55 protein-coding genes (2 of these 55 only partly in view) are annotated in these 57,671 nt (G+C 52.4%); 21 read left to right on the top strand and 34 right to left on the bottom strand.

Annotated elements, in window-relative coordinates; genetic code table 11:
• Window positions 1-276: the 5' end (the start) of a choice-of-anchor H family protein gene (locus L2731_RS01835; protein WP_249251585.1), read on the bottom strand. Its footprint begins 642 nt before the window's first position; the window shows 276 of its 918 coding nt (coding positions 1-276); it begins with the start codon at window positions 274-276; its stop codon lies off the left edge, out of view.
• Window positions 277-538: 262 nt separating this feature from the next.
• Here L2731_RS01835 and L2731_RS01840 point away from each other — a divergent pair, with 262 nt between their 5' ends.
• From L2731_RS01840 to L2731_RS01850, 3 genes are read left to right on the top strand one after another with little or no spacing between them, the layout of a single operon-like run.
• Window positions 539-856, top strand: coding sequence for a PepSY domain-containing protein (locus L2731_RS01840; protein WP_249251586.1), 318 nt, complete (start codon window positions 539-541; stop codon window positions 854-856).
• A 26-nt stretch (window positions 857-882) separates the two neighbouring features.
• Window positions 883-1,563, top strand: a complete 681-nt coding sequence (locus L2731_RS01845) for a response regulator transcription factor (RefSeq protein WP_249251587.1) — start codon at window positions 883-885, stop codon at window positions 1,561-1,563.
• A gap of 17 nt (window positions 1,564-1,580) precedes the next feature.
• Window positions 1,581-3,053 (top strand): ATP-binding protein, encoded by a 1,473-nt coding sequence (locus L2731_RS01850; protein ID WP_249251589.1) that lies wholly within the window; start codon window positions 1,581-1,583, stop codon window positions 3,051-3,053.
• Between the two features lie 42 nt (window positions 3,054-3,095).
• On the opposite strand, the gene L2731_RS01855 is transcribed toward L2731_RS01850, so the two are convergent.
• Window positions 3,096-4,409 (bottom strand): GGDEF domain-containing protein, encoded by a 1,314-nt coding sequence (locus L2731_RS01855; protein ID WP_249251590.1) that lies wholly within the window; start codon window positions 4,407-4,409, stop codon window positions 3,096-3,098.
• Window positions 4,410-4,686: 277 nt separating this feature from the next.
• Between L2731_RS01855 and L2731_RS01860 the strand changes: the two genes are divergently transcribed.
• The gene (locus tag L2731_RS01860; RefSeq protein WP_249251591.1) at window positions 4,687-6,177 is read left to right on the top strand and encodes a DUF3300 domain-containing protein; all 1,491 of its coding nucleotides are present in this window, start codon (window positions 4,687-4,689) and stop codon (window positions 6,175-6,177) included.
• A 120-nt stretch (window positions 6,178-6,297) separates the two neighbouring features.
• Here the strand turns inward: L2731_RS01860 and L2731_RS01865 are convergent, their stop codons facing one another.
• Window positions 6,298-6,810, bottom strand: coding sequence for a YgjV family protein (locus tag L2731_RS01865; RefSeq protein ID WP_249251592.1), 513 nt, complete (start codon window positions 6,808-6,810; stop codon window positions 6,298-6,300).
• A 114-nt stretch (window positions 6,811-6,924) separates the two neighbouring features.
• Entirely contained in the window at window positions 6,925-7,503 is a 579-nt protein-coding gene (locus L2731_RS01870; protein ID WP_239851646.1) for a Crp/Fnr family transcriptional regulator, read from the bottom strand.
• 168 nt (window positions 7,504-7,671) lie between these two features.
• Here L2731_RS01870 and L2731_RS01875 point away from each other — a divergent pair, with 168 nt between their 5' ends.
• The gene (locus L2731_RS01875) at window positions 7,672-8,022 is read left to right on the top strand and encodes a putative quinol monooxygenase (protein ID WP_239851647.1); all 351 of its coding nucleotides are present in this window, start codon (window positions 7,672-7,674) and stop codon (window positions 8,020-8,022) included.
• A 62-nt stretch (window positions 8,023-8,084) separates the two neighbouring features.
• On the opposite strand, the gene L2731_RS01880 is transcribed toward L2731_RS01875, so the two are convergent.
• From L2731_RS01880 to L2731_RS01915, 8 genes are all read right to left on the bottom strand, one after another.
• Window positions 8,085-9,149, bottom strand: coding sequence for a M43 family zinc metalloprotease (locus L2731_RS01880; protein ID WP_249251593.1), 1,065 nt, complete (start codon window positions 9,147-9,149; stop codon window positions 8,085-8,087).
• Between the two features lie 529 nt (window positions 9,150-9,678).
• Window positions 9,679-10,464, bottom strand: a complete 786-nt coding sequence (locus L2731_RS01885) for a hypothetical protein (protein WP_249251594.1) — start codon at window positions 10,462-10,464, stop codon at window positions 9,679-9,681.
• 147 nt (window positions 10,465-10,611) lie between these two features.
• Window positions 10,612-11,829: an NADH:ubiquinone reductase (Na(+)-transporting) subunit F gene (gene nqrF / locus L2731_RS01890; protein WP_249251595.1), complete on the bottom strand. Its 1,218-nt coding sequence runs from the start codon at window positions 11,827-11,829 to the stop codon at window positions 10,612-10,614.
• A gap of 41 nt (window positions 11,830-11,870) precedes the next feature.
• Window positions 11,871-12,479, bottom strand: coding sequence for an NADH:ubiquinone reductase (Na(+)-transporting) subunit E (nqrE, locus tag L2731_RS01895; protein WP_041509220.1), 609 nt, complete (start codon window positions 12,477-12,479; stop codon window positions 11,871-11,873).
• A 4-nt stretch (window positions 12,480-12,483) separates the two neighbouring features.
• Window positions 12,484-13,107: an NADH:ubiquinone reductase (Na(+)-transporting) subunit D gene (locus tag L2731_RS01900; RefSeq protein WP_011866503.1), complete on the bottom strand. Its 624-nt coding sequence runs from the start codon at window positions 13,105-13,107 to the stop codon at window positions 12,484-12,486.
• A gap of 1 nt (window position 13,108) precedes the next feature.
• Window positions 13,109-13,879: a Na(+)-translocating NADH-quinone reductase subunit C gene (locus L2731_RS01905; protein WP_249251596.1), complete on the bottom strand. Its 771-nt coding sequence runs from the start codon at window positions 13,877-13,879 to the stop codon at window positions 13,109-13,111.
• Window positions 13,880-13,987: 108 nt separating this feature from the next.
• Window positions 13,988-15,202: an NADH:ubiquinone reductase (Na(+)-transporting) subunit B gene (locus L2731_RS01910; protein ID WP_220060257.1), complete on the bottom strand. Its 1,215-nt coding sequence runs from the start codon at window positions 15,200-15,202 to the stop codon at window positions 13,988-13,990.
• Entirely contained in the window at window positions 15,202-16,563 is a 1,362-nt protein-coding gene (locus L2731_RS01915; RefSeq protein WP_249251598.1) for a Na(+)-translocating NADH-quinone reductase subunit A, read from the bottom strand. Before L2731_RS01915 ends, L2731_RS01910 begins: the two co-directional genes overlap by 1 nt.
• A gap of 483 nt (window positions 16,564-17,046) precedes the next feature.
• On the opposite strand from L2731_RS01915, the gene L2731_RS01920 reads away from it, so the two are divergent.
• Together L2731_RS01920 and L2731_RS01925 are read left to right on the top strand one after the other, a co-directional pair.
• Window positions 17,047-18,336, top strand: a complete 1,290-nt coding sequence (locus L2731_RS01920) for an O-acetylhomoserine aminocarboxypropyltransferase/cysteine synthase family protein (protein WP_249251599.1) — start codon at window positions 17,047-17,049, stop codon at window positions 18,334-18,336.
• Window positions 18,337-18,513: 177 nt separating this feature from the next.
• Window positions 18,514-19,626 (top strand): HD domain-containing phosphohydrolase, encoded by a 1,113-nt coding sequence (locus L2731_RS01925; protein ID WP_249251600.1) that lies wholly within the window; start codon window positions 18,514-18,516, stop codon window positions 19,624-19,626.
• Window positions 19,627-19,755: 129 nt separating this feature from the next.
• Here L2731_RS01925 and L2731_RS01930 read toward each other — a convergent pair whose 3' ends face one another.
• Window positions 19,756-20,511: a putative porin gene (locus tag L2731_RS01930; protein ID WP_041509214.1), complete on the bottom strand. Its 756-nt coding sequence runs from the start codon at window positions 20,509-20,511 to the stop codon at window positions 19,756-19,758.
• 239 nt (window positions 20,512-20,750) lie between these two features.
• The gene (locus tag L2731_RS01935; RefSeq protein WP_249251601.1) at window positions 20,751-21,482 is read right to left on the bottom strand and encodes a DUF599 domain-containing protein; all 732 of its coding nucleotides are present in this window, start codon (window positions 21,480-21,482) and stop codon (window positions 20,751-20,753) included.
• A gap of 382 nt (window positions 21,483-21,864) precedes the next feature.
• Between L2731_RS01935 and L2731_RS01940 the strand changes: the two genes are divergently transcribed.
• The 4 genes from L2731_RS01940 to rsmS all read left to right on the top strand — a co-directional run bounded on the left by L2731_RS01940 (window position 21,865) and on the right by rsmS (window position 26,920).
• Window positions 21,865-23,409: a S41 family peptidase gene (locus L2731_RS01940; protein WP_249251602.1), complete on the top strand. Its 1,545-nt coding sequence runs from the start codon at window positions 21,865-21,867 to the stop codon at window positions 23,407-23,409.
• Between the two features lie 5 nt (window positions 23,410-23,414).
• Window positions 23,415-23,807, top strand: a complete 393-nt coding sequence (locus tag L2731_RS01945) for a hypothetical protein (protein ID WP_249251603.1) — start codon at window positions 23,415-23,417, stop codon at window positions 23,805-23,807.
• Between the two features lie 392 nt (window positions 23,808-24,199).
• Window positions 24,200-26,593, top strand: a complete 2,394-nt coding sequence (locus tag L2731_RS01950) for a TonB-dependent receptor plug domain-containing protein (RefSeq protein WP_249251604.1) — start codon at window positions 24,200-24,202, stop codon at window positions 26,591-26,593.
• Window positions 26,594-26,734: 141 nt separating this feature from the next.
• Window positions 26,735-26,920: a pleiotropic regulatory protein RsmS gene (rsmS, locus tag L2731_RS01955; RefSeq protein ID WP_249251605.1), complete on the top strand. Its 186-nt coding sequence runs from the start codon at window positions 26,735-26,737 to the stop codon at window positions 26,918-26,920.
• Between the two features lie 183 nt (window positions 26,921-27,103).
• Here the strand turns inward: rsmS and L2731_RS01960 are convergent, their stop codons facing one another.
• Window positions 27,104-28,933 (bottom strand): S8 family serine peptidase, encoded by a 1,830-nt coding sequence (locus L2731_RS01960; protein ID WP_160794303.1) that lies wholly within the window; start codon window positions 28,931-28,933, stop codon window positions 27,104-27,106.
• 356 nt (window positions 28,934-29,289) lie between these two features.
• On the opposite strand from L2731_RS01960, the gene L2731_RS01965 reads away from it, so the two are divergent.
• The 3 genes from L2731_RS01965 (at window position 29,290) to L2731_RS01975 (ending at window position 30,908) form a co-directional block, all read left to right on the top strand.
• Window positions 29,290-29,538, top strand: a complete 249-nt coding sequence (locus tag L2731_RS01965) for a hypothetical protein (protein ID WP_249251606.1) — start codon at window positions 29,290-29,292, stop codon at window positions 29,536-29,538.
• An 81-nt stretch (window positions 29,539-29,619) separates the two neighbouring features.
• Complete coding sequence (locus L2731_RS01970) at window positions 29,620-30,327, top strand: tRNA (adenine(22)-N(1))-methyltransferase (protein ID WP_249251608.1); 708 nt, start codon at window positions 29,620-29,622, stop codon at window positions 30,325-30,327.
• Window positions 30,328-30,371: 44 nt separating this feature from the next.
• The gene (locus tag L2731_RS01975) at window positions 30,372-30,908 is read left to right on the top strand and encodes an NUDIX domain-containing protein (RefSeq protein WP_249251609.1); all 537 of its coding nucleotides are present in this window, start codon (window positions 30,372-30,374) and stop codon (window positions 30,906-30,908) included.
• A 97-nt stretch (window positions 30,909-31,005) separates the two neighbouring features.
• On the opposite strand, the gene L2731_RS01980 is transcribed toward L2731_RS01975, so the two are convergent.
• The 3 genes from L2731_RS01980 to L2731_RS01990 form a co-directional block, all read right to left on the bottom strand.
• Complete coding sequence (locus L2731_RS01980; protein ID WP_239885809.1) at window positions 31,006-31,920, bottom strand: pseudouridine-5'-phosphate glycosidase; 915 nt, start codon at window positions 31,918-31,920, stop codon at window positions 31,006-31,008.
• The gene (locus L2731_RS01985; protein ID WP_160794297.1) at window positions 31,914-33,005 is read right to left on the bottom strand and encodes a PfkB family carbohydrate kinase; all 1,092 of its coding nucleotides are present in this window, start codon (window positions 33,003-33,005) and stop codon (window positions 31,914-31,916) included. Before L2731_RS01985 ends, L2731_RS01980 begins: the two co-directional genes overlap by 7 nt.
• A gap of 330 nt (window positions 33,006-33,335) precedes the next feature.
• A complete protein-coding gene (locus L2731_RS01990; RefSeq protein ID WP_160794295.1) occupies window positions 33,336-33,788 on the bottom strand; it encodes a YaiI/YqxD family protein in 453 nt (150 codons plus the stop codon).
• Window positions 33,789-33,969: 181 nt separating this feature from the next.
• Here L2731_RS01990 and L2731_RS01995 point away from each other — a divergent pair, with 181 nt between their 5' ends.
• Window positions 33,970-34,668: a DUF2461 domain-containing protein gene (locus tag L2731_RS01995; protein WP_160794293.1), complete on the top strand. Its 699-nt coding sequence runs from the start codon at window positions 33,970-33,972 to the stop codon at window positions 34,666-34,668.
• A gap of 12 nt (window positions 34,669-34,680) precedes the next feature.
• Window positions 34,681-35,550 (top strand): SPFH domain-containing protein, encoded by an 870-nt coding sequence (locus L2731_RS02000; RefSeq protein ID WP_244952106.1) that lies wholly within the window; start codon window positions 34,681-34,683, stop codon window positions 35,548-35,550.
• Window positions 35,551-35,672: 122 nt separating this feature from the next.
• On the opposite strand, the gene L2731_RS02005 is transcribed toward L2731_RS02000, so the two are convergent.
• Entirely contained in the window at window positions 35,673-36,263 is a 591-nt protein-coding gene (locus tag L2731_RS02005) for a TetR/AcrR family transcriptional regulator (RefSeq protein WP_249251610.1), read from the bottom strand.
• A 160-nt stretch (window positions 36,264-36,423) separates the two neighbouring features.
• Here L2731_RS02005 and L2731_RS02010 point away from each other — a divergent pair, with 160 nt between their 5' ends.
• Complete coding sequence (locus L2731_RS02010; RefSeq protein ID WP_249251611.1) at window positions 36,424-37,059, top strand: glutathione S-transferase; 636 nt, start codon at window positions 36,424-36,426, stop codon at window positions 37,057-37,059.
• 168 nt (window positions 37,060-37,227) lie between these two features.
• Here L2731_RS02010 and L2731_RS02015 read toward each other — a convergent pair whose 3' ends face one another.
• The 12 genes from L2731_RS02015 to L2731_RS02070 all read right to left on the bottom strand — a co-directional run bounded on the left by L2731_RS02015 (window position 37,228) and on the right by L2731_RS02070 (window position 49,782).
• On the bottom strand, window positions 37,228-37,632 hold the full coding sequence (locus tag L2731_RS02015) for a DUF3169 family protein (protein WP_249251612.1): 405 nt from the start codon (window positions 37,630-37,632) through the stop codon (window positions 37,228-37,230).
• A gap of 146 nt (window positions 37,633-37,778) precedes the next feature.
• Window positions 37,779-38,066: a hypothetical protein gene (locus L2731_RS02020; protein WP_249251613.1), complete on the bottom strand. Its 288-nt coding sequence runs from the start codon at window positions 38,064-38,066 to the stop codon at window positions 37,779-37,781.
• Window positions 38,067-38,165: 99 nt separating this feature from the next.
• Entirely contained in the window at window positions 38,166-39,866 is a 1,701-nt protein-coding gene (locus tag L2731_RS02025) for a DUF262 domain-containing protein (RefSeq protein ID WP_249251614.1), read from the bottom strand.
• 547 nt (window positions 39,867-40,413) lie between these two features.
• Window positions 40,414-40,800, bottom strand: coding sequence for a 4-carboxymuconolactone decarboxylase (gene pcaC, locus L2731_RS02030; RefSeq protein WP_249251615.1), 387 nt, complete (start codon window positions 40,798-40,800; stop codon window positions 40,414-40,416).
• 382 nt (window positions 40,801-41,182) lie between these two features.
• A complete protein-coding gene (locus tag L2731_RS02035) occupies window positions 41,183-42,088 on the bottom strand; it encodes a patatin-like phospholipase family protein (protein ID WP_283165006.1) in 906 nt (301 codons plus the stop codon).
• Between the two features lie 17 nt (window positions 42,089-42,105).
• Window positions 42,106-42,582, bottom strand: coding sequence for a MarR family winged helix-turn-helix transcriptional regulator (locus L2731_RS02040; RefSeq protein ID WP_041509527.1), 477 nt, complete (start codon window positions 42,580-42,582; stop codon window positions 42,106-42,108).
• Between the two features lie 161 nt (window positions 42,583-42,743).
• Window positions 42,744-43,448, bottom strand: coding sequence for a TorF family putative porin (locus L2731_RS02045; protein ID WP_249251618.1), 705 nt, complete (start codon window positions 43,446-43,448; stop codon window positions 42,744-42,746).
• A 50-nt stretch (window positions 43,449-43,498) separates the two neighbouring features.
• Window positions 43,499-44,716 (bottom strand): BCCT family transporter, encoded by a 1,218-nt coding sequence (locus L2731_RS02050; protein ID WP_239851696.1) that lies wholly within the window; start codon window positions 44,714-44,716, stop codon window positions 43,499-43,501.
• Between the two features lie 258 nt (window positions 44,717-44,974).
• Entirely contained in the window at window positions 44,975-46,666 is a 1,692-nt protein-coding gene (betA, locus tag L2731_RS02055) for a choline dehydrogenase (protein WP_249251619.1), read from the bottom strand.
• A 9-nt stretch (window positions 46,667-46,675) separates the two neighbouring features.
• The gene (gene betB, locus L2731_RS02060) at window positions 46,676-48,139 is read right to left on the bottom strand and encodes a betaine-aldehyde dehydrogenase (protein ID WP_249251620.1); all 1,464 of its coding nucleotides are present in this window, start codon (window positions 48,137-48,139) and stop codon (window positions 46,676-46,678) included.
• Complete coding sequence (gene betI / locus L2731_RS02065) at window positions 48,130-48,735, bottom strand: transcriptional regulator BetI (RefSeq protein ID WP_249251621.1); 606 nt, start codon at window positions 48,733-48,735, stop codon at window positions 48,130-48,132. Before betI ends, betB begins: the two co-directional genes overlap by 10 nt.
• A gap of 603 nt (window positions 48,736-49,338) precedes the next feature.
• On the bottom strand, window positions 49,339-49,782 hold the full coding sequence (locus L2731_RS02070; protein ID WP_249251622.1) for a carboxymuconolactone decarboxylase family protein: 444 nt from the start codon (window positions 49,780-49,782) through the stop codon (window positions 49,339-49,341).
• A 391-nt stretch (window positions 49,783-50,173) separates the two neighbouring features.
• On the opposite strand from L2731_RS02070, the gene L2731_RS02075 reads away from it, so the two are divergent.
• Together L2731_RS02075 and L2731_RS02080 are read left to right on the top strand one after the other, a co-directional pair.
• On the top strand, window positions 50,174-51,592 hold the full coding sequence (locus L2731_RS02075) for an RsmB/NOP family class I SAM-dependent RNA methyltransferase (protein ID WP_249251623.1): 1,419 nt from the start codon (window positions 50,174-50,176) through the stop codon (window positions 51,590-51,592).
• A gap of 247 nt (window positions 51,593-51,839) precedes the next feature.
• The gene (locus L2731_RS02080) at window positions 51,840-52,010 is read left to right on the top strand and encodes a hypothetical protein (RefSeq protein ID WP_160290139.1); all 171 of its coding nucleotides are present in this window, start codon (window positions 51,840-51,842) and stop codon (window positions 52,008-52,010) included.
• Between the two features lie 59 nt (window positions 52,011-52,069).
• Here L2731_RS02080 and L2731_RS02085 read toward each other — a convergent pair whose 3' ends face one another.
• Entirely contained in the window at window positions 52,070-52,603 is a 534-nt protein-coding gene (locus L2731_RS02085) for a YfaZ family outer membrane protein (RefSeq protein ID WP_239886313.1), read from the bottom strand.
• Window positions 52,604-53,013: 410 nt separating this feature from the next.
• Here L2731_RS02085 and L2731_RS02090 point away from each other — a divergent pair, with 410 nt between their 5' ends.
• A complete protein-coding gene (locus tag L2731_RS02090) occupies window positions 53,014-53,493 on the top strand; it encodes a glutathione peroxidase (RefSeq protein ID WP_249251624.1) in 480 nt (159 codons plus the stop codon).
• A gap of 857 nt (window positions 53,494-54,350) precedes the next feature.
• On the opposite strand, the gene L2731_RS02095 is transcribed toward L2731_RS02090, so the two are convergent.
• Window positions 54,351-56,171: a M1 family metallopeptidase gene (locus L2731_RS02095; RefSeq protein WP_249251625.1), complete on the bottom strand. Its 1,821-nt coding sequence runs from the start codon at window positions 56,169-56,171 to the stop codon at window positions 54,351-54,353.
• 184 nt (window positions 56,172-56,355) lie between these two features.
• Here L2731_RS02095 and L2731_RS02100 point away from each other — a divergent pair, with 184 nt between their 5' ends.
• Window positions 56,356-57,237, top strand: coding sequence for a collagenase (locus L2731_RS02100; protein ID WP_249251643.1), 882 nt, complete (start codon window positions 56,356-56,358; stop codon window positions 57,235-57,237).
• A gap of 77 nt (window positions 57,238-57,314) precedes the next feature.
• On the opposite strand, the gene L2731_RS02105 is transcribed toward L2731_RS02100, so the two are convergent.
• Window positions 57,315-57,671, bottom strand: the 3' end of a protein-coding gene (locus tag L2731_RS02105; RefSeq protein WP_249251627.1) for an alpha/beta hydrolase. 603 nt of this gene lie beyond the right edge of the window; 357 of the gene's 960 nt are visible here — the last part of the coding sequence; the start codon falls outside the window, past its right edge — the gene reads right to left on this strand; the stop codon is at window positions 57,315-57,317.

Consider the following 57,671-nt stretch of genomic DNA (forward strand, 5'->3'; position numbering starts at 1 on the left):
CAGTTTGAGCAATTCGGCGCTTGCCTGCTGCGAGTCTGTCATGCGCTGCCCGGCGCGGCTAAAACCTTGGGCCAGGGTCTGCTGATCCTGTACTACGCTGGTCGATGCCGAGCCGACTAAACCATTAAGCTCAGCGGTATTGTCGGCCGCCATCACCACGCCGCTGCCCAGCATGGCCATTAAGGCAGTGGCCTTGATGGCGGTATACACCTTGCCCAGTGCGGAGGGGGTATGAGTTGCCTGCTGTTGGCTATGTTTCATCGTGAGTCTGTTCATAATCAATCTCCAATAAATGGACTAGGTCCTGCTTAAGGCCATTAGAAGCGATCGAAAATGAACATAAGCTGAACATTAAAAATCAGCTTATTCAACAAGATGGCGTAAAAATAAACATTCAGCTCATGTTCATCTGCACTCCCTAACAATGAAGGAGCACGCTTGCCTAACTTCCCTGGCGAGCATGGAGATTCGCGACATATGTTTCTTATTTTTATAGGATCTTTTACACTGTCCGAAGAATTCAACACAGGTGATTTTGATGAAACCAGCCCTAATATTGATCGCCATAGCATCACTCCTGTTTCCCCTACAAGGAAACAGTGCAGGCCATGGAATATCGGCGGCCAGTAGCAGCATCTTGATGGCGGCTCAGAAGAATACTCATCAAAATCTGCGTGTTAAAAATCGTCAGCAGGCCACCCAGATGGTAAAGGGGCGCTATAACGCCAAGGTCCTGAGCGTGCAATCATCACGGGTCAATGGCAACCCAGGCTACCGCGCCAAGTTGCTCAGTAAGGATGGCGTCGTCTTCTATGTCGCCATAGACGCCGTCACAGGACAGATGAGCAGACAATAAGCCTGCTTGAGAGAAAGGACACGCCGATGCGATTACTACTGGTTGAAGACGATTTAGCGCTGCAGGAAAACCTGAGACAACACCTGCTGGATGCCAACTACACCTTAGATATCGCCAGCGACGGCGAAGAAGGCCTGTTTCAGGGACAGGAATATCCCTACGATGCCGCCATTATCGATGTGGGCCTGCCTAAGCTGGATGGTATCGCCCTGATCGCTAGGCTCAGAGAAGAGGGAATTGACTACCCCATACTGATCCTGACCGCCCGCGATAACTGGCAGGACAAGGTCGAAGGCCTGGATGCCGGCGCCGATGACTACCTGACCAAGCCGTTTCATCCCGAAGAGTTGATCGCCAGGCTCAAGGCGCTTATTCGCCGGGCGGCCGGCAAGTCCAGCCCAGTGATTCAAAACGGCCCCTACTCTCTCAACACCAGCAGCCACGAGATTAAATTTGGCGACCAGGAAATCAGCCTGAGCGGCTCTGAGTACAAGCTGTTCGAGTATTTCATGCTGCATATCGGCGAGGTGAAGTCCAAGAGCATATTGATCGAACACATCTATGATCAGGATTTCGACTTAGACTCCAACGTCATCGAGGTCTTTATCAGACGCCTGCGTAAGAAGCTGGATCCGGACGGCCAGTATGGTCTTATCGAGACATTGCGTGGCCAGGGCTATCGCCTCAAGCCCCTGGATAACGACTAAGGGTTCGAGATCAATTCATGAGCAGCCTACGCGCCCCACAGGGCAAACTCAACTCCCTCAGGGTACGTCTGATCCTCAGCGCCCTGCTGCTGATCTTATTGCTGTTACCCACCATAGGCTTCGCGCTCAACAACGCCTTTAAGCAACAGGTGATGACCAACGTCAGAGAGCAGCTAAGTGCCTACCTCTATTCTGTGCTGGCGGTGGCCGAGATGGAAGAAGGTAAGCTCTATATGCCAGAGGCCCTGCTGGAGAATCAGTTCAATGTGATAGGTTCAGGCCTCTACGCCATCATTGACCGTCAGGTCAATAATCAAAATAATAGTGACCGCCAGGTAAATAACCAAACTGATAGTGACCGTCAAGGTAGTAACCAAACAGATAGCGATCGCCAGGGCGGTGCCGCGAGTGACATTGAGCCTCTCTGGTCATCCAACTCCTTTCTTGGCTTGAATCTTACCAGCCCCCTTCCTCACCCTAAGGTGGGTCGCAGCGAATTTGGTGAGCTGGTACTCGAGCAGCAGCCTCATCTCATCTATAGCTTCAGCGTGCGCTTCGCGCCCGCAGAGGCCCAGAGCCAGAGCGCGCCTATCACAGTCCACATCATCAAAGATCTCGATGGCGTAACACAGCAACTCAGCGCCTTTAGTCAACATCTGTGGAGCTGGCTGTTCGTCCTGATGTTGGTGCTACTGGCGATTCAATTTGCCTGGCTGGCCTGGACACTCAAGCCGTTGGCGCGCTTTAGGCTGGAGCTTGGGCAGGTACAGCGAGGCGAGGCGGAAGAGCTCAGCGGCCACTACCCCAATGAACTGCAAGCGGTGGCCAAACAGCTCAATACCCTGCTCAGTACCGAGCAGCGCCAGCGCAGCCGCTACCGCAATGCCCTGTCTGATCTGGCCCATAGCCTCAAGACCCCACTGGCGGTGATCCAGAGCCAGAAAGATCTCAGCCCCACCTCCCTCGAGCAAGTCGGACAGATCAATCGCACCATAGGCCATCAACTCAAGCGAGCCCAGAGCGCCGCCGGGAACGCCTGGCACCTGGGGACTAAAATCAGCCTGGTCTCCGACAAGCTGCTGCGCACCCTGGTCAAGATCCATCCCGGCATACAACTCGTCTATGGCAAGCCGCCAGAAGAGGAGCATATCTTCTATGGCGATCAGAGCGACCTCACTGAGATGCTGGGCAACCTGTTGGACAACGCCTGTAAGGCGGCCAGTAGCCGGGTAGAACTGAGCATTGAGTCCCAGCAGGGCAAACTCACCATCAGCGTGGAAGATGATGGCGCAGGCATCAGCCCTGAGCAACGTCAAACCATACTCGAGCGTGGTAAACGTGCCGACACCTATGAGAAGGGGCACGGCATAGGTTTGGCCATAGTGCGCGATCTGGTTGACAGCTATCAGGGCACCTTACACATTTCACAAGGCAAGATATTAGGCGGCGCCAGATTCGAACTGATATTTGATCAACAATTTGCGCGCTAAATCGCTAAATCACTAAATCACTAAATCCCTAAGGGCGCCAGGCTAAGACTTCACAACCATCAGGCTATTGTCTTGCAACATTTCAGGCTTGAAATAGACCAGACGCTGACGCCCTTCTCGCTTGGAAGCATACATGGCAATGTCGGCATATCGAATCAAGGTCTCACCATCTTGGCTGTTCTTTGGTGCCAGAGCCGCCCCCAGACTCACATCCAAGGGCAATACTTCCCCTTGATAAGTAAAGCTTCCGCGCATTTTGTCAACGACACTTGCTAAGGTGTTATAAACCTCTTCTACACTGTTGAATTCATCCAACAAGATAATAAATTCATCCCCTCCATAACGATAAATGCGGTCGGTACGCCGCAGACTCTGGGTCAGCCTTGTCACCAAGACCTTGAGTAATTCGTCACCACAATGATGACCATACTCATCGTTTATCTGTTTGAAATTATCAATATCCAAAAAGACCAGCGCCAGATGAGTCTGTGAAGCTTGCGTCTTGTCTATGGCCTCAGCGATATCTTTAAACAGGCAGAATCTATTATTCACCCCGGTTAGCTCGTCAAGGTGTGCCTTTTCATGCAACTCCTGATGCTTTTGAAACACCACTTCGCTCATCTTATAAAATGACGACATCAAGTAACCTATCTCGTCATTGGGCAGGAAATCTGTCAGCCGTTGCCGCTTACCCGATTCCATGCGCTTAGTGGCGTCAATTAATTTGCTCAACGGCGCAAACAAATCTTTTTTTATCAATACAAATATCGCCAAGGCCAAGAAAAAGGTGACTAAGACTTCGACCGCCATAATGGTAGCGATATCGCTTTTAACCGCTTTGAATTCGGCTAAACGTAGTTCGAGTAGGCGCCGCTCTTCAAGATTAAATTCACTGATATAGTGACGAATGTTGGCCATGTATTCCTGACCCACATTGCTACGAACCAACTGCATTGCGGCAGGCCTGTCGTGTTCGAACAGTTCGATTGATTCTTTTAATTCTGCAAGCTTACGTGCAACTTCTTTCTCCAGGCGTCCTAGCAGCTGTTGCTGCTTCGGATTGTCCTGCGTAAGCCTTGTCAGCTGAACTAACAAATCTTCGATATGACTAAGCGATCGATAATAAGGTTGAAGATAATGGTTCTGCTGGGTAAGCAGGTAACCCCGCTGCCCTGTTTCGGCATTGGCTACCGCCAATAAAAGTTTATCTGAGTAAGCCAATAGGGTATGAGTATGGGTAACCCATCTCTGCTTCTGTTCGCTCTTTTGCTCTAAGAAGTAGGCTAAAAAAATATTGGAAAACAGAAACAGGAATAAGAGTGCCAGCAAACCTAACAGCTTTTTCTGAATACTCATCGAGTACTGACTCCCTGTCTTTACCATAGCTCATCCCCTTCAGAGGGATCATGTTTCACCTAAATGCCTCCTCAGTTTAGGTCTGCGTTTTACACTAAAACACGACGCTCTACTCGGCTAATGATCTGATATGGTTAAACTATAGTTTCTTTTGACATGCTTCGCCCTAAAGGCATCTTCATTGTTATTTCTTGTGCCAAATGGCTTTCAGCTAATGTTCATCTTGGGTCTTTTATTATCTGAGTAAATCCAATGAAAGATAAGCCTAGGAGACGTTATGAAAAGCATCAGACAATGGACTTTGCTCCTGCTCATTGCCCTTTCACAGTCACTGCTTACCCCTTCGGTGTCGGCACTCGAACGGGCAGAAGACGCTGTTCAGGAGATCCAATTTAGCGACGCCGAGCTGGCACAGATGCTGGCCCCTATCGCCCTGTATCCCGACAGCCTACTCACCCACATCTTGATCGCCTCCACCTATCCACTAGAGGTGGTGCAGGCCAATCGCTGGCGCAACAAACACAAGTCGTTAGCAGGCGCCGAGGCGGTTAACCGCGCAGAGAAACAGGACTGGGATCCCAGCGTTACCGCCTTGGTCGCCTTTCCCGATCTGCTGCAACGCCTGAGTGATGATCTCGAGTGGACCCAGAAGCTGGGCGACGCCTTCTTGCAAGACGAGGGCCGGGTGCTGGACAGCATTCAGCGCCTGAGACAGCAGGCCGAACGCGCCAACGCCTTCGACGAGATGGAGAATATGAAGGTGACTAAGGTCAACCGCCAAATCGTCATCGAGCCTGTACAGCGTGAGGTGATCTATGTGCCTTACTATGACACCCGAGTGGTCTACGGTCATTGGCACTGGTACAACTATCCGCCTGTATATTGGGCCTATCCGCCCCGTTACAGCCGATACTATCCTGGTCATATTTCGGGCCACTTCTACTTCAACAGTGGCATACACATTAGCTTTAACTATTTCTTCAGCGCCTTTAGCTGGCACAAGCGTCATATCGTGGTGACCCATCACCATCATACGACCCGCTACCGTCCACATAACCGAATCGTGACCAGCAGCGGCGCCCAACGTTGGCACCACAAGCCGGTGCACAGACACGGGGTGGCGTATCGCTCGCCTAAGGTTAAGGCCCGCTATGACAAGTATCGCCCTAACCGCTATGACGTGAAACATCACAGCAGTGTGGAGCGCTATTCCAACTCGAATAAGGCTAAGCCGAGTCAGGGTAAACACTACAACGCGGCGCAGATCCAGGCGCGCCGCGAGCAGAACTTCCGCCACAAGCTGAGTGATGCACGCGGCCAGAATGACCGTCATCAGGACGGGCACAAGGCGCAGACCAAGTACTATGAGAAGCGCGACAGGCTCAGCCTGAAAGATAGGGCTAACCACTCATCCAGTACGAAAGCCAATAACAGGGCTAAAGACTGGAACAAGGATAGGCGCCATCAGCCAGTCAAGAGCCATCAGCGCGAGGTCAAAAGCCATCAGCCCAAACAGTATCAGCGAGAGATGAAGAGCCATCAGCGAGAAGTGAAGAGTCATCAACCGACTAAGAGCCATCAACCGACTAAGAACCATCAGCGTGAAAGGAGTCATCAGCCCCAGAGCTATCAAAGAGAGAGGAGCCATCAGCCCCAGAGCTATCAAAGAGAGAGGAGCCATCAGCAGGTGAAGAGCCATCAGACCAATAATGGTCGCGGCGCCTCATCTCACAACCAACAGGGCCGAACTAAGCAACGTGATAACTAAGCGGTAAGTCGCTAAATAGCTAAGAGGGAGCTCGCCTACGTAAAGAGCAAGCATTAAGGCGGTGACAATCACCGCCGTCACTTTTTTCGAATCAGTTCAGCAATACTCGGATCTCGCACCTTAATCTACCAGCCTAGGCCGCCACGGCAAGCCATAGAAACGATAGTAGCCCACCAGATTACTGCCGATAAACAGCAGCTCCATCAACACTGCCGTCGGTGATCCCGCCAGATAATTGTTCACCAGCCAGATACTGGTTCCCACTATCATCAACTGCCGCAGCCGCTGATCGCTTCGACAAAAGGCGGCGATTGTCTGGGTGCAGCTGCCGGCAAAACTGATAAGGCTCAAGGGACCGGCAAAGGTAAGCAGGGCTATCAGGCTATTGATACTCAGAAACAGCCAGAGCAACCGCCTCGAATGGCTGAAAACCGTCACCAGATAGCGAATAGCGGCCACTAGCATCAGCCCTGCGGCCGTCCATTGTGACAGGAGGGCAAAGTGCAGGCTGCTCAGTATCCCCGACAGCGCGAGACAGAGCACTATATGGCGCTTGTGCTTGAATTGAAAAGAGAGAATGTCTGTCACTATGGCTATTGCGATCAGACACTGGGACAGGAAAAATACCGACATATACAACCTAAATTTCAGCAAGCTAAAGATGGCGGCAGTATGTCGCAGGCTGTCGATGCGGCGCATTAACTTAAGATAAGTCGAGGCGATTTTACGGCATTTACCTCGCTAAACTCAGGCCAGCCTGGCCTTGAGACGCGACAGGCTCACGGGCGTGATGCCGATATAGCGCGCGAGTTGTAGGTTACTCAGTCGCTCGACCCACATAGGCCTGTGGTTGACCAGATAGAGGTATCTCTCCTCCGGCCGTTTAAGCAGCAGGAAGGCCTCCTTCTCCTCCTTATAAAGCAGCTGCTGGCTCAGCAATGCAATCAGCACAGGCTGCCAGCTGGCCTGCTTAAGCTGCGCGAGGGAGAAGCGCACTAAAGTCACATCTGTCGCCGCCTCAAGCTGATAGGGCGCCACATCACAGGTCAGCAGGCTGTGGTAGAGCAGGCAGAGCTCACCCTCGAAATAAAACTCTTTCGAAAACAAACCGCCACAATCGCCATAATGCTGTGCGCCCAATATGCCATCGACGATGTAATAGCCATGCTCCTGGCAAGCCCCCTGGTGCAGTAGTATCTCCCCTCTGGGCGCTCGAATGCATTTGGCTAGGCTTAGCGCCTCAGTGCATTCATCATCCCCCAGTCCAAGCAGGCGAAGACACTCGCCAAAACTTGTCAGGGCATCTTTCACCAATCTCTGTGCCACTTAGCCTCCTCGGCGATCTGTTAAGGCAGTGATGATAACACTCCCTGACGGCCCTGAATAACCAACAGCATATCAATACAATGCCTACTTTAAGCCGCAGCCTTTTTTGGGCTAGACTCTGAGTTCACTCGTAATTTTACTTAGTTTTTAGCCAGCGGAGAGCCACAGATGTCAACACGCGTATTTGTCATAGCCCAGTTTCGCCCCAAGGCGGGAAAAGCCGCCGAACTCTTCGAGGTGCTCAAGGCGCTCGAGCCAGATTCACTGCGGGAACAGGGATGCATTCAGTACATTCTTACCCGCCAGATAGACCATCCGAGTGCCAGCCGCACAGACTATCCTATCGTCTTCAACGAGATCTGGACCGATGGCGAGAGCTGGGCGGCACATGGCCGCCGCCAGCAAATTCAGCACTTCTTCGAGACTCAGGTCAGCGCTCCCGACGGCCTGGTGGATGATGCCATAGTGACCGCCTATACCGACGAGGGCTATGAGTACGACGCGCCGGTATTTGCCTGAACAGCATATTCAGCGACATAAAAAAACGCAGCCTAGGCTGCGTTTTTTAAAGCTGTAACGTTTTAGTTAGCCACGCCTGTGGCCGCCAGATTTTGCGCCGACCAGAGAGTCACGCGGGCCTGACTGTCGAGGCCATTTACCATGCGTGCCACCTGATCTTGGGTGAAGTTGGCATATTGGTCTGAATAGGCCATGAAGTTCTGCCAGTTGATGGTCTGCCCCATACAGTTGACTATGCCGCCATCGCCTGGATTCATCTGCCAGCTGTTTTGCTGCGGGGTATCGCAGTTCTCATCCCCAGAGGTATCGCAGCGTCGCTCGAAACCGCGCTTACAACCTCCCTCGAAGGTATGGATCAGATCCAGGAAGTGGCCAAACTCATGGGTCAACACAGAGCGGAAATTCTCATCGGTATTGCTGCCAAGATAGGCACCGTTGTAGGTCACACGGGCCAGGCCCTCGTCAGACATAGTGGTATCCGGGTACCAGGCCACCCCAGAGTTATTGGTCACGCCATCGGCATAGAGATCGTTCTGAATGTAGACATTCATGTACTTGTAGTTATCCCAGTGATCCCGCTTCACGTCCGAGCTGGAATAGTTACCCGCCCCGGACGACGCCGGATGATAGACGATCCCCGAGGTGGGATTGCCATCGGGATCGATACTGGCTAGGCGAAACTCGATATTCAGCGCCTGCTTCACCCCCTGGAACTCGGCATCTATGTCGGCAAAGTCGGCGGTTTGTCCCTGAAAATCTTCGTTGGTCTTGTTCAGCGCATCGATGATCACCGCATCTGTCACCGTCTTACCGTTAAACTGGCTGCCGTACACATGGAAAACCACGGGGATCACGTAGCTTGGGGTCGCCGACAAGGCCAGCGCCGCGGGGGTATCTCCCGTCGAGGCGCTATCGTCAACCGGTTTAGCCATGGCACGCTTACGCTCAAACAACTTGGCATGGCGGGCCTTGGCCTCAGCCTCTGCGGCCGGGAAATTACGATAATGCTGAGCGTTGATCTCCCCCGCCTTACAATGGTCGGCGGCAAATTCCGGCTGCTTGGCGCTAACGCCGGTACCGGCGGTTAACAGAGCGGCCAAGATAGATAGGGTCAATTTGTTGGTCATGTTATTCGTCACTCTTATTGTTAGTGTGTGGGTAAATCACCTTTCCCTGGCGTATTCGTTTCCCTCTATTTGAATAACAACATTACCTATCGAGATAAAATATTCTGTATACAATATACTCAAATAAAATTAAGAGTAAACCCAAATGTGAATATTTTGTAAAATACGAATCACACCGATGGCACTCGCTAGCGACGCTTAGGTCGCTGCTTACCACAAAGATAAAAAACTAAAAATTGCTCGAATAAGCAAAGGGATATATTGATGAGATATAGCAGGCTAACGAGCCGTTAGCCTTTGCCAAGTATAAATTTATCCATCTGATTTGATTTAGAAAACTGCATTGAACGAATCTGTTATCCTTCAAACAAAGTCGCTTTTAGCGCTCTTTCAAAAAAGGTGCCACGAATCCCCCAAAATAGGGCTAATGGGCGAATGAATTGACCGAGACGGCTGGCTAAACCCTAACAGCAAAGCTAAACCCTAACAGCAAGCTAAGCCGTTATAGCCAACCACCATCGAATCGGCCCTAGTACCCCGTCTGGTCGCCAGCCCTGGCCCTTAGCAGTTTAAACTTATGAAAGCCCAGATTTCTCAGCCTTTGCAGATCGAAGTCTATCATCCCTTGCATCTCACGGGCCTTAAGATCTTGGGAGCACTTAAACTCGCCCCCCTGCCCCTTATTAAACTTAGAGATAGACTTGTAACAGATGCGCGCCGGGCAGGTGTAGGCACAACCTGCATTGGCAAACAAACGAATGCGATCTTTCTGCGCCAAGGCCGCCAAGAAGGCCTCATCATCATTGAGCACCATAGGCAGTACCAGGGTATCGTACAGGCCAAAGGCTTCCTCGATCTGCTCTGGTTTAAGCAAGTTTTTAATCACACTCGCCTCTATATCATAGTCCGGGTACTCCTGCTTGATCCAGTAGGCCAGATCATCGTTTGTGCAGATAATCGAGTTGCGTTTGTGATGATATTTGGCAAACAGGGGGCGATTGGCGTCGAACTCTTCCTTGGTGGCAAAGTGGTTGGTAAAGGGGATCCTGAGCCCGATTCCATGATCGGCCAGCAGACCCGTATCCCGCTCGGACAGCTGGCGCATCAGATAAAAACGTCCGCCATATAGGGTCGATGGCTCGACGAAACCAAACACGCTCTCTACCTGCCCAAGGGGCACCGCGGCAAAGTGTTGTTTAAGAAACTTAATCACCGACTGATGATCCGCCTTGCCCCGCGCGGAGATGGTATAGGTACTCTTGGGGGTATTGCTCTCGGGGGTATTGGTCTCGCAGCTCTCTGGCTTATCACTCATATCATTGCTTCGTTAACCTTTAGATAACAAAACAATATAAAGCTATGCCTCCCAGACCACTATGACACAGATCAAATAGCGACCCGTCCCACCTCGACATAAAAAAACGCAGCCATTGGCTGCGTTTTATCTTAGAAAGACTCAGGATTAATCGCCGAAGTCATCCAGTAGTATGTTTTCCTGTTCAACCCCTAAGCTTTCCAGCATGTTGATCACCGAGGAGTTCATGATCGGTGGGCCACACATGTAGAACTCACAGTCTTCCGGCGCCTTGTGATTCTTCAGGTAGTTCTCATAAAGGACGTTATGGATAAAGCCCGTGTAACCGTCCCAGTTATCCTCGGGAAGCGGATCCGACAGCGCCACATGCCACTCGAAGTTGTCATTTTCCGCCGCCAGCGCGTCGAACTCCTCCTGATAGAAGATCTCACGGCGTGAACGGGCACCGTACCAGAAGGTCATCTTACGCTTGGTCTGCTCACCCTTTAGCTGGTTAAAGATATGGGAGCGCATCGGTGCCATACCTGCACCACCACCGATGAACACCATCTCGGCGTCTGTCTCCTTAACGAAAAACTCACCAAATGGCCCAGAGATAATCACCTTATCGCCAGCCTTGAGGTTAAAGATGTAGGAAGACATCTTGCCCGGTGGCAGGCCTTCAGAAGGTGGCGTGGCGATACGCACGTTCAGCATGATCACCCCTTTCTCATCCGGGTAATTAGCCATAGAGTAGGCACGCAGCACATCTTCATTTACGCTAGAGACCAGATCGAACAAGCCATACTTTTCCCAGTCGTCACGGTACTCGGTCGGAATATCGAAGTCGCTATATTTCACCTCATGAGCCGGCGCTTCAATTTGAATATAACCGCCCGCCTTGAACTTAACATCTTCCCCTTCGGGCAGCTTGAGCAGCAGCTCCTTGATAAAGGTGGCCTGGTTATCGTTAGAGATCACCTCACACTGCCACTTCTTGACGCCGAAGATCTCCTCTTCCAGCTCAAGTTCCATGTCGGTCTTCACCGCCACCTGACAAGCCAGACGACAGCCCTCTTTGGCCTCTTTCTTGTTGATATGGTCGCGCTCGGTAGGCAGGATATCGCCGCCACCCGACTTAACCTTCACCCGGCACTGACCGCAGGTACCACCGCCACCACAGGCTGAAGGAATAAAGATATCCTTGCTCGCCAGGGCTCCCAGTAGCTTGTCACCTGCCGCCGTGGTTATGCTCTTGTCATCATCATCGTTGATGCGGATGCTCACGTCACCGTTGATCACCAGCTTGCTCTTGGCGACTAAAATCACCATCACCAGCACACACACCACTATGGTGAACATGCCTATGCCTATTGCCATTTCCATCTAATAACCCTTTTCTTAATGCACTGACACTAGCACGCCACTTACAGCGAGATGCCGGAGAAAGACATAAAGCCTAATGCCATCAGGCCCGTGGTAATAAAGGTGATACCCACACCTTGCAGCCCCGCCGGAATGGCGTGAAACTTCATCCGCTCACGCAGTCCCGCCAGCAGCACGATGGCCATCGCCCAGCCAAAGCCTGAACCGGTCGCAAACACCACAGACTCACCCAGGGTGTAGTCACGGTTCGCCATGAAGATCACCCCGGCGAAGATGGCGCAGTTAACCGTTAGCAACGGCAGGAAGATCCCCAGGCTGTCATACAAGCTGGGAATATACTTATCCAGAAACATCTCCAGGATCTGTACCAGAGCCGCGATCACCCCGATGAAGGTGATGAGCTTGAGATAGCTCAGGTCCAGCTCGGGATAACCCGCCCAGGCCAGTGCGCCAGGGGCCAACACCTTGGAGTAGATCATCTGGTTCAGCGGCACCGCCAGAGTCATCACCACGATAACCGCAATCCCCAGACCGAAGGAGGTCGACACCTTCTTCGACACGGCCAGGAAGGTACACATGCCCATGAAGAAAGAGAGCGCCATGTTGTCGATAAAAACGGCCTGAACAAATAGATTGATATAGTGTTCCATAGCCTTAACCTCGCTTACGCTGGATAACATTGATGGCCCAGATCAGTAAGCCAATCAGGAAGAATGCACTAGGCGGCAACTTGAACATCTCGTTGGCCAGGTACCAGCCATCGTTCTCCACCGTCTTTAAGATCTCGTGACCAAACAGGGTGCCGGCACCTAACAGCTCACGCACGAAGGCGACGCTGAGCAGGATAACGCCATAGCCCATGGCATTACCCATGGCATCTACCACCGCCAGATGCGGCGGCATCTTCATGGCGAAGGCTTCGGCGCGGCCCATGATGATACAGTTGGTGATGATCAGCCCCACAAATACCGACAGCTGACGCGACAGCTCATAGGCCACGTCCTGCAGCACCATGTCGACGATGATCACCAATGAGGCGATAACAGTCATCTGAGCGATGATGCGCACGCTGTTAGGAATAAAGTTACGGATGCTGGAGATGATCAGGTTGGAGAAGACCAACACGAAGGTCACCGCCAGGGTCATCACCAATGCGGTCTGCATCGAGTTGCTCACCGCCAGCGCCGAACAGACCCCAAGCACCTGCATGGCCACGGGGTTATTGGCGAAAATCGGGCCGGTTAGAATGTCCCGGGTCGCCGTCATACTCTTACTCATCTTAAACCTCCGACGCTTTTAGCTTGTGAAGGAAGGTCTGATAACCTTCGACCCCGAACCAGAACTGCATGGCACGCTGTACGCCGCGTCCCGTCATGGTCGCGCCGCTCACCGCGTCAACGCCATGAAGATCGCCCGCCTTAGCGCCGCCCTTGACCACCTTGAAGGAGACCTGCCCCTTCTCGTCAAACAGCTGCTTGCCCTTAAGCTTGTCGGTCCAGGCCGTATCGTCGAGGAAGTCGCCGATGCCAGGTGTCTCACCATGCTCGTAGAAGACCACGTTTTCTATGGTGTTCAGATCCGGCTTGAGCGCCACATAACCATAGATGATCGACCAGAGCCCCTTGCCATAGATAGGCAGCACCACGGCGTGCAGCTCGCCCTTGTCGTCAAACACCTTGAACACGCGGGCCTGATTGGCGCGGGTCTTGATTTTGGCGATATCTTTCTTCGGCTTGCTCGAGGTCTGCGGATTAATAGCCGCCATACGATCGTCGAAATCCAGCACGTTCGCCTGGCTATCGATAACCCCAGTGTCCAGCTCCACCAGCAGAGGCTTCACAGACTGCTCGAAGATGGCGCGAAAATCTTTGTCGCCGCTGATGTCGATATCGGCGGCCAGCAAGACGTTGCGCTTGAGCTCGTCGCGCTTCTTCACCAACTTACGTTCTTTGAGTACCTCGGCCGTTCCTGTGATCATAAAAGAACAAGAGAGGCAGAGGACGAGTGTGAAGATCATGGTCCCCACAACGGTATCTTTCTTAAATGCCATTAGCGTTGCTTCTCCATAGTGGCGCGCTCTCTGGAACGACGAAACAAAAAGGATGCGAAGATTGACGACCAGAGGTTGGCGGTCTGGATCCTTAACATATGTTCTGACTTATAAGGCATTGCGTTTCAGCCTCCGCTTCATGTTGCTGCGCGCCACCAGGTAATCGAAGAGAGGCGCCCACAGGTTGGCAAACAGAATCGCCAGCATGATCCCCTCAGGCATCTTGAGATTCAGCACGCGGATAAGCACTGTCATGAAGCCGATCAGGGCGCCGTAGGCAAACTTGCCTTGGCGGGTATAGGCGGTAGTCACAGGATCTGTGGCCATAAACATCATCCCCAGGGCAAAGCCGCCGGTGACCAGATGCCAGGTCCAAGGCATGGCGAACATCTCGTTCTTGGCCGAACCAATAAGATTGAACAGCACGGCGGTTGCCACCATACCGGCCATCACACCGGCCACCACACGCCAGTCGGCCAGGCGAGTCAACAGCAGCAACAGGCCGCCGATCAGAATGGCCAGGGTGCTGGTCTCGGCGATAGAGCCGACGGTGAAGCCGAAGAAGGCATCCCACCACAGCGGGTCACTAAAGGCCTGATACCAGGTATAACCCTCGAAACTCATCTTGCCTGCGGCAGTCTGAATCAAGGTTGTCGCTCCCGAGAAGCCATCGACCGCCACAAACTGGGCAATCTGCGCCACCTCGGTCGGGTAAGCAAAGTAGATAAAGGCGTAACCAGCCAACGCAGGGTTAAGGAAGTTATACCCCATGCCGCCAAACACCTCTTTGGCCATGATCACCCCGAAGGTGATGCCAAGGGCCACTATCCACAGCGGTGTCGAAACCGGCAGGATCAGGGTAAACAGCAAGGCGGTGACGAAGAAGCCTTCATGCAGCTCCTGGCGACGCACCTTGGCGAACACCATCTCCCAAAACAGGCTCACCAACAGCGCGGTGAGATAGATGGGCAGGTAGAAGCTCAGGCCATAGCCAAACAGGCCAAATAAACCGCTCTGCTCGCCGAGGCCGCCGGTGATGGCATTGAACGGCAGTAGCTGCCAAACATCGGGCGTGGTCAAGCCAGAAGCCAGCGCCAGCTGCGCCTGCAGACCCAGGTTATAGATACCGAACAGAATCGCCGGCAGCAGACACAGACCCACCAGGGTCATGGTACGTTTTACATCGATCGCATCGCGAACATGCACCTTACCTTTAGTGCTGCGGCCATGGGCATAAAGCAGCGAGCGCAGGAAGCTACGCATCGACGAGCCGTGGGCATAGTAATTCTCTTGCACATCTGGCTTATTGTCTTGCTTACTCATTAACCTTCCCTCTCAATAATATCTAGGCAGATGCGAAGTTCCCGTCCGAAGTCATACTTACCGGGACAGACAAAAGTACACAGGGCCAGATCTTCTTCATCCAGCTCTAGGGCCCCCAGGGCCTGCGCCTCATCTGTGTCGCGCACCACGAGATCACGCACCAAAAGGGTCGGCAGGATATCCAGCGGCATCACGCGATCCAGCTGACCGAAGGCCATCATGGCGCGGTGTGAACCACCGGCGTGAGTGGTGAGGTCGAACAGACGCTTAGTCGCCTTGAAGCGAGAGGTCACGGCGCGGGTGATAGAGAACTTGTCTGCGCCGCCGCGCACCCATGGCAGTAGCTGATGTTTAGCGTCTTCCGCCAGCACAGAGATCTGCTGATGGAAACGGCCCAGATAGTCGTGAACGCCAGCGGCGGTATGACCGGCCAATACAGAGCCAGACACCACACGGTTGCTGCCAGGTTTGATCTCACCCTCTACCAGGGTGCTGAGCTGAGCGCCCAGCTGAGTGCGCAGCAGTCTTGGATTGAGCGCCGTCGGGCCACCCAGGGCCACCACACGATCTGTGTAGAGCTCACCTGTCAGGAACAGCTTGCCGTAGGCGATCACATCCTGATAGCCAAGGTGCCATACTGGGCGTTCCAGACTGGCAGGTGCGATAAAGTGAATATGGGTGCCCACCAGACCTGCGGGATGCACACCGGCAAAACGATGGCTCTCGACACGCGCAAGGTCGGCGCCAGGCAATGCCTCGCCGGCATCGTGACACAGGTGGATCTTGCCAGAGGTAAGATAAGTCAGTACCTCAAGTCCGGCGGCAAAGGCCTCGCGCTGCTCTGCGATGATCACGCGGGGATCGGCCGCCAGTGGGTTGGTGTCCATGGCGTTGACGAAGATGGCGGCAGGTTCGCTATCGAGCAGTGGCACGCGCGAGAAGGGGCGAGTGCGAAGTGCGGTCCACAGACCACTCTCGACCAGGTTTTGCTGTACGGCTTCACGGCTGAGGCGGCTCAGATCTGAATAGGCCTTAAAAGTGACTTGCTCATCGCCCTCGACCTGGATCACCACAGACTGCAACACACGACGCTCGCCGCGGTTGATCTCGACGACCACACCACTGGCCGGTGCGGTGAAACCTATGCCCGGCGCCTTCTTGTCTTCGAACAGGGTCTGACCCTTCTTCACCCGATCGCCGACCTCCACCAAGAGGGTGGGTTTCAGGCCAACATACTCTTCACCCAGGAGTGCCACCTTTGCAGGACGAGCGCAGCAATCTATCTCTTGCCTCGGCTCGCCGGCGATAGGCACATCTAGGCCCTTCTTTATCGTCTTAATCTTGTCTGGAAAACCTGCCATCGCAAACATCAACCGTTACTAAATTGGGATGCCTCATGGTAAAAGTTTGTTAACTTAGATTCCGATATTGAGGTCACATTCCGACACCGACTTGTAACTTAGCAACAGTTTTTCCGCCAGAATTGTGATCCTGATCGGCAGTGAATCCTGAGAACTGTTAACAATGTAGTTTTATAACAATAAAACAGGTAAAGGGGATACTGCTTATTTAGCCGGGGCTAAAACATTCAATTTGGGACGAAAATTGTATGAAATGCCTAGCTTCACCCTGGCCCATTTACCCCCTCTTTGCCCCTGAGGGATAGGCGCGTGAAAAAAGAAGTAAAAGGGGCTATTTAGATAAAGATCGACCGCCGAGCTCCCTTAGTTGAGTCGAACCGTAAACAAATCATCCCATCATAAAAAATTTTAGACATCCAGAAGGCTAAATGCTATGGTCATTTTTCGATCACAGGTTTTCAGTTAAGCGATAGGATGAATTAGATGAAACTCGAATCTCTTGCCCTGCATCATGGATATACCTCGGAAGCAACCACCAAGGCGGCGGCCGTGCCCATTTATCAGACCACCTCTTATACCTTCGACGACACCCAGCATGGTGCCGACCTGTTTGATCTTAAGGTGGCGGGTAACATCTATACCCGTATCATGAACCCCACCACAGATGTGCTCGAGCAACGCCTGGCCGCCATCGAAGGCGGTATCGGCGCACTGGCGCTGGCCTCTGGCATGGCTGCCATCACCTATGCCATTCAGGCACTGACGCAGGTGGGCGATAACATCGTCAGCACCAGTCAGCTCTATGGCGGCACCTATAACCTGTTTGCCCACACCCTGCCTAGACAAGGCGTCGAGGTGCGTATGGCGGCCTTCGACGACTTCGAGGGTCTGGAAGCTCATATAGACAATAACACCAAGGCGCTGTTTTGTGAGTCTATCGGCAACCCGGCCGGTAATATCGTCGACATCGCGCGCCTGGCCGAGATAGCCCACAGGCACGGCGTGCCGCTGATCGTCGATAATACGGTCGCGACCCCGGTACTCTGTCGCCCCTTCGACCACGGTGCCGATATCGTGATTCACTCGCTGACTAAATATATCGGCGGCCACGGCACCACCATAGGCGGAGTGATCATCGATTCGGGCAAGTTCGACTGGGCGGCACAACCAGAACGTTTCGCCCTGCTCAACGAGCCCGACCCCTCATACCATGGGGTGATCTATACCCAGGCCTTCGGACCGGCGGCCTTTATTGGTCGCTGCCGCGTGGTGCCGCTGCGCAATACCGGCGCCGCCCTATCGCCTCAGAGTGCCTTCCTGCTATTACAGGGCCTAGAGACCCTGGCGCTACGTATGGAGCGTCACTGCGACAACGCCCTCGCCCTGGCCAAGTTCCTCGAGCAAGATCCCAGGGTCAGCTGGGTCAACTATGGTGCGCTGGACAACAGTCCTTATCGCGACAACTGCCAGAAGATCACCTCGGGCAAGGCCTCGGGCATCATCAGCTTCGGTATCAAGGCCGAAGATAGCGAGGCGGCCAAGGCGGCCGGCGGACGTTTTATCGATGCCCTGCAGATGATCCTGCGCCTGGTGAATATTGGCGATGCCAAGTCCCTGGCCTGTCATCCGGCGACGACCACCCACAGACAGCTCAACGGCGAGGAGCTGGCCAAGGCGGGGGTATCAGAAGATCTGATCCGCATCTCGGTCGGCATAGAGCATATCGACGATATTATCGCGGACGTCTCTCAGGCCCTGGATAAGGCTATTTAATTTGACGGCCCCAGTTACCGGGCCAACTGGCTCGGTAACTTAACAAGGCTCATGCCCCCTACTCCCTTAAGCCCTTTTTCCTATAAGCCATAGGTATAATGCTATCTCTGCCAATAGCTTGACTATAATGACAATGAGCTAACTTAGCTTAGTCTGGCACCAGCCATGGGAGGGCACATGTACTACACCTCGACGGAGCTCAATCAACACTCCTCTATCATGAGTAAGCTGGCACACCTTCATGCCACCACCCAGGCCAAGCTGCCGCAGATCACCCGCATCGCCGTCGCCCTATTCGACGAAACCACCGACATAGTGCGCACCTTCATCTATAGCGGCAAGCCCTCGCCTCTCAATCACTATCAGGCTAATCTCAGCCGGTGCCACTCCCTGTTGGAGATTGCCCGCTTCAGAGAGGCAAGAATCGTCCAGGACCTTGGGATCTACAGAGACAGCCGACACGAACACGCCATCAAGATCTATGAGGCGGGCTATCGCAGCAGCTATACCCTGCCCCTGCTTTCGGGCAATACTCTGCTAGGCTTTATCTTCTTTAACGGCGACGATAAAGAGGTGCTGGACAAGCGCTGCGTGGAACATCTGGATCTCATCGGCAACCTGCTGGCCCTGATGGTGATCAACGAGCTGAGCGAGGTGAACACCCTGGCCTCGACCATGAAGACAGCCATAGATGTCACCCATTTTCGCGACCCGGAAACCGCCGGCCACCTGAGTCGTATGGCTCACTACTCACGCCTGATCGCCCAGCGTCTGGCGGATGAGAGAGGCCTAAACGATCACTTTATCGAACATATCTTCATGTTTGCCCCCCTGCACGATATCGGCAAGATCACCGTGCCCGACGAGATCTTGTTTAAGCGGGGTCCGCTCACCTTAGATGAGCGCGCCGAGATGCAGAAACACTGTGAATCGGGTCGGGATCTCATCGACAAATTACTCTGTAACTACCGCCTGAGTAACCTGGACCATACCCAGATGCTGCGTAATATCGTGCTCTATCACCACGAGGCGATAGATGGCTCTGGCTACCCCACCAGCCTAAGAGGCGACGAGGTGCCTATCGAGGCGAGAATAGTGGCGGTGGCCGACGTATTTGATGCCCTCACCAGTGAGCGCCCCTATAAATCCGCCTGGACCAATAGCGATGCCTTTGCCGAACTCGAACGCCTATCGGGCAGCAAGCTGGACGCCGATTGTGTCGCCGCGCTCCATGAGGCGCTGCCCGAGGTGCTCAGGATACAGAGTACCTTCGACTCTACCGAGTTCTAGAAGCCGAGGCGCTAAAGCAAAGTAAATGAAATTGAGAAGGGAATAGACTCAGAGCATTAGAGCAAGGGAAAGCAAAGGCCCGCCAAGCCAGGGCGCTGGCAGGCCTAAAACGCTAGCAAGAGGCGGTTATTAGAAACGACCCACTACGCCAAGACCAATGTTCACGCCGTCGAAGTCTGAATCCAACACGCGTGCCACTTGGAAGTTGGCCGAGAAGTTGTCTGAAATACGCAGCCAGTAAGCGGTTCTCACATCGAACGTATCATCATCGTCGGTGTTGGTGTAACCCAGACCCACAGACCAGGCATTGTTCACATACCAATCGGCACCCAGGTTGATCATGTCGTCATCGTCACCATGAGTCCAGCTAGCCTGCAGATCCACACCGGCAGTCGATTGCAATGCGATGTAGCTGCGCACTTTCACACCATAGGTCTCTTCAATACCTTCATCGCCATCGTTATAGAAGGCTGAAACAGCAGAAGAATCGTTGAAGTAGTAACCCACTTCCGCGCCATAGGTGTCAAAATCAAAATGTGCGTAGTCGTGCTTCTGATAGTTCACACCAACAAACCACTTAGAGGCAAACACATAAGTGCCGTCGATACCGTAAGAATCCAGGTCGGCATCATCGAAGTTGCTGTAATGAGCACCCAGGTTAGAGCTCTGCGCCAGGAAGCCGTTTAGGGCATATGGGCTGCTGCTCTGGTCCACAGGCGTGACATAGTAGCGGTAGTTCGCGTTCCAGATACCATCGCCAAACTCTTCAGAGTTAGAGTAGTAGTTCAGGCCGGCTTCGTGTTGAAAGGCGTTGTCCTGGGCAGCGATGGCGCTCATGCTGCTAAGACCAAGAAGAATGGCAACGGCTGTTACTGATTTTTTCATCAATGTATTCCCTTATATTTATGAAGCTAGGAGAATAAAAGACAAAAAATAGAAAGGTGCTTTACACAATCCATTGTAATTTTCTGATATTTATACAAATAAATATCCTGCGCTCTCCTAGCGGCGCTAACGATACGCCATAGTTTAGGAAAAGCGCAATAAAAACTTCATAAAAGCCCAGCGAAACTACATTCACCAAAACTTTAAGCTACACGCAGGTAACAATTGAAACCTAAAGGCTACAATTTGCCTTGTGCCGTTTTCGCCTGCTCACGCTCATCGAGGAGCAACATCCCCTGGGTGATCGCCTGCACCGCCCGCGACTTAAATTCGCGCCGATACAGGGTATAGACCACGACTAGGCTAGCGACGATAAACAGCAGCGGATGGAAGAACCAGCCAAGCACGGCCATCGAGAAATAGTAGGAACGCAGGCCATAGTTGTAGGCGTGGGCCGCCCTGTCCTGCACTATGGCCATCTGCAGCGCATAGGCCTTTAGCTGCTCATCACCACCGCTTTTGTCAACCGGCGTCGCCCCCACCATGACATTGAGAAAACCATACTGGCGCATGGACCAGGTAAACTGAAAAAACGCCATGACGAAGATTAACGTCAGTATGCCGAGCTTCAACTGAATCAACATATGAATCGGCGGTGCCGTCATGGGGATAGAGGCGATCACCGCCTCCAGCCTTTCGACCTGGGCAAACAGGGTCAAGACACCGGCGAGCACCAACATGGTAGTGCTGGCAAAGAAGGTAATATTACGCTCCAGGTTGGCCAGCAGCGCCGCCTCGGCCACTCTTACCTCGCGGCCCAGCAGTTGATACATCCAGTGAATTCTGTGCTGATGCAGACAACGGGCGATACAGTTGGTGTTCTTGGCCTTCTTGCGGGCGAAGCGGGCGTAACCTATCCAGCAGCTAAAGAAACAGGTCACGGCGATAAGGTCGAGCAGATAATCATTCATTGTGGATTCAACTTGTTAACAAGGGTCTGTTTATCTTTCAGGTTTAATTTTTGTTCAATATAAACGCGTTTTGCTCAAGGCGCGTGCTGTGTCGCATAGTTATTCTATGCAAATGGCACGCAACAAGGAGCAGAGCGTGTTTAGGTGAACCCTTCGGGCTGCTAAGGCTCATTTAATCATAGCCCATTGATATTGCAACTCGATTTCCACTGCGCTGCGCACCTATCCCGTGTGATTTTTGTGCAATCATTCTTAGGCTATACCTGCATACAATTCTTAGCTAAGATGGTCAATAAATTGTTACCTCCATGTACAACCACATGAGACCTGTTAACAATTGCAACCCACCAAAATACAAGAGTTTAATAATAAAGGATTATTTATGAAGTCAATCTCAAATACTCTGATCACAAGTCTGATTGCATCTGGCCTCTTGCTCACAGGCTGTGGCGGCGGTGGTGATAGTTCTGGGCCAAGTACAGGCACAGTGAAGTGGGTCGAGGGAGAATTTATCCCCTATGCACAACTGGCCAACCAATGCGATGCGGATCTCAAGGAAAAGCTCTGGTTACGCTCATGGAGCAACGACACCTATCTCTGGTACAGCGAGATCATCGACAGGGATCCGGCCCCTTACCAGGTCCTGGAATATTTTGCTCGCCTAAAAACCGAAAACCTGTCCGCCTCGGGCGAGCCGAAAGACAAGTACCACTACTCTATGCCCACCAGCGAATGGGAACAGCTCAACCAATCGGGCGCGTCCGTGGGTTATGGGATGACAGTCTATGTGCAACAGCGCAGTGACAAGACAGACAGGAAAATCACCGTCGCCTACACTGAACCCAATTCTCCCGCGACCAACGCCAATATCGCCCGTGGTACTGTCGTTGTCAGTATCGATGGCGTGAACGTGAAAGATGCCAGCGACAGTGCCTCGATAGGCATTCTCAACAAGGGCCTGTTCCCGGAGAACCCAGGTCAGCAGACACGCTTCACCCTTCAAGATCTCGGCGCCAGCCAGACACGCGAAGTGGTGCTAACGGCGCAAACCGTGGTCTCGACACCAGTGAAGAATACCAAGGTACTCTCTACCCCATCGGGTACCATAGGCTATATGCAGTTTAACGCTCATATCGCCACCGCAGAACGCGGCCTATTCGATGCCATCAACACACTGGCCAATGCCAAGGTCGACGACCTGGTGTTAGACCTGCGCTACAACGGCGGCGGTTTACTGGCCATGGCCAGCCAACTGGGCTACATGATTGCCGGAGAGCAGGCGACGAAAGATCGTATCTTCGAGAACATTAGCTTCAATGACAAATATCCCACCAAGAATCCTGTCACGGGTGAAACCCTAACACCTCGACCTTTTTACGATAAGACCTTCGGCTTTAACACCAGCCTCTTGTCGAGCGGACAGAGCCTACCCAGCCTCAACCTCTCCCGGGTATATATACTCACTACCGACAGAACCTGCTCCGCCAGTGAGGCGCTGATCAACAGCCTGCGTGGCATAGATGTCGAGGTGATTCAGATTGGCGGTACTACCTGTGGTAAGCCCTATGGCTTCTACCCGACCCCCAACTGTGCAACTACCTACTTTACGATTCAATTTAAGGGGGTAAACGACAAGGGCTTCGGCGACTATTCAGATGGTTTCGTCCCCAGCAGCAGCCCGACGCTGCAAAGCGAAGTGCCTGGCTGTGACATAGCAGATGACTTTAGCCACGCCCTGGGCGATAAAGAGGAGAGCCAGCTAGCTGCGGCGCTCTACTACCGTGACAACAATAGCTGTCCTACCCAGGTAGCAAAAGCGTCCCGTACCCAGGCGAAACCTCAGTTTATCGATGTCGGTTATATGCTGGAAGATACCCGCAATCAAAATATTCTACTCAATAACCGTATCCTGACTCAGCCTAAGTAGGAATTATGATGAAACGCTTAATTCGTATCATGGTCAGCACTATGCCATTAGCGCTCATGGGCTGCTCACTTCAGGCTCAAGACGCTGCTTTGCCAGAACCTGTGCCTGCAATAGTCAGCGAACCCAGTGCCGAGAGTCTGGCCGAGCTGGAAAACGCCATCGCCAAACTGTTGCAGATGAACAAGGTGACCCTGGCGGCAGATGCATTTACCCAAAACAGTCGATTGGCGCTGGAGCGCACTCCCCATACGGATCCTAACGGTCAGCTGTTAATGGGCCGCAGCTTCGAGCTGCCGCAAATAGTGCAGCTTTGGATAAGCGGTGATAAGTGTTTTGTCGCAGATGCCGAGGAGCATCGCAGTGCGCCCCTGACAGTGACTCGCTGCACTCCTGAATAAACGATGTGGAATAAACCAGGCTGAATACAATCAGCCAGGCTATCTGCCCTGAAGATGAGTCTTCCCCACGACGGCTGCTTGCCCAAAGCAGCCGTTTTTTATGGTCAGCAGACTCTTATCTGGTCGCCACCAACCTCATCATCATGGCTGGATGATCTTAATATCCGCCACACAGTGACTCATAGTTCAAAGCCATTAGCAGCCCTCAAGCGTCATCAGGCTCGAGGATTACATTTGGCGAGAAAGGCATTCCCCTCTCTATAGCAGTCCGACTGCCCAATAGAACCGTCGGCAATGAGTTAGTACATATCCTTCTAAATGTAACAATTGTTACAGTGATACTATCCCGCCCTTCTCATTATTGTTTTACATACATTTTATTAAGAGGCCTTATGCGCTTAGCTGTTTCCGCATTAGCAGTGTCATCTGCACTCATCCTTCCTAACGTCCAAGCTGAAGATCAACAAGCCAGCTTCGAAAAAATCGAGATCATAGGTTCACGTATCGCACTGCGTACCGCCACAGATAGCGTGGCGCCGGTGGACATTATCACCGCCGAGCAGCTCGAATCGACGGGGATGACAGAAACGGCTAAAGCTCTGCAATTTGCCGCACCAAGTTACAGCTTTCCATTCTCATCGGTAACCGATGGCTCTGATGCCGTACGCCCGGCGAGCCTGCGTGGCCTGTCACCGGATCACACCCTAGTGCTGGTCAACGGTAAGCGTCGCCACGGCTCGGCATTGGTCCACTTAAGCGGCACTGTCGGTAAAGGCTCCTCTAACGTCGACTTAAACGCCATTCCAATGACGGCCATCAAACGTATCGAGATCCTACGTGACGGCGCATCGGCCCAGTATGGTTCCGACGCTATCGCCGGCGTCATCAACGTGGTGCTAAAAGACAGTGAACAGGGTGGTAGCCTGTCGGCACAAGCGGGCCAAACCTACGCCGGTGACGGTGAACAGTGGCGAGTGGGTGCCAACCATGGTATCGCCCTGGGTGACGATGGCTTCGTCAATGTCTCGCTCGAGGCCCACCACAAAGACAGCACTAACCGCGCTGGGTTAGATCCTCGCCAGCAGTATCCGGAATTGGCCGATGGTTCGCTCGACCCTCGTGAAGCCAGCTTTAATCGAAAGAGCCACCAGGTTGGTGATGCCGAATACGACAACTTAGGCTTGTTTATCAACGCCGCCAAGGCCATCTCAGATAACGGCGAGCTATACGCCTTCGGTGGCGTGAGCAAACGCGAAACCAAATCTGGGGCCTTCTACCGCAGAGCCCTAGATAAGCGTAACTTAACCGAAATTTATCCCGATGGTTTCTTGCCACAGATCAACCCCGACATTATCGACACCTCGATAGTGCTTGGCTATGAATTCAGCCTGGGCGAATGGGATATAGATACCTCCGCAGGCCACGGCGAAAATGCATTTAACTACAATATTGTTAACACATTAAACGCATCTTTAGGCCCCGACAGCCCAACGCAGTTCGATGCAGGCACATTATCGACCCGTGAAACCAACTTAAACATCGATGCGTCACGCTATTTTTCCTTTGCAAATGACTCAGAGATACTCTTTGCCACAGGTATTTCATGGCGCCAAAATGGCTACCAGATCGAGGCTGGCGAGAGTGGTTCCTACATCAATAGTGGTTTTGATAACCGCGCCGCCGGTAGCCAGGGATTTTCGGGCTTTACCCCAGAATCTGAAGTCGACGAGACCCGCAACAACACAGGCGTTTATGTCGAGCTGGAAAACCAGTTAACCGATGATTTTTACTGGGCGGCGGCGCTGCGTTACGAGGACTATTCAGACTTCGGCGACAACACCAGCTGGAAGCTGGCGGGCCGTTATGATTTTACCGACAACTTAGCGCTGCGCGGCACCATCAACACAGGCTTTAGAGCACCTAGCGTGCAGCAGCTGTACTTCAGCAATATCTCTACCCTGTTCAATCCAGATCCTGTCACGGGTCAGTTGGTTCCGACAGAATCGGGTACGTTCAACACCCTGTCACCGGTAACGAAAGGCTTGGGGATCAACGAGCTGGCTCCAGAGTTATCACAATCTTTCAGTCTGGGTCTGGTCTATCGTAACGATGCCGGCCTGGCGCTGACCTTGGATGCCTATCAAATCTCAGTCGATGACCGCATCATCTTGTCGAGCTCAGTCACGCCTGATGATTCACCGGCGGTCGCCGAGGCCTTGGCAGGCACCAATGCCGAGTCGGCGCGCTTCTTCATCAACGCGGTCGATACCCGCACCCGTGGCGTCGATCTGGTGATAAGCCAGGACTTTGATATCGGTTCCTGGGGCGACCTGCAAGCCAACCTGGCCTATGCCTATAACAAAACGGAAATACAAGACATCCATTTCCCGCAGATCTTAGACGGTGTAGGTAAAGAGCTCTTCAATCGTATCGAACAAACCCGTATGACCTCGGCGACGCCAAATAACACGGGCAACCTGGGGCTCACCCATAGACTCGGCGACTTCAAGACTAACATTCGTCTAAGCTACTTCGGCGACTATACTGTGGGTTATTCATCGGGCGACGTAAATTACAGCGACCAGTGGATAATGGATCTGTCGGTGCAGTATGCGGCAACCGATGCACTAAGCTTTACCGCCGGGGCGCAAAACCTGTTTGATGTCTACCCAGAGAAGCGTCCAGACAGCAATAATTTCAATGGTATCTTCGTCTACCCATTAACCAACACCCCGTTTGGTTTTAATGGTGGTTACTTCTTCTTAGAAGCGAAATATACCTACTAATTCATATCCGTTCATAACACTAAAACAGGCCATCTATGGCCTGTTTTTTTATCTCGACCAGCCATCAAGGTGAGAGCTTAGGCAACTTGTCCCCATCGCTGCGCTGTGTGAAAATCGACAACATGCAACTGAGGGGAAAATATGACACAAGCAGCGAATGATTCGGCCAGCGCTAAGACAGGCCTAGATGACGCAAGTGATGAGATTAAACTCGCCGTAGACCTTATTTATCTTCTGGAGAGCCATGAGATTGAGCCAGATGTGGCACTGGCGGCATTAGAGATAGTCAAACAGGACCTACAGAGAAAACTGAGCAAAGGAAATTGAAGAAAGGAATTTGAGCGAGGCTAACAGTTAGCTCCTTACATTCAGGGATTCACGCTTTCACTTGCGGCTCATTCAATACTCCAACTCATTGCTCTCTTTCATTACGCCCATCTACTGCTAATGAATTAACCATAAAAAAAACGCAGCCTAGGCTGCGTTTTTTGTGTTACTCAGGGACACTGTTTAGAAAACAACAGTCTGCTCAGCAGTACAGGTAGAAGTACCTTCGTCACAGGCTTTGTAAACGTAAGTTCCGCCGCCCTTAGTGTTGATGGTGTCAGTGTAGGTGCTGCTTGCCGAAGTGGTCGCAATCTTGCCACCGTCACGGTAAACATCTACGTTTGCACCCGCTGCGCCAGAGAAGGTCAGATCAACTTTCTTGACGCCCTTACTCTTATAACCATTCGCTGAGATAGAGAAATCACCGCCACCGTTGTTTCCGCCACCATTGTCGCCACCGGCACAGCCGTTAGCCGTCAGGTAAGCATCGGCAGCCGCAGCCTGAACGATACCGTAACCAAAGTACTCATCTTTACCCGGCGCACCGCTATCCATGGCTGTCGCCTTCAGCGCCGCACGGATCTCGCTACCGGTACACTGGTTATGGTTAGACCAAACCAGGGCCGCAATACCAGACACGGCTGGCGTTGCCATAGAAGTACCGCTCATGAAGCCGTAATCAGAGGTGCCGATATCCACAGTTGCAGTGCTCGCCGCCAATAGCGCAGCACGATCTTCCTGTGCAGCACCCACTGCTGGGATAGAAGTGGTGTTGGTATCGCCTAGTGTGCCATACAGCATGCCAGGCTCGTTGTTGATGATGATCGCACCGATACCACCAGAGTTTTCACAGTTAGCCACCTTGTCGTGGAAAGAGATCGCACCGCGATCGATCACACAGATGTTACCGTTCGCGCCCGCATCGGTCGCCTCGGCAGTGCCCATGAAATAGGTGTTGCCAGAAACCACACCTGCGTTTTCCATTGCGCTGCTGGCAAATGAAGCGCCATCGGCAGTCAGGTTAGAGGCTGTCGCCATGCCTGCTGGGTAAGTAGACAGTGTATCTACACCACCTGCAGTCACTTCCACACAGATAGTTTCATCTGAAGTCGCCTTAGGACCACGACCCGAAGTACAAGATGGGAACTGAGAGAAATCGGCAATGTTGTTGTTCGCATCGTTCGCGCCCACCATCATGACAGATGGGTAACCAGCTGGGTATGAACGTACGCTGTTACCATCGTTACCCGCCGCAGCAACCACTAGGCCGCCCGCATCGACGAAGGCTTGGAAGGCATTAGATTCGGTAGAGTTTGATCCGCCGCCACCTAGGCTCATGCTGATGATGTTGGCACCGGCTGCGCTACACAGGTTTGTGGCGTGTGCCAGATCAGATGAGTAACCCCAACCTTCGGCGTTAAATACCTTGATGATGTGCATGTCGACGCCAGGCGCCATACCAATTACACCAACATTGTTGTCAGCGGCACCGATAGTACCGGCAACGTGAGTACCGTGTGGACCGCCGTTGACGTTCCAGTTACCCGTACCCGAATCGTTGTCACCTGTGATGTTGTTCCAAACGAAATCTGGGTTAGACGCGTCCAGACCAGAGTCGATGACACACACCTTCATGCCAGCAGCAGCATTGAAGGTCACCTGATCGGCCTGTGACTGATACACGGCGTAAGGTGTAACCTGCTGCGTCATTGGGTTGCCCGCGTCATCGCTGAAGCTCATCAGATGACGACGCTGATCCGCCTCGACTAATTTTACATGTGGGTTATTTAACAGTCCCTTGACCTGGGCCAAATCTTTGCCCGTAAAGGTTGCAGCGATAAAGCCGTCACCATCAACGTGGATCTGTGCGCCTAGCTGCTTTGCCAGTGCCTTAACGACACCCTTACTGCCATTGTCTACCTGGATGATGTAACGATCATCATCGGCAAATGCCTGAGTTGATAGGCCAACACTTAATGCCATTACTGCACTTGCCAACTTAGTTAACTTCATAGAGGTCTCTCCATTATATTTATTTTGTTAAGAGTCTTTTTATTAGAACTTCCCTGAATAGCAAATGCCGCGGTATTTCTCTCTTCAATTGCGACCTGATTTGGCATTTACTACCACACAACAAGGCACAAGCTATCACACCAACTCAAGGGCAACAAGACGTTAACAAAAAATAAACATATGTTGCACATGCGTACAATTTGTTTGGCAGTAGCATTCGCTGGCCAGCTCATTGCCTCACCAGACAAGCGGCTAGGCCATGTATAAAGCCGGCGACACGGCGGGTAAAAGCGCTGTTGCAAAGCGCCAAGGCTGGTATACTAGGGGCTCATTTGCCACCATTGACGACATTGACGATGACAAATAATGCCAAGGCCTCAAGCCAATCGATAGACTTCTCGGCCATCAACAAGAGCACGGCCAGCTCCTTTAACGAGCAGAAGAACCTGATCAAGCGGCTGTTTAAGGGCAACCGGGTCGATTGCCAGACCTGTAAACAACCACTGCAGTTAATCGTACCCACGGAGAAGGCACAAACCGGCCACTACGGCGTGTTTTGTAAGAAGGGCTGCACGGATATCGAGCTAGAAATCGATCTGCTTTAACTTTTGACACCCTAGATCAAGCAACCTATTAAACACCGGCAATGTCGATACAACCGCCATTCCCGGTTACGAGTCTCCCCTTTGAAACTCAGTCAACGCCTCTCTCACCTGCAGGCCATGGTCGATGGCCCTTACCAGCATATCTGGGATTGCTGCTGCGATCACGGCCTGCTCGGCGCCGCCCTGCTTAACAAACAGGTGGCCAGTACCATGCATTTTGTCGACATCGTGCCTGGCATAATGCAGACCCTACAGGGCAAACTCGAGCGCTTCTTCCCACTAAATCAAGATGCCACCAGCCCTCAATGGCGGGTGCACTGTATGGATGTGGCTAAGCTACCGCTGGCGAACTATCCGAGCGAGACGCCGCAGCTGGTGATCATCGCTGGGGTCGGCGGCGAGCTGACCGGCGAGCTGGTGAGCGCGATTCAAGCCAGCGCCGATGCCCTGGGGCAAAGCATAGAGTTTCTGCTCTGCCCCGTGCATCACACCTATCAGCTTAGAGAGAGACTCGATACCTTGGGGCTCAGATACTTCGACGAGCGGCTCATCAGTGATAACCAGCGCTGCTACGAGCTTTTGCATGTGGCGCGCCACGGCAAGCAGCCCATCACGGCGATTGGCGACAGGCTCTGGTCACAGGCGCCATCAGAGTTACAACTTGCCTACCTAAGGCGCCTTTTGAAACACTATCATCAGGTGGTCAGAGGCAGCCAGCTGGATCAGAAACCGCAGCTCGATCGCGCCATCTCAGATTATCAGGCGCAGCTGGACTTGCTTAGCACCTAGCCATTTATCTATGGTATCTTTTTCATCTTCAAGTGAGTCAATTTATGCGTCTGCTGAAATCAACACTACATCCCGACCTTAACGCCGCCACGCCAGAGGAGATAACCGGACTGGGCTTCACACGCCGTGCGGCGCGGGCCATAGTGCTCAGGGGCTGCCAAATATTAATGCTCTACACCGAGCGCTATCACGACTACAGCATTCCCGGCGGCGGTGTGGATGAGGGCGAAGATATTCGCCAGGCGCTACAGAGAGAGCTGGAAGAGGAAACCGGCGCCCATACCATACAGATATTGAGTGAATTCGGCCGCTACCAGGAGTTTCGCCCCTGGCACAAGCCAGGATTCGATTTTGTGCAGATGGAGTCTTACTGCTTTGTCTGCGCCATTGGCGAAGAGCTTGGCGATACTAGGCTCGAGCACCATGAACTGCAAAACGGCATGCGCCCGGTATGGATAGATATTCATGAGGCGATCGCCCACAACGAACACACCATGGCCCACAGCGACAAGAAGGGCCTTTCTGTCGAGCGCGAGACCTATCTGCTAAGACTGATCCGCGATGAGCTGCTCACTAGATGAACTGCTCACGAATTAGAGTCATCTCAAGATAAACGCCCCGTAAACTCACAAAAAAAGAGCGCCTAGGCGCTCTTTTTTATCATCATCAGATCAATCCTTAACGGCTGTATTCACTGGCGATTTGCGCCGCCAGCTTAGCATTGTTAAACACCAGCTGGATGTTGGCGGCCAGGCTACTGCCCTCTGTCTTCTCGGCGACCTTAGCCAGCAAGAAAGGCGTAGAGGCCTTGCCCGAGATCCCCTTGGCATCCATCTCGGCCACGGCATCTTTAATCACCTGATCAATCATCGCCTTATCCAGGGCATACTCGGCCGGGATAGGGTTAGCAACCACCACGCCGCCCTTGAGACCCATCTGCCACTTGGCCGTCATGGCATCGGCCACCTGCTTAGGGGTGTCCAGACGATAGTCGACGCCGAAGTCGCTCTCACGGGTGTAGAAGGCAGGCAGCGTCTCGGTTTCATAACCGACCACCGGCACCCCTTGGGTCTCCAGATACTCTAGGGTCAGGCCGATATCCAGAATCGACTTGGCACCGGCGCATACCACGGCCACATCTGTGTTGGCCAGCTCCTGCAGATCCGCCGAGATGTCGAAGGTCTGCTGGGCGCCGCGATGCACGCCGCCGATACCGCCGGTCGCAAACACCTTGATGCCCGCCATCGCCGCCAGGATCATGGTCGAGGCCACTGTGGTGGCACCATCGGCCTGCTTGGCCACGATGAAGGGGATGTCGCGGCGGCTGGTCTTGATCACAGCCTGACCCGCCTTACCCAGATACTCGATCTCCTCATGAGTCATGCCCACCTTGAGGCGTCCCTTGAGAATCGCGATAGTGGCTGGCACGGCGCCGTTATCGCGGATGATCTGCTCTACCTTCAGGGCAGTCTCGACATTTTGCGGATAAGGCATACCGTGAGAGATGATGGTCGATTCCAGTGCCACCACGGGACGGCCGGCATCCAATGCCGCTTTCACTTCTGGGTTGATATCTAGGTACTGCGCTAACATAGAGACTCCTTGATAACTCGGTTAACTGATATTTCAGACATATTTGGATTGATGGTTGCCAGATCCGACAGGGCAACCACCGCCGCCGCCATGGCAAACTCGGTCGACTGACGGGACGACCAACCTTGAATAAAGCCGTGGGCCAGGCCCGCGAGGAAGGCATCACCGGCGCCGTTGGCATTGACCATCTCGACCGGAATGGCCGGAACAAGGGCCTGCTCCTCACCATCACTGTAAAACACCCCATCGGTTCCCAGGCTCAGGAATATTCGCTGCACGCCCTGCTCATGGAACCAGCTGGCCAGCATAGGCAACTCGCCATAGTTGGCGATGGCTATGCCGGAGAGCTGCTCGGCCTCTTTGAGGTTAGGCTTGAGGGTATGTACCGCGCTCAGGTAGGGCTTAATCTTCTCCGCCTTGGCGCAGGAAACGGTATCGACAAACAGCGGGATATCGGCAAAGTTGCTCAGCAAGTAGGCTAAGGCTGCATCAGACAAGTTGGCATCGACTATGATGAGGCTGGCGCGTTTGAACATCTCCTGCTGACTCTTGAGCTGCTCGACCCCGAGACGCTCCAGAATCGCCATGTCGTTGATCGCCACATGCATGTCGCTGTCACCATCGAGCACCGAGAGGTAGGTGGAGGTCACGCCATCGCTCAGCTGCAAGCTGGGTTTCATGTCGATACCGGCGCGCTGACAATGCTCGACGATCTGCTGGCCATAGGCATCTTTGCCCACTGCGGTCATCAGGCGGGTATCTGAGCCTAGGCGCGCCAGGTTCTCGGCAATGTTACGCCCCACACCACCGGGGGAGCAGCTGACACTGCCGGGGTTAGAATCCCCCACCCGCAGGTTGGCAGCCGGGCGACCGAGAATATCCATGTTGGCCCCGCCGACCACCATGGCAAACTTGGCTTCGGCTAGAATATAGCCCTTGCCACGGATAATGCCTTTGTTGGTCAGGTTCATGATATGACCAGCCACCGCAGAGCGGCTGATCCCAAGACGATCCGCCAGCTCCTGCTGGGGGATCAGAGGGTCTTGCTTGAGTAGTGCTAGGATTTCTAATTCACGTTCCGTCATTACGGCAATCTCACTCAGCATTAAGGATACATCGCCGCAAAACAAACAAATGTTTGTATTGCAAACTTTTGTTTTACGTTAATCGATTTATGCGGCCAGTGCAAGACAAACAAATTCACAATCAAATAGTTATGTGAGATGCGCCTCACTCGGCTCTGAGCGCAATCCCAGGCTGACAGGCGTTGTGGCGTCAGTATCCACTCACATTTTGGCACAAAAAAAGCGCCAACCTGGCGCTTAGGGATTCGCTGTTACGAGGCGCTAGCCACTAATTCTGAGCATTAATGCCTACACTCATATCGAGCACTAATGCAAAGCACTAACATCGACCTAGCGTTTGTGGTGTTTGGTGATCAGGCGATCCAGCTGGTTACCGAAGGCCTGTTTCTCACTCTGGCCTATGGCGGCCGGGCCGCCGGTCTGCACGCCGCTGGCCCGCATGGTATCCATAAAATCGCGCATGTTGAGGATAGACTTAATGTTATGCTCAGTGTACAGCTCGCCACGGGGATTGAGCGCCAGCGCCCCCTTGTCGATCACCTCCGAGGCCAGGGGAATATCGGCGGTGATCACCAGATCGCCAGGCGCCGCGCGCCGCACTATCTCATTGTCGGCCACGTCAAACCCGGACGACACCGTCACCAACTGGATAAAACGCGACGGCGGAATACGCATAGCATGGTTGGCCACTAAGGTCACTGCGATCTCGGCGCGCTCGGCGGCGCGAAACAGTATCTCCTTAATCACACCCGGACAGGCATCGGCATCGACCCAAATTTTCATCTCTCTTTCCTGTTATATCGACATAGCGTTGAGCATGGAGCGCACTATAACATAGCAAGCGGCTATCGCCCTTCGCAGAATGCACAATCCAGCAATCACTAGGGCCTAGGCATTAACACTCTTTGCAGGGAATATGGTAATTTAGCCAAGATATTGATAATTAGGACATAGGGCACAGATTATGACCACATCGGCCCCCAGGGAAGCCATATTTACCCCAGACTGCCTCGACTTTCTCGCCAAGCTGGCAAGCAATAACGAGCGCGACTGGTTCAAGAGCCACCAAAGCGAGTATGAGGCCAAGGTACGCACCCCGGCGCTCAACTTTATTAGTGTCATGGCGCCCCATATCGCCAAGCTCTCGCCGCGCCTCACCGCCGTGCCCAAGAAGGTCGGCGGCAGCCTGATGCGCCCCCAACGCGATGCCCGCTTTAGCAAGGACAAGACCCCATATAAGATCAACGTCGGCATTCAGTTTCGCCATTTCCAGGGCAAAGATGTGCACGCTCCTGGACTGTATTTGCATATCGCCAACGATGGCTGCTTCCTCGGCGCCGGGATCTGGCACCCAGACAGCAAGGCGCTAAGCCAGATCCGCAGCTGCATCGACGATAACCCCAACGCCTACAAACAGGCGCTCAAGCAGCTGAGCGACGCTGGATTTAACATGGAGGGCGACAGCCTGCAGCGCCCGCCCAAGGGCTTTGACAAGCATCACCCCATGATTGATGAGCTCAAGCGCAAAGACTTTATCGCCATCAAACCACTCGACACCCGGCAGCTGTTTGCCGAGGATTTCGATACCTGGTGCGCCAAGCAGTTTAGCCAGGTCAACAAACTCATGGGCTACCTCTGTTTCGCCCTGGACCTAGATTATTAAAAAGGATTTTTGATGTTTAATCGTAAAGCCAACAAGACTTTCGGCCCACGCCTAAGCGGACTCGGCCGTCTGAAATTTATCGCACCGCTCCTGGTCGTACTGCCGCTGGCCACTGGCCTAACGGGTTGCACCAACCCCAACACCCCGGCGGGTGAAGAGGGCTATGTGTTTGAGAAGCCTCGCATCTTCGGCGCCGGCGGCTATCGCGGCACCCTCATCGGCCCCAGCAACTATGGTGTCTCCCTGTGGCGCAACGAGGTGATCAACATCGACATGCGCCCCAACACCTACACGGAAAACTTCAAGATCCTTGCCAAGGACGATCTCAACATCAGCTTTAATTTCCATGCGGTGATCGCCATCAAGTCCGGCACGGTGCAGCAGGTAGTAGAACAATATGGCGCCGAAAACTGGTATGTGCGTTTCGTACGCGAGACCTTCCGCACCTATGTGCGTGACGAGGTGCAGCGTTATGACAGCGTGGCGCTGAAAGAAAACCGTTCGGAGATCGCCCAGGCGGTGTCGGTCAAGCTCAAAGACTACCTCAAGACCTCACCCTTTCAGCTTAACAACGTGATTGTGGGTAACATCAACTACCCCGACATAGTCGCCATCGCGGTCGAGAAGAAGCTGGCCGCCCAGCAGCTGTTGTCGGAGAAGGAGACTCAGAAGGAGATCGCCCAGAAGGACGCCGAGATCCGCATCGAAGAGGCCAAGGGTATCGCCCAGGCGCAGAAGATCATCAACGAGACCCTGACCCCCAACTATCTGCAGCACGAGGCGATTAACGCCCAGCTCAAGATGGCGGACTCGCCGAATCACACTACCGTCTACATTCCGGTGGGCACCAACGGCATCCCTCTGATCAAGGGCGCCAAATAGCAGTAACGGAACCCAAAAAGCCTGTCGTCATTTAGGCGACAGGCACTAGAAGCGTTAGAGATAAAGAATTATTGAACCTAGATTCGCGTGCCTTAAACAAACTAGTTAGCGAGCAACTTAAGCTAACCACTCACAGCTAGCGATTTAAGATAACCCATAAGCACCTCACGGGCCTGAGCGATACGCGCCTGCTGCCTCGCCTTGCCCAGCACACGTATTCCCTGCATCTGCATCACCAGAAAGCTTGCCAGCTGCGCACATTGGACACCTGCCGACAACTCACCGCGTTGCTGCGCCCCTTCCAGCAACCGCTCGAAGGTCTGATGCAGCTCGTCAAACAGGCGAGTACAGATCCCCTGCACCACCTCATCGCTTAGGTATTTTTCCAGCACGGCATTTTGCAAGAAACAGCCGAAGGGCTGGTTAGACTGCCTGACGATAAACTCCTCCAGATAAGTCACCAACTCATCTAAGCCCGCCGTCTCGACAAACAGGGGCGTGAGATTGGGCATGGCATGGTTATCGAAGTAGTAGGCCAGCGCCTCACGATACAGGCTCAGCTTGTCACCGAAGCTGTTATACAGACTAAAGCGGTTAATCTTAAGGTGATCCACCAGATCCGCTACCGAAGTATCGGCATAGCCTTTCTGCCAGAAGAGCTCCATCGCCTCTACCAGCTTCTCCTGCCTATCAAAATTACAACTTCTCGCCATAGATGATTTTGCTCAATATTAGTCAAAAGTGTTCGCAACAAGTTTCTTGACCGAACGTTCAGTTATGATTTAGATTCTATTCTAAACGAGCGTTCAGTTAAAGCAAAAACCTTCAACTGAGGCCACCACAACAACTTCCACAAGAGTCAGAGAGGGATAGATGAAACTCTACGAATTAGCCATGACCCCAAGCGCCAGACGCGTCAATATCTTCCTTAAGGAACTTGGTCTAAACGAACAAGAGATAGGTCTTGAGCGTGAGAGCCTCAACCTGCGCGCCGGTGACAATCTGAGTGATGAGTTTAAGGCCATCAGCGTCAACGGCCGCATCCCAGTACTCGAACTCGACGACGGCCAGACCCTGTGTGAATCTGTGGCCATCTGCCGCTACTTCGACGAAGTCACTGCGCCAGAAAACTCACTGTTTGGCGATACGCCGCTAGAGAAGGCTCAGGTTGAGATGTGGCAGCGGATCTGCGAGCTGCAAGGCCTGTTCGTCGCCTTCCAGGCCTTTAGAAACATCACCAAGGTGTATGAAGACAGAGAGCGCTGCGTCGAGGCTTGGGGCCAAGAGTCCCGCCAGCGCGTGATAGAGTTTCTGCCGACGCTCGAGAAACAACTCAGTGAGCAGCCTTTTGTGGCCGGCCAGAAGTTCTCCATCGCTGACATCAACGCCTACGTGATGATGAGTTTCATCAAACACCTGGAGATCACCCCAAGCGACGACCAGCCCCACCTCACCGCCTGGCTCACCAAGATGGAACAACGCCCCGCCATCATAGACGTCAACGGCTAAATTTGAGATAGAAGAATCTAAGGTGGCGAGTTCAAATGCTGAAGCTCGCCTGCCAAATGGCCAAGGACAAAAATAGTGAAGGTTAGGAATACTAGCTCAACGTCACCAGCTTCGACCGAGTAAAACAAAATCCAGCAAACAACGGAAGCAGTACTGGCTCGGTTAGATTTACTTGTGCCTGCGTTTACCGGCGCTTTTTCGCCATTTATTAAAATACAAATATGCAATAGCAAAAAAAACTATTCCAATTAAGACTCTTTCCCCCATGGAATCAACGGTTGTTCCTTGTCCTGTCCGCGAAGCTAGTAATCCAAAAAATGAGACTAAGACACCTAGCACTATATACATTAGTGCATAACCCAGAGGCTCCCTTCGCTTCCTTGACCTCTGAGCACGTTCTTCTTTTATTTTCTTACGATATTTATCAGTATTAACCTGTGCTCGCCGCTTAACCGGATCATTAAGAATCAGCTCTATTTCTTTTACGCGATCAGGCCATCTATCCCGATCTATGTGCCTGTATGCGTCTTCTAATTCCTCGACGCTATACTTTGAGTAATCAATTTTATCCATATTTGACTAATAATCTAACGCCCAGTTGAGTTGTGAGCAACGCCATACCCATGCCTCCGCATATCACCTTAATCATTAAACGCAACACATAGTATAAATACCATGCGTTGTGAATCCCTCTTAAACAGTTTGTTAAATGCTTGACTTCAAATATTGCCACGAGCTTTATCCATTTCATAAAGTGCGTGGTCATCTCCATCCTCTAATGCTTGGTGATATGTTGGATCTTTTATTTTTCCTATTTCATTGGAAAGCGATAAAACTTCATCACCAAGGTTTTCAACTTTTTCACGTAAGTCTAGATTTTCAGACTCAAGCTCATCAAGTCTCTCTTGAAGCTTTACAATTGACTTCCCTGTTGCGGGAAATCTATTTATCTCGTGCCATACACCAATAAAAAGAGCTCCTAATGATACCCATATTAATAAATCCATACTTTGCTCTCCTTATGGCATTTAACGCCTCACATCACCGGCAGCAAAAAGCAGAGCGACGAGGAGCGACGCTTTTTGATGTCCGAGTGCATGTGATTGTTATGTTTTTTTCAAATCCCATTCTTGAGTAAGTTTTTCGATATATTCACTCTGTCTTGCTAAAATCACATTTTCTGTCCACTCATCCTTGGAAAGAACCTGGGTTGTTAATGCGAACGGAGAAACTCCCTTAACCATAAAATATGATTTTTTCTTTTTATCCAATTCGTAATTTTTTGCGGAGCTATTTTTTGCTCTTGATAGTAATGCTAAGTTTCCTAGACGATGAACTAGGCTTCTTCGTTTTTCTTCATCTGGTATCCATGCAATCCATTCACTAGATGCTTCCGGGGTTTGAGGGAGCACATGCTCTACAGTTATAACTTTATGATCATATTTGGCCGAACTATCAGACAATATGGAGTCAAGCCTGAGCAAAATCATTAATCTTGTTCGAGTACTCTCATATACATTCCCGTTTAAAGCAGAAAGAGTATCGTCAATTTCGTCGTGAGTAAGATGAATCGGAGAACCTTCCGATAGTACATCTTTTCTAGATCGAATCCACGTCAATAGTTCCGAATATCTTTTAATTCTATAATTAATATTCCCACGAAATATCATCATGCATGAAGCTAACCTTTCAAGCTTATTTAAAAATGACAATAGCCTTTCAGGATGATTTCTATTCTTCGATAAGTACTCTATTGCTGGAGGAACCCAATCTGAATTATCTATGCGATTAAGCCAGCCCAATGCGGCATTAATGCTTTCTGCTTTTTCTTCGCTTGAAAAGTTTTCGTTGATAATATTTGTGTATGCCTCTGAGCTAGGGATCAATATGTCGTTTATAAATTGCTCTGGATTTTCTCTTGGCTTAACGTGTTCATTGAACTCCTTAACCAAAGTGCCTTGAGGCTTTGAACTGCGGTAGATCATGCGTATATGTGAAAAAAGATCACTAAAGCTATCTCTGCCAATACTTTCTTCAATATCTTCCCATTTATCGGTGTAATTCTGCTTTTCAGAGTCTGGAATTCCACCAATGATATTGGATTTCAGTATGTCAGTGGCAGTTAGATCAAGCCCTCGATCATTCATAACGGAAAATATTCTATAAGCGGAGTCAATGTCTGGTGTTGCCACCACGACAAGATAGCAGCCAATCAAAACAAATTGAGTTAGCCTAAACAACTCCTCTTGAGGTTCACTTTTTAATATGTCGTAAATGCATTTGGCATTTTGTTTAATATTTAAGGGGCTATCCTTTAGCTCATCTTTAGAAGAAAAAAGAGTCTCAATTCCATCGTCATGTTGAATATTGTGCTGAAAAAATTCTCTGTCTCTTGGCCGAAGTAAAATTCTAAATGTATCCTTTGTTTTTAGTAACTTGCTTCCTTTTTGACCAAGGTACTTGGTGATTTCATTCTTAATGTCTGTGTCTTCAACTAGATGGCGTAAAACAGAAAATAGAATCGTTAACGTTGTAAGCCGCTGCTGCCCATCAATAACCTCTGAGTCAGCCTTATCTCCTTTTATTAGGACTATACTTCCAAGAAAATATGGATTCAGTGATTCAATTTCGCCTTTTTTACCTTTAATGTATTCCTGTAAATCCATTACCAACTCAGAGGCTTGCTCTGTAGTCCATGAGTATGGTCGTTGGTAGCTTGGTATTTGGAATAGATAATCATCACAGAATATTTTACTGACAGGGTATTCATGTGCTGACAACGATTTCTTCTTGGAATTTTCAGTCATTTGATCATTGTTCCGTAATTTCTTTTAAAACATAACAACGTATTAGTGAGACCTTGCAAGGTACGCTACCTTGTAAGATAGGAGACCAAGCATGTAATAAGTAGGGTCAGAGTAATCTACTAAAGGAGGAGATTGGCGCATGTGGTTGGCTTTTTCATTCCCTGAATGGCGTAATCGATGTTTGATTCGAATTGGCCTAGCTCTGTCCTTAATTGGTGATACTTTAATCTATCTTCTAGCTGGCATTCAACATAATAGGTCACATTTAAATGCATTTTTTCCTTAAAACTAATAACTTGTATCAGCAAAAAACAGATGAGGCTCAATCGAAGAGATGTTAGATACTCAGTGTAAGCACACTTTTGGCTCTCGGCGGCATGGACGCCGCCGTGAAGCCTCCAGGGACGGAACCTCGGCGTGCCAAAAGAGTGCTTACACAGCCCCCGCCGGGCAGGCGATAAGTTACAGTGAAGGTGCGACCTTCAACACCCCTTCCAATGCCAATCCCGGTAATCGCTACAACAGAAACCAAAGGGTAAAAGTCCCCTTATGACTCCCCTTCCTGCCACTCCGAAATCACCTCATTCGCCGCCCTAAACGCCTCGACCCCGGCAGGCATGCCGCAATACACTGTGGCATGCAATAACACCTCCTGGATCTCCTCGACAGTGCAGCCATTACGCAAGGCGCCGCGCACATGGCCCTTGAGTTCAGTAGATGCCTTGAAGGCAGCCAGAGTGGCGATAGTGATCAAGCTGCGGGTGCGCCTGTCGAGTCCCTCTCTGGCCCACACCTCGCCCCAGGCGTTGCGGGTCACCAGCTCCTGGAGTGGCTGGGTAAAGTCGCTGGCCGATGACAGCGCCCTGTCGACAAACTCATCGCCCATCACCTCGCGCCTGACGCCTAACCCTTTTTCATACTTGGCCTTATCCATGGGAACTCCTTTAACATCATGATTCAATTGAGACTTCGACAAAACAGCCTCTAAAGGTGCTTGGAAACTGGACAAAGATCAACCAAAACCTGCCCCTCTGCGGCTAAAGCATTAGGGCACCAGCGAATTACTATAGCGCTTAGAAAATAGCACTTAGAAAATAGCGCTTAGAAAATAGCGCTTGGAACATAGCACTTGGAACGTAGCGCACGCAGTGATCAAGGAATAGCGGCTTAGCAGACAAGGCGCATCGAGACAGAGTGATAGGTATGAGAGTCTAGCCAGCACGCATTGGGGAATAGCGACTGAGTATTAGACGTGAAACGCTAGGTGTTAAACCTGAAGCCTTAGGTGTTAAACCTAAAACCTTAGGTGTGAGTTATTAGCCCTTAGCGATAAACGCCAGCAGCTGCGGGATAAAGGCCTTGCCCTCCTCAAGGCCGCGGCGATAGACGGCCTCGACCTTGCTGACATTCCGCTCCAGGCGCGACAAGCCGAGTGGCGTGGCGGGTTGCAGCACCAGAGCGCTGCCCTCGGATTCTGCCTTCACCAGGTCATCCAGCGCCCGGTTATAAGTGTTGTGGCGCACGATAAGGGCATTGGCCACCTTGGGATAGCGACGATAGAGGCGCCTGGCCAGCCATTTAGCCTTAAAGGCGGATTTGCGATAGTCACTCTCCTGGGTGAGGATCACCAGCTGGCGCTTAAAGCCATCTGCACGGGCCTGAGCCAGGGGAATGGGCACGCCTATGCCACCATCGAGATAGGGTGTGTCTCCAAGCCAGGTCGGTTTAGAGATGAAGGGCAGACTACTGGAGGCGATGAGCACCTCTAAGAAGGTGTCGTGATCGGCAAAATCCGCCATGCCGAAGAAGTCGGTCTCGCCGGTCAGGCAGTTAAACGCCCCCACCTTAAACTCGGCCTCACTGTGACTAAAGGCCTCGAAATCATAGGGCACCAGCTCATGGGCCATGCGCCGATAGGTAAAGTCGGTGTTGACATAGTTGCCGGTGCGCAGCAGATGTTTGAGCCCCATGTAGCGCTTGTCGGCGAGGAAATTTTGCTGAATGGTGAGGTTACGCCCCAGCTGACGCGAGAGGTAGGAGGCGGGATAGATGGCGCCGGCAGAGACGCCCACCAGATACTGAAAATAGATCCCCGCCTGTAGCAGGGCATCGAGCACACCTGCGGTGTATATGGCCCGCAGGCCGCCACCTTCCAGCACTAAGGCGCAGTTATCGACCCTAAGCTCCGCCGCCTCATGTCGGGCGACAGCAAGGTCAGGCAATACTGCGCCCGTCACGGCTATTCTTCCGCCTGGATCTGTCCCACCAGGAGTACAGGGGCCGCATCCAGCTCCTGGGCATCCATCATGGAGGCGATACGTTCGACGGCAGAGAGCAACTGGCTCTGCTCCCAGTCTTCAAGGTTTTGATAACGCTTGATAAAGTGATCCTGTAACGGCTTAGGCGCGGCCTTGAGAATATCTATGCCGGCCTCGCTAAGGGACAGGTGCCACTTGCGTTTGTCTGACTCGCTACGGGTTCTCACCACCAGATCACGCGCCTCGAGACGGTCGATAATGGTGGCAACCGTGGCGGGGCTGAGGGCCACTTCCTGAGCGATCTCCTTGGCCAGCGGACGGTCGTAGGCGGCAATGGTCTGCATCACCATTAACTGAGGGCCCGTTAGGCCAGACTGCTTATTCAGCTGGCGAGAATGTATGTCGATGGCGCGGATCACACGGCGCAGCGAAATCAGTAGTTGTTCGTACTTTTCCATAATCTCCTCTCGTTTCAGCCGCACCATACCAGAAATGTTATCTAGACTCATGCTTCAAATAGAAAAAAAGCAGAACAAACTTATCGCTTGCTCTGCTTTTGCACTAATGACATCTGTCTATAACCTAAGGCTATATCACGTCGCCATTGTCGGTATCACGTTTAAAAAGCAAAGGTACGTGACACAGATAGCACAGCGCGGGTATCGCTGTTGTCAGTATCCATGCTTGTGTCTTCAGCGGCAAGGTTAAAGTCGAACCCCTTCCAGCTGGTCATGTACTCGACGCGGTAATGGTTATAGGCATCGTCACCGTTCCACGACCATTTGTCTTCATCTTGTGAGGTCGAGCGATCGAAGCTGATGCGAATGTCATGGCCTTCGGCCAGGGTAAAGGTATGCGCCGCCATCATGATGTAGTGGCCCGCATCGACGCCAAAGTAGTCCCAGGAATACCAGAAGTTCAGCTCACTCTGACCCACAGACGACGCGTAACCAAACTTGGCGTAGGCTTCCGGGTACTGATAGTCATCTGAAAAGGAATCGCCGTGGTAGGTGTAATAGGCGATACCCGCGTCCAATGACACGCGCTCGGTAAGGGCCATATACTTACCCGCGTAAAAATCCCACTCCAGCCAGGTATCATCGCCCGCACCGAAATCGACATTTGACGCCCAGGTTCCCACATACCAACCAGAATCGACACCATAATCTAAACTTGCCTGCAGCGCCGGGCTATTGTCTGTCTGGCTCACACCATTAAAGGTGTAATCTGAGGTCAGATTGACGGTCGAACTCAGGCCTGCCATCGCACTAGCGGGTAACAGGAGTAGACCACAAAGCGCCAATTGCTTGATAGATTGTTTCATTATCTTCCCTTTTTTTTTATGACTTTAATTTTCACACTTAGCATTTGAGATTAGTTTGCCAATTCGATTTTGTTGAAATCGATCTGGTTTTCTTTTGGCGAGCGTTCAATCGCCGCCACCTTCTGGTACTTGGTCGCCACTATGTAACCGAAACAGGCCAAGATCAGGGCTATCGCCAGCGCGCCAACCCACTGGATCTGTAAGAAGTCGAGGCTAAACAGCAGGGTGAGCGCCGACATCAGCACAATATTGCCCACCACATACTTGGTCTTGCCGAAACGCTGCACCGTGAGGTTAAGGTTGTCGGTATAAAGACGGGTCAAGGAATCTAACGAGTTCACCACGAAGGTGATGCCTACGGTGACCATAGCGATGTTATAGAAGCCCGCGGTGGCGATCTCGTTGACGCTGTAGTAATAGAGCACGCTAAACCAGATGGCGATGGGGATTGAGGGGAATACCATCATGGCGATCAACACCTGATAGGTCTTCATGCCACCGACGAAACGCGAGGTAAACTGGCCTATCATGATGCTCCAGGCAAACCACCAGAAGAGGTAAAATTCATGATAGTCGTTTAACGGCAGGACGAAGTGATGCAGGTTGCCGAAGTAGTCACCCAACAAGGCAAAGGTGGTCACAAACTCGCCCACGCCCGACTCGGGGCTGAGGAAGGCACCGGCCCACATCAGGGCGATCAAGCCGATAAACAGCCAGGTGCTGGCCAGGCTCAGGGTGCGCACATAGCGAATGCTGGTGCTGGAATAGACTGCCGCGGCAATCACCACGAAGACGATCAGATAGAAGGTGCCGACCACAGATTCACCGTCGCCGATCTCCGGCAGATACCAGGGCAAGTTGGTCAATAGCAGATAGGCGGTAAAGGCACAGGTGCCGATGATCACCAGGTTATTGATAAACTTCACCAGCGGGATCTCGAAAAACTTCACCCTAGGTTCAATCACACAGAAGTAGAAACAGGTCAGGAAGTAGAACGCCCAAATCAAGAAGGCCCAGAAACCAAACTCGATGGCCAGCGGGTTACTAAAGCCATACTCTGGGCTGGTGCTCAGATCGGCATAGCCCGCAAACTCGGTCAGCGGAAACATGATCAGTCCCACATCCAGCCCCGAGGTAAACAGAATGGCGATAAAGGTAAAAGTACGCACCGGCGTCACGCCGATACACTTCACATTGCCCCAGCGATACAGCACGAAGGCTATCGCCGCGAACGTAAATAAGATCCCTGTGGTTAACCAAGCGGTCATCATTGTTCCCTCACATTAAAATTCAAATTAAACATGGTGTTAACTCGTTTTTATTTAGTTTGTCTTGTGTCAGCCACCCTGTTTTAAGGCTGCAAGAAGCCCTCAAGCCTTAAATATCGCTTTAACGATATTTAAACCCTGATAAACGGTTTTTGACGGATTAGGCCATTTAGCCGATTTGCCCCGAGAGACGCTGTCGGCTTAGGCTGGCCTTAGGCCCGGTTGAATCTATCCAGACACTTTAGTCAGCTGCTTTGCTCAGATAGCCGCCCTCTTCGGCGCCTGCTGGCGCTGCGCCTCTTGCCAGTCGGGTGCAATCACGACCTCGGCATCACTGGGTGACAGCACGCCTTTACCCAAGATAAGGTCGGCGGCACGCTCGGCCACCATGATGGTCGGCGCGTTAAGGTTGCCGTTGGGGATCGTCGGGAAGATGGAGGAGTCCACCACCCTTAGCCCGTCGATGCCACGCACCTTGGTCTCGCTATCGACCACTGCCATCTCATCTTCGCCCATCTTGCAGGAACACGAGGGGTGATAGGCGCTCTCTACCGCACTGCGGACAAACTTATCGATAGCCTCGTCACTCTGTACGCCGATCCCCGGCTGGATCTCTTCGCCGCGATACTCATCTAGCGCAGGTTGATTGATGATCTCCCGGGTCAGGCGCACGCAGGCTCTAAAGCCCTCGATATCCTCCGGGTGCGACAGGTAATTAAACTGTATCTTTGGCGCCACCTTAGGGTCCGCACTCGCCAGGGTGACCGCGCCGCGACTCTTAGGCTTGTTATGGCCGATATGCACCTGAAAACCGTGTCCGGCAAAGGCTTCCCTACCGTCGTAGCGCATGGCCGCCGGCAGGAAGTGATACTGCAGATCCGGCCATTCCAGTCCCGCCTTGGAGCGAATAAAGCCGCAGGACTCGAAATGGTTGGTCGCCCCCAGGCCAGACTTGTTCAGTATCCAACGGGTACCGATAAACAGCTTGTTTAACGGGTCGAGTTTGCCGTTGAGGGAGATAGGCTTAAGGCACTTAAACTGGAAGTAAAACTCCAGATGATCCTGCAGGTTCTGACCGACGCCCGGTAGCTCGTGAGCCAGCTCGACACCCGCCGAGGCGAGCACATCGGCCGCCCCTATGCCCGACAGCTGCAACAGATGCGGCGAGCCGATAGAGCCTGCCGATAACACCACCTCTTTGGCCGCCAGCACCTGTTGTACTTTGCCCTTACGCTCGAAACGCACACCTGTGGCGCGCTTCCCTTCGAGCAATACCTTATGCACTAGCGCATGGGTGATCACCGTCAGGTTACTGCGCTTCATCGCCGGTCTCAGGTAGGCGTTGGCCGTCGACCAACGCACCCCGTTTTTGACCGTCATGTGCATGGGGCCAAAGCCCTCTTGCTGGGCGCCGTTGTAATCTTGGGTCGACAAATAGCCCGCATCGACACCCGCATCGACAAATGCCTGATACAGGGGGTTCTTCATCTGGTTGCCGTTGTTAACCCCAAGCGGGCCGGTGTCGCCGCGATAGGCATCGCCGCCGAAGGCCCAGGTTTCGGCCTTCTTAAAATAGGGCAGACAATGGGCATAATCCCAGCCTTTGGCACCCGCCTGCTGCCACTCATCGAAGTCGCGCGCATGGCCTCTGACATAAACCATGCCATTGATCGACGAGGAGCCGCCGAGCACCTTGCCGCGCGGACAATGCATGCGGCGGTTATCTAGGTAAGGTTCCGCCTCGGTCTCAAACTGCCAGGCATACTTCTTGGTATTCATCGGGATAGACAGTGCGGTTGGCATCTGGATGAAGATGCTCTTGTCGCTACCGCCGGTTTCCAGCAGCAGCACCCTGTTGTTGGGATCTTGCGACAGGCGGTTGGCCAGCACACAGCCAGCGCTACCGGCGCCGACTATGATGTAATCGTATTTTGGTGTCGTATCTGTCATAGGCGCTCCTTAAAATGGGCTTTCAAGGGGCGTCATGCCAACATACACGGCCTTGATCTGGGTGTAGGCCTTTAATGTCTCTGTGCCGTTTTCGCGGCCAATGCCCGACATCTTGTAGCCGCCGACCGGCATTTCTGACGGCGAGGCGCCATAGGCATTTATCCAGCAGATCCCCGCCTGCAACTGATGAGTCACCCTGTGGGCACGGGTAATGTCTTGGGTAAACACCCCGGCGGCGAGGCCGAGACGGGTATCGTTGGCGCGCGCAATCACCTCTTGCTCATCGTCGAAGGTGAGCACAGACATCACTGGGCCAAAGATCTCTTCTCTCACGATTGTCATCTCGTCTTGGCAATCGGTGAAGATGGTGGGGGCGACAAAGTAGCCGTTAGGCGCACTCTGTGGGCTTAAGGCCTTACCACCGGTTAGCAGGGTCGCCCCTTCCGATTGACCGAGGGCAATATAGTCGAGCACCTTGCGTTGATGGTCTTTAGAGATCAGTGCGCCGAAGTTGGTCGCCTCATCCATGGGATCGCCACAAATAATATTGTTTTGAGTACGCTCGAGTAACTTCTCGATAAAGCGCGGGTAGATGTCCTTGTGCACGAAGACGCGGGTACCGTTGGTACAAATCTCACCCTGAGTGTAGAAGTTGGCCAGCATGGCGGCCGACACGGCATTGTCGAGATCGGCATCGTCAAAGATGATCAGTGGCGATTTGCCGCCCAGCTCCATGGTCACCTCTTTCAGGGTGCTGGCCGCCGCGGCCATCACCTTAGTGCCTGTGCCTACCTCACCGGTAAAGGAGACCTTAGCGATCTCCTCATGGTGGGTTAGCCAGGCACCGACTCGTCCATCGCCCTGGATCACGTTAAACACACCATTGGGTACGCCCGCCTCGGTAAAGATCTCCGCCAGCTTCATGGCGCCGCGCGGCGTCTCCTCGGAAGGCTTAAATAACATCACGTTACCACAGGCTAGCGCCGGCGCCGATTTCCAGCAGGCGATTTGCAGCGGATAATTCCAGGCACCGATACCGGCACAGATCCCCAGAGGTTCACGGCGGGTGTAATAGAAATCGTCTCCCACACTCTGCTGGTTACCCTCTATGCTAGGCGCCAGCCCGGCAAAGAATTCGATGGCATCCGCCCCAGTCACCACATCGACCACAGAGGCTTCCTGCCAAGGCTTACCCGTGTCTTGTACTTCGATCGCCGCTAGGGCATCGTTGTGTTCGCGCAGCAAGGCGACCGCCTTGAGCAGAATACGACTGCGCTCCATGGGCGTCATCGATGACCAGAGGGCAAATCCCGCCTTGGCGCTGTCGATGGCAGCCTGTTTAATCTTGTCGTCGGCCACTTCGACGCGGTAGTCCACCTCGCCCGTCGCGGGATTGACCACATCGAAGGTTTCACCGCTTGCGTTACTCAGGTAACGACCGTGAACGTAATTTTGGTATACAACTAGTGACATTCATTTTCTCCGTACTGCATCACTCGAGTCTCAATGAAGGACTTACATAACTGTTGAGCTTGCTCAAAATCTTTCTCTGGTGAGGCGCTAAGCGCACTGCGTAGCCAAAAACCATCGATCATCGCCGCCGTCTGTTTAGCCGCATCACAGGCGGCCGCAGCGCCGAGTAAGGGACGAAAAGAATATTTAAGATTGGCATAGAGGCGTTGATGGTTGATGCATTGCAGTCTGGCGAGTCCTGGTTCGTGCATAGCCTGTGACCAGAAGCTCAGCCAGGTCTTGGTGGCGGCGCTCGATCGTTGCAGCTCGGTAAAGTTGGCCTCAACGATCATAAACAGGCGTTCCATGGGGGTCAGTGTCTTGCCTAAGGTCCTTGCCAGCAGCGCCTGCTTCAGCTCATCCAATAGATACTTTAGCGTCGCCTCGATCAGCCCCTGCTTCCCCCCGAAATAGTGGCTGATAATGCCCGATGACATACCCGCCAGGCCGCTGATGGTGTTGATCGTGGTGTGGTGTAAACCGTGTCGCTCGACAGAGACTAAGGTGGCATCGATGAGTTGCTGTTGCCTTACCGATTTCATCTGAGGACGTGCCATAAAACCCACTTCTCCCTGTCTAAAAAATAGTTAATTGAACGTTCAATTAATAACAATGGTAATAGTTAGAGATATAACTATCAACCCAATTACTAATTTTGAGTGGCTAATCACAGTTTTTTTAAAGAAAAGATGAGAGAGAAAGAATACACATAAGCCATTGTTAAAATATAATATTTTTAAGGGTGACTTGCGCGAAATTGTTAACAAAATATTTTTTGAAATTATTCGTTAACAGAAAATGGTTACAACCCCAACATTTGGCCGATGTTGAAACGCTGACAAATAGTTGCAGCAATAACTTTTATCTAAAACACCAAGACCTCAAGCTCTGGGACAAGGACAAAGTAGGAAAGTGCGGAAGTGATGAAGTGAGAAAGTAATGAAGTGAAGAAAATGATGAAGTAAGAAAGTGAGCCTGGACACCTAATGCCAAATAGATGGCAATCTCACTTGCGACTCACTTCCCCCCCTTTTATCTTGCGCCGTGATTGGTGCGCCGTGGCTAATACAATGCAATTCGTGCCATCTAATTAGTGCAAGGTCATTAGCGCCGTGTAATTAGTACGGCTTGACCAGTACCGCATGGCTGGCACCAGGCGACTAGGCCAGGCTGGGTTTGAACGCCTTACACAGGCGGTTCCAACTATTGATGGCGTTGATCCCTAGGGTCAGGTCAACCAGGGCCTTGTCACCAAAATAGCGCCGCGCCCGTTCAACTGCCTCAGAGCGGATCTGCGGCAAGAAAAACTGCCCGGCCCAACTGAGCGCCTCACGCTCCGCCTCTGTGTAATAAGGCAGGCCGCGCCAAGCACTGAGGCCGGCGATCTTGTCCAGGCTTACCCCTAGCTCCAGTGCCGCCTTGGTGTGCATATTGATACAAAAGGCGCACTGATTCACCTGGGATATGTGCAGCTTTACCAGTTCAAGTTCCGCCAGCCCCAACTTATCTTGCTGACTAAATACTTGCTTTAGATAGTTTTCCTGGCTGATTAAGATAGCCAGAGCCTCTGGTGCCACCTTGGCGTAATCTATGTTTATACTCATCTTGCTTCCTCCGTTAAACGAGTCAGCATCAGCATAGCCAGGACATGAGGTGGCGCTATTGTACATTTTCGACATCTGGCGAACTTAATACCAATCGTAATAAATAATTGATCATTCTAGCTTGCTAAAACGCTCGATAACTGTATTAGCATTTTTAATTGTAGAATAACGACTTATCTAAAAATCCTGCTTTGTTCTCAAGCGTTTTTCCTGCGCTATTTCTGATCACATACTTACTGTGATTGGTATAACCTGCAGGTGTGAATGAGGCGAGAGTGACGACTAAAACCAAGGTTTCATGGGTCGTTTCGCGTGCCTCGGCGGTAGCAAATATGCCGACATCTGGTACACTTGCGCCCTCAGAAACAGATCTCAGCTTAGGCGTACACTCATGGGCGACTCCACAACTTCGGCAACCACCTCTAGCAAGGCTCCTCTGGCGGTCGCCAGCATCAGCAGCGAGCAGCTTCATCAGGCGTTAAACGCCCAGAGCGGCGCCGAGAAACGCGCCCTGAGTTACAGCCTGACCATTCACCAGCTATTTTGCCAGACGCTGCAAAGCAAGCTACCGGGCGATCGCATCTTAGCCGACTATTTCCGCGCCCATAAGAAGCATGGCTCCAAAGACAGACGGGTGATCCGTGAGAGTCTCTTTGGCCTGTTTCGCTGGCATGGCTGGCTAAGGTTAATCCCCCAGAAAAACGCCAGCCAACAGGCGATTACCCAGCAGTGGTTCGCTCAGTTAGCCTTGACCGCCTCCCTGGAGTCTCATCCCTGGCAGGATATCGTCTCGGCCTGGCGCGGGTTTGCCTGTTTAGGTGAGCCAGCAATAATTGCTCATGCAGACTCAGACTCTGATGCTCTTAAGATCAAACAGGCCATGCTAGAGGCCGCCTTCCCCGGCCAGGGCTTCCCCCTGACGGCGCTGGCCCCCGACTGGTTCTGGGCCCATTTCGACCAAGACAGCGACAAGCAGAAACACCTAGTGGAGAGCCTAAGCACTCGCCCACCTATCTGGGGACGACTGCAAGGCATTTCTCTGGCCAAGGCGCAGGCCAAGCTGGCAAAGCAAGAGATCCACACCAGCGGCAGCGACTATTTCGCTGATGCCATCAACCTGGGGCACAAGAGCATCAACCTCAACGCCGTCACCCTTTACGGCGAAGGCAAGCTGGAGATCCAGGATCTCGGCTCTCAGGTGATCGGCAACATCTGCGCGCCCAAGGCCGATGAGTCATGGTGGGACGCCTGCAGCGGTGCCGGTGGCAAGAGTCTGCAGCTTCGATCACTCATGCTGCGGCAAGATAAGCAGGCCAGCGGCAGCGTGGTCGCCTCAGACATTCGCCGCAAGCCCCTCGAAGAGCTGGCTAAACGCGCCAAACGCGCCGGTTTTAGTCAGATCAGCACCCAGCCCTGGCAATCAGATGCCCTACCTGTACCCGCGCAGGCCTTCGATGGCGTGCTGGTGGATGCCCCCTGCAGCTGCACCGGCACTTGGCGACGCAACCCGGATATGCGCTGGCTCGATGACGCCAGCGCCATCACAGACAAGGCAAGCCTGCAGCTGGATATATTAAGCCGCGCCTGTGAGGCGGTAAGACCCGGCGGCGTCCTGATCTATGCCACCTGCTCGATTAGTCCGGTCGAAAACCAAGAGGTCGTCGAGGCCTTTCTGGCTAAGCGTCCCGACTTTAGCCTGCAGACACTGACTCACCCCTTCACCCATGAGGCGACACAGATGCTGACTGTACTGCCCTACCAAGCAGATAGCGACGGCATGTTTGTGGCCAAGATGGTTCGTCAGGTCTAGAGTTGTTCGTCAGGCCTAGAGTTGTTCGTCAGGCCTAGAATCATTCGTCAGGCTTAGCTTGGTTCATCAGGGCTAAGCCCCTCCCACAGATCCCAATTGGCGCCACGATAGGGCGGCGCTCTTGTCACCTGTTTGTCTCATCCCTGTCACCCAGGCGTCATATTAGCTTCTTACCATGCGGTTTCGGCTAGGCCTAGATAGCACAAGATAGGTCAGTAAAGATCAGTAACGAGAGACAGGTGAGATCATGTCACACTATGATGAATTTGAGATGGCATCACAGCAGGCGCCCACATGGGAGTTCGATGCCCAGGATAAGCTACGCAGTAAGCGCGGTAAGCAGCGACGTCGTCATCAGGCCAACCAGCCAAAGCGATATGAGCATGATGACGAGTTTGACGAGGATATCTGGCGTTAGCCATGCTGGGGTGAACGCCTGACAGCGCTCACCCATGTCTCCAACAAGCTTATGGGCTACTAAAAGTTGGCACTGGCGCCGATATAGAAACCACTGTCGAAGGTGTTATCGCGGCTATTGTCATACTGCAGGCGTATATTGCGGTAACCGGCAAACAACCCAAGATTTGGATTGACCTGAAACTGGATCTTGCCATCTAACTCATACTGGCCATCGACACTACCGAAACTGAGCACAGATGGCGCATAGTAGGCCGAGGTCTTGAGGGCGATGTTTGAGCCCAGATCCAGCGAATAGCGTCCGCCGATCGCCACCACACTACCGTTACTGCTATTTTCAGCCCAATAGTGGGAAAACTTAGGCCCAACCTCGAAGTGATGTGCCCCGGCATCATGGGTCATGTGCGCCGCAGCAGAGACCATATGCCCCTCATCGTTGGAATAGAGATACCCCATCACCAAATTAGCCGACGGGTTAAGCTCCATCTGCAGATCCGTTGAGATCACATCGTCGTTGATGCCAAGGTTCAAGTTGCTGGCCTGAGCCGTCAGGCTCAGGCTGGCTAACAGCAGTAGCGCGAGTTTAGTTTTCATCGTCACCCCTTAAAATGCGGTTTTTAGTCGGGCAAGAGGGTATCAGACTGTATTTTTACCCACCATTAAATATGCTTCATCAGGCTGTTTTCAAAGGCTTTATTAACAAATCCATTGCATAAAATAACCGTGATCACCACAAGCTCAATGAGTAGGATACAAAGGTCACCAGCGCCTCTAATACGCAATCCATTTTCCTGTCAGGTCACTGTGCTCTGCCTCCAATCTCCAACCTCCAACCTCAACTTCCAGCCGCCAGCCGCCAGCCGCCAGCCGCCAGCCGTAACTTCTAGCTGCTAGCCTCTAGCTTTTACCTCTTAAACATCATCATTCGCCTTTAACTGACAATTTAAATTGCGCGCAATGTATTTTATTGCTAGGCTAATAACATCATCAGGAGGAAGCCTATTATGTCGATATACGATTTTTCGCTCACCCGCATCGATGGCAGCACGCAGTCGATGGCGGATTTCAAAGGTAAGGTACTGCTTATCGTCAACACCGCCAGCAAGTGTGGCTTCACTCCACAGTACCAGGCGCTGCAAGCCCTGTATGATGAGTTTGGCCCGGAGCGATTCGCCGTGCTCGGCTTCCCCTGTAACCAATTTGGCAAACAGGAACAGGGAGACGAGAGCGAGATCAGTCAGTTCTGCGAACTCAACTTCGGCGTCAATTTCCCACTCTTTGCCAAGATAGAGGTGAACGGCGACAAGACGCCCCCCCTGTATCGTTACCTTAAACGTGAAGCCAAGGGGCTACTGGGCAGCGAGTCGATCAAATGGAACTTCACCAAGTTCCTTGTAGACGCTAACGGACGGGTACTAGAGCGCTTCGCGCCCACCACGACGCCGGAATCTTTAACAGAAAAAATTGCTGCTTTAGTGAAATAATCCAAACAGATAGGAGAATGTTGGAAATATTTTCAAACATTTTTGGTTATTTTTTGAACTTTTTACCGTTTGAAAACTCCAAATACTGAACGCGAAGATTTGCTTTTTCATGTTCATCATTCTCCCTGGGACTTCTAGCGCAGTCCCCCTAGATCTAGATGGATCGACAGGCAACCTCCTAGGTTGCCTTTTTTTATAAATTCAAATTAGATCAATAGATTATGCTCAACTAAAGAGCACCAGACTGCCCATCATCTCGATGTGTTTGATGACGTTTTACACGGCAAGATGCCCCAACGGCATCTATACTAAAAGGTTAAATTTGCCCCTTTGGCGACGGTTGGCAAAAAAATTTGAATTTTTTACAAGCTTTATTGAACTTATCTGCTACGGGGGACTCTGAATAAGTGAACGGATTAGCGGGTTGGGTAATTTAGCTAACGAATGATTCGGTAAGCGTACCTGGCCCAAGTTACATTGTTCATCATCATCTCCCTTTGGTGACCCTTTAGGTCCCAAGAGCATCGACCTCGCTAGCGCAATGGGGTTTATGACTCGACACTTATTTGATTCATGGCAACCTTTGGTTGCCATTTTTTTGCCTGTTTACTTACTTTCGGGCCCGCCAAGTCGGCGAACCACAGAAAATCTGCTTTTTTCGATTATTTTTTGCAGTGCAGGGAACTAACCCGAAGATGGGGACTCTGAAGAGATGTAACAGATTTTTCATCATTGTTTGTTCATCATCTCCCTTCGAGACCCAATTGGTCTCTGGAGCTTAGAAATTTCGCTAGCGCACAGATTTCTCTCTCCAAATAGATAGTTATGGCAACCCCTTGGGTTGCCATTTTTTTATCCTAAGCCAGCAGTTGCTTGTCTAACTGTACCGACAAAGAGGGGTGATACCCTGCCCTCGCCTTGCTATAGATGCTACGCAACTCCTCAACATAGCCAGCTGCCAGTAACTCGTTGTACAGGGGACGCACAAACTTACCCCGCCCAATCTTCATCAGATAAGCCTCGACAAAGGGCAACACGGGATCGTAATGATTACGTATGGCCACACGATACCAGTCACAGGCGATCTCGGCATTGGTGCTACGGCTAAGATCGAAGCAGCTGTCTAAGTCGATCAATGCCTCTTGTTCCAGCACCTCGGGCAAGCTATTCAGGAAGTATTGCCAGTGATGCACGCGCCAATCGGCAGTATTGTCCTGATTAATTGGCTCACCGGCGAGCCAGGCAGCGCGCAGGATATCGACCTTCTTTAGGCTGTCAGAAGTCGGCGCCACGAACCAGGCCGGCATCCCCTCACCGTAGACCCACTCGAGCAGCTCGGCCTCGGTTAACTTATCACCATGTTGGCTAAGCAGGGTCTGCTTGGCGTATTCGACAAAGGTTTCAGTGGTGATCGCCTGGAAGGCAAAGTGATTCACATACTCGAACAGGAAGCTGTCGAAGGCTTCACGCCCCAGACGACGCTCCAGCTCATGGACAAACATGGAGGCCTTGTCATAGGTGAAACGGTTAAAGGCATCGTTGGGGTCGCCCGCCTGCACATTGGCCGGCAGAGTCTGCGCCGCGAGCGGCATGCTGACCAGCTCCTCCTTGAGGCGACCATATTCCAGCACCACCTCCAGCTCGGCCAGCTCCTTGCCGTACACGGCCTCGACGATGCGGTTGGTGAAATAGGTGGTAAAGCCCTCGTTTAGCCAAAGATCCCGCCAGGTGGCGTTGCTCACCAGGTTGCCCGTCCAGGAGTGCGCCAGCTCGTGGGCGACTGTGGAGACCAGGCTCTTATCGCCGGCAATCAGCGTCGGTGTCATGAAGGCGAGTCTGGGGTTTTCCATGCCGCCAAAGGGAAAACTCGGCGGTAAGATCAGCATGTCGTAGCGATCCCAGGCGTAGGGGCCCAGCAGAGACTCGGCGATCTCAACCATCTTCTCGGTATCTTCAAACTCCTTCACCGCGGCGCCGAGCACCTCAGGCTCGGCATATACGCCGGTGCGCGGGCCGATGGTGCCAAAGTGTAGATCGCCCACGGCAATGGCCAGCAGATGAGTAGGAATCGGCTTTTCCATCTCGAAGCTAAATTCACCGGTTAATGGCGCGTCACCATGGTTCATGGCGCTCATCACGGCGCGCATCCCTTGCGGCACGGTAATTTTTGCATCGAAGGTGATTCTGGCCTTGGGACTATCTTGCAGCGGGATCCAGCTGCGGGCGTTGATGGGCTGAGACTGACTGAACAGAAACGGCAGCTGTTTACCACTGGTCTGCTCCGGCGACAGCCACTGTAAGCCCTGAGCCGAGGGCGAGGTATGATACTTGATTATGATCTGCTTGCTCGGCGCCGTCAGCTCGATGGCCAGGCGCTGACCTCGCACCACATCTTGCTCGTCCAGTCGATAGGCCAAGGCATTACCGGCATCGTCCTGCACGCCGCTAACGCTAAGGTCACGGGTATCTAAGTAGAGGATACGGCAAGCCGGCTCAAGGTAGTCTAGGTTGAGTCGGGCGCTACCGATAAGCTGCCGCGCCGCAAAATCGACCTCAAGGGCCAGGCTTAAATGCGTGACCCGAATTGCATCGACATTGGCAAACGAATGATGGTCTTGTTGATTATCCCACTGCTCTGTCACAAGGAATCCTTTTTTATAATGAAGGGCTAGCGCCATTTTAGTCCCGCAAGCCTGGAATGTCATTGCCGCCTGGCATGTCGTGACCACAGGTAAAGCGAGTCGACTAACTGTCACCTAATCTAGCGGCCTGGAAATTGACTTCAGCGGTTGAAGATGGAACAATTGGGATATTTTATACAAAAATAACAATAAGGAAACCTCTGTGTCCCATTCATCTCTCATGCGTCTCGGTGCGGCGGCTCTGCCCCTGTTGACCAGCTTCGCCCTGCAGGCAGGCGAAACCTCGCCGGTTGCACCATTACAACAAATCTTAAGCCAGAATCACGACTGCAGCCCCACGATCACCATTCGCTCTCAGGCGCTCACCCAGGAGCAGATAACCACGGCCTGCGCCCTGATGCAGAAGCAGGAAGCCAAGTTCCACCAGCTATTTGGCACCCAGGGCAAGCCGGTGGCCAATGACAACAACCAACGCATGCGCGCCAATGTCTATCACAGCCGCGATGACTATACCCGCTATGTGACGGCGCACTTCGACGTGCCCAGCGACAACGGTGGCATGTTCTTAGAAGGGCTGCCCCACCAGCCGGGCAATCAGGCTGAATTTGTCGCCTATGAGCGCGGCGGACAGATCTGGAACCTGGCCCACGAGTATGTGCATTATCTCGACGGCCACTTCAACCTCTACGGCGATTTTTGCGCCTCGCTACACGACTCCCATAGCGCCCCCGAGTATTGCCCCCAGCCCGCGCCGCTATTGCCGCACTTGGTCTGGTGGAGCGAGGGACTGGGGGAATATATCTCTCAAGGGGACGATAACCCGGCGGCCACCGCCATCATCGCCAAGCAGCACTTCGAATTGAGTGAACTATTTAACACCAGCTATGAGCACAACGGCGGCACGGATCGCGTCTATCGCTGGGGCTATCTGGCGGTACGCTTTATGATGGAACACCACAAAGACAAGATAGACACCATGCTGGGCTTTACCCGCAAGGGCGATTACCCCAGATATCAGGCACTGGTAAAGCAGTGGGGCACCAGCATGGATGAGGAATTTCGGGCCTGGCTCAAGCGTCTGAATTCAGAGCAAGCTTCTTAAGAGCTCTTATTCAGGCCAAGCTTCGTAAGGAAAGGCCTGCGTAAGAAAGCCTGCTTAGGACAAGCTCCTCAAACCGCTTATTGGGTATTGCCTTCCCCGTCGCGCGCCAAGAGCCAATAGAGGCCTTGGCTCGCGGTGGTGGGAAAGGCGGTTTCGTGGCGCGCCCCCGCTATGGTTAACACCTCCAGCTCCAGGGCATCTCCTAGCTGTTTGTTAAGATGCTTGCTGAGTTTATCGGCGCCGTCCACCATGTCGTGTAGCATGCCCGCCTTAGCTGGCGTCTCCAATGCCCCGACCGCCAGAAACACCCGTCGCTTCTGCGCCTGTTTAGCCGCCGCCCTCGCCTTCGCCGTCAGGGATAAGATCTGCTCCCCCTTAAACCACACAGAGGGACTGCCCAGCACATAGTGGTCAAACAGATTAGGCCGCTCGAG

It is taken from the genome of Shewanella aquimarina (genome assembly GCF_023349185.1).
In the GTDB taxonomy this organism is placed as follows: Bacteria; Pseudomonadota; Gammaproteobacteria; order Enterobacterales; family Shewanellaceae; genus Shewanella; species Shewanella aquimarina.

Bases quoted from the DNA above. Each gene is read 5' to 3' on its own strand.
- L2731_RS01975 (WP_249251609.1), top strand. From the start codon at position 30,372: ATGCGTCTGCTGAAATCAACACTACATCCCGACCTTAACGCCGCCACG.
- L2731_RS01930 (WP_041509214.1), bottom strand. From the start codon at position 20,511: ATGAAAAAATCAGTAACAGCCGTTGCCATTCTTCTTGGTCTTAGCAGC.
- L2731_RS01885 (WP_249251594.1), bottom strand. From the start codon at position 10,464: ATGAGTGATAAGCCAGAGAGCTGCGAGACCAATACCCCCGAGAGCAAT.
- L2731_RS01925 (WP_249251600.1), top strand. From the start codon at position 18,514: ATGTACTACACCTCGACGGAGCTCAATCAACACTCCTCTATCATGAGT.
- L2731_RS02085 (WP_239886313.1), bottom strand. From the start codon at position 52,603: ATGAAAACTAAACTCGCGCTACTGCTGTTAGCCAGCCTGAGCCTGACG.
- L2731_RS01840 (WP_249251586.1), top strand. From the start codon at position 539: ATGAAACCAGCCCTAATATTGATCGCCATAGCATCACTCCTGTTTCCC.
- L2731_RS02080 (WP_160290139.1), top strand. From the start codon at position 51,840: ATGTCACACTATGATGAATTTGAGATGGCATCACAGCAGGCGCCCACA.
- L2731_RS02045 (WP_249251618.1), bottom strand. From the start codon at position 43,448: ATGAAACAATCTATCAAGCAATTGGCGCTTTGTGGTCTACTCCTGTTA.
- L2731_RS02095 (WP_249251625.1), bottom strand. From the start codon at position 56,171: ATGGCGCTAGCCCTTCATTATAAAAAAGGATTCCTTGTGACAGAGCAG.
- L2731_RS01920 (WP_249251599.1), top strand. From the start codon at position 17,047: ATGAAACTCGAATCTCTTGCCCTGCATCATGGATATACCTCGGAAGCA.
- L2731_RS01960 (WP_160794303.1), bottom strand. From the start codon at position 28,933: ATGAAGTTAACTAAGTTGGCAAGTGCAGTAATGGCATTAAGTGTTGGC.
- L2731_RS01940 (WP_249251602.1), top strand. From the start codon at position 21,865: ATGAAGTCAATCTCAAATACTCTGATCACAAGTCTGATTGCATCTGGC.
- L2731_RS01915 (WP_249251598.1), bottom strand. From the start codon at position 16,563: ATGGCAGGTTTTCCAGACAAGATTAAGACGATAAAGAAGGGCCTAGAT.
- L2731_RS01880 (WP_249251593.1), bottom strand. From the start codon at position 9,149: ATGACCAACAAATTGACCCTATCTATCTTGGCCGCTCTGTTAACCGCC.
- L2731_RS02075 (WP_249251623.1), top strand. From the start codon at position 50,174: ATGGGCGACTCCACAACTTCGGCAACCACCTCTAGCAAGGCTCCTCTG.
- betA (WP_249251619.1), bottom strand. From the start codon at position 46,666: ATGACAGATACGACACCAAAATACGATTACATCATAGTCGGCGCCGGT.
- L2731_RS02040 (WP_041509527.1), bottom strand. From the start codon at position 42,582: ATGGAAAAGTACGAACAACTACTGATTTCGCTGCGCCGTGTGATCCGC.
- betI (WP_249251621.1), bottom strand. From the start codon at position 48,735: ATGGCACGTCCTCAGATGAAATCGGTAAGGCAACAGCAACTCATCGAT.
- L2731_RS01980 (WP_239885809.1), bottom strand. From the start codon at position 31,920: ATGTTAGCGCAGTACCTAGATATCAACCCAGAAGTGAAAGCGGCATTG.
- L2731_RS02050 (WP_239851696.1), bottom strand. From the start codon at position 44,716: ATGACCGCTTGGTTAACCACAGGGATCTTATTTACGTTCGCGGCGATA.
- nqrF (WP_249251595.1), bottom strand. From the start codon at position 11,829: ATGGAAATGGCAATAGGCATAGGCATGTTCACCATAGTGGTGTGTGTG.
- L2731_RS02070 (WP_249251622.1), bottom strand. From the start codon at position 49,782: ATGAGTATAAACATAGATTACGCCAAGGTGGCACCAGAGGCTCTGGCT.
- L2731_RS02015 (WP_249251612.1), bottom strand. From the start codon at position 37,632: ATGGATAAAATTGATTACTCAAAGTATAGCGTCGAGGAATTAGAAGAC.
- L2731_RS02100 (WP_249251643.1), top strand. From the start codon at position 56,356: ATGCGTCTCGGTGCGGCGGCTCTGCCCCTGTTGACCAGCTTCGCCCTG.
- L2731_RS01945 (WP_249251603.1), top strand. From the start codon at position 23,415: ATGATGAAACGCTTAATTCGTATCATGGTCAGCACTATGCCATTAGCG.
- rsmS (WP_249251605.1), top strand. From the start codon at position 26,735: ATGACACAAGCAGCGAATGATTCGGCCAGCGCTAAGACAGGCCTAGAT.
- L2731_RS02010 (WP_249251611.1), top strand. From the start codon at position 36,424: ATGAAACTCTACGAATTAGCCATGACCCCAAGCGCCAGACGCGTCAAT.
- L2731_RS01865 (WP_249251592.1), bottom strand. From the start codon at position 6,810: ATGTCGGTATTTTTCCTGTCCCAGTGTCTGATCGCAATAGCCATAGTG.
- L2731_RS01910 (WP_220060257.1), bottom strand. From the start codon at position 15,202: ATGAGTAAGCAAGACAATAAGCCAGATGTGCAAGAGAATTACTATGCC.
- L2731_RS01900 (WP_011866503.1), bottom strand. From the start codon at position 13,107: ATGAGTAAGAGTATGACGGCGACCCGGGACATTCTAACCGGCCCGATT.
- L2731_RS01935 (WP_249251601.1), bottom strand. From the start codon at position 21,482: ATGAATGATTATCTGCTCGACCTTATCGCCGTGACCTGTTTCTTTAGC.
- L2731_RS01995 (WP_160794293.1), top strand. From the start codon at position 33,970: ATGACCACATCGGCCCCCAGGGAAGCCATATTTACCCCAGACTGCCTC.
- nqrE (WP_041509220.1), bottom strand. From the start codon at position 12,479: ATGGAACACTATATCAATCTATTTGTTCAGGCCGTTTTTATCGACAAC.
- betB (WP_249251620.1), bottom strand. From the start codon at position 48,139: ATGTCACTAGTTGTATACCAAAATTACGTTCACGGTCGTTACCTGAGT.
- L2731_RS01950 (WP_249251604.1), top strand. From the start codon at position 24,200: ATGCGCTTAGCTGTTTCCGCATTAGCAGTGTCATCTGCACTCATCCTT.
- L2731_RS01855 (WP_249251590.1), bottom strand. From the start codon at position 4,409: ATGAGTATTCAGAAAAAGCTGTTAGGTTTGCTGGCACTCTTATTCCTG.
- L2731_RS02005 (WP_249251610.1), bottom strand. From the start codon at position 36,263: ATGGCGAGAAGTTGTAATTTTGATAGGCAGGAGAAGCTGGTAGAGGCG.
- L2731_RS01965 (WP_249251606.1), top strand. From the start codon at position 29,290: ATGACAAATAATGCCAAGGCCTCAAGCCAATCGATAGACTTCTCGGCC.
- L2731_RS02020 (WP_249251613.1), bottom strand. From the start codon at position 38,066: ATGGATTTATTAATATGGGTATCATTAGGAGCTCTTTTTATTGGTGTA.
- L2731_RS02090 (WP_249251624.1), top strand. From the start codon at position 53,014: ATGTCGATATACGATTTTTCGCTCACCCGCATCGATGGCAGCACGCAG.
- L2731_RS01905 (WP_249251596.1), bottom strand. From the start codon at position 13,879: ATGGCATTTAAGAAAGATACCGTTGTGGGGACCATGATCTTCACACTC.
- L2731_RS01850 (WP_249251589.1), top strand. From the start codon at position 1,581: ATGAGCAGCCTACGCGCCCCACAGGGCAAACTCAACTCCCTCAGGGTA.
- L2731_RS01990 (WP_160794295.1), bottom strand. From the start codon at position 33,788: ATGAAAATTTGGGTCGATGCCGATGCCTGTCCGGGTGTGATTAAGGAG.
- pcaC (WP_249251615.1), bottom strand. From the start codon at position 40,800: ATGGATAAGGCCAAGTATGAAAAAGGGTTAGGCGTCAGGCGCGAGGTG.
- L2731_RS01845 (WP_249251587.1), top strand. From the start codon at position 883: ATGCGATTACTACTGGTTGAAGACGATTTAGCGCTGCAGGAAAACCTG.
- L2731_RS01875 (WP_239851647.1), top strand. From the start codon at position 7,672: ATGTCAACACGCGTATTTGTCATAGCCCAGTTTCGCCCCAAGGCGGGA.
- L2731_RS02025 (WP_249251614.1), bottom strand. From the start codon at position 39,866: ATGACTGAAAATTCCAAGAAGAAATCGTTGTCAGCACATGAATACCCT.
- L2731_RS02000 (WP_244952106.1), top strand. From the start codon at position 34,681: ATGTTTAATCGTAAAGCCAACAAGACTTTCGGCCCACGCCTAAGCGGA.
- L2731_RS01985 (WP_160794297.1), bottom strand. From the start codon at position 33,005: ATGACGGAACGTGAATTAGAAATCCTAGCACTACTCAAGCAAGACCCT.
- L2731_RS01860 (WP_249251591.1), top strand. From the start codon at position 4,687: ATGAAAAGCATCAGACAATGGACTTTGCTCCTGCTCATTGCCCTTTCA.